General features: G+C 72.1%; 47 protein-coding genes (1 of these 47 only partly in view). 31 read left to right on the forward strand and 16 right to left on the reverse strand.

The window, feature by feature from the left end; all coding sequences use genetic code 11:
* Positions 1-20 precede the first annotated feature (20 nt).
* Together AB0J64_RS13610 and AB0J64_RS13615 are read left to right on the forward strand one after the other, a co-directional pair.
* On the forward strand, positions 21-3,272 hold the full coding sequence (locus tag AB0J64_RS13610; protein WP_364025462.1) for a BTAD domain-containing putative transcriptional regulator: 3,252 nt from the start codon (positions 21-23) through the stop codon (positions 3,270-3,272).
* Between the two features lie 68 nt (positions 3,273-3,340).
* On the forward strand, positions 3,341-4,141 hold the full coding sequence (locus AB0J64_RS13615) for an N-acetylmuramoyl-L-alanine amidase (protein ID WP_364025465.1): 801 nt from the start codon (positions 3,341-3,343) through the stop codon (positions 4,139-4,141).
* On the opposite strand, the gene AB0J64_RS13620 is transcribed toward AB0J64_RS13615, so the two are convergent.
* Positions 4,122-4,766, reverse strand: a complete 645-nt coding sequence (locus tag AB0J64_RS13620; RefSeq protein WP_364025468.1) for a TetR/AcrR family transcriptional regulator — start codon at positions 4,764-4,766, stop codon at positions 4,122-4,124. The genes AB0J64_RS13615 and AB0J64_RS13620 overlap by 20 nt on opposite strands.
* 100 nt (positions 4,767-4,866) lie before the next feature.
* On the opposite strand from AB0J64_RS13620, the gene AB0J64_RS13625 reads away from it, so the two are divergent.
* Positions 4,867-5,967 carry a serine hydrolase domain-containing protein gene (locus tag AB0J64_RS13625; RefSeq protein ID WP_364025471.1) on the forward strand — a complete coding sequence of 367 codons (1,101 nt, stop codon included), beginning with the start codon at positions 4,867-4,869 and terminating at the stop codon, positions 5,965-5,967.
* A gap of 75 nt (positions 5,968-6,042) precedes the next feature.
* On the opposite strand, the gene AB0J64_RS13630 is transcribed toward AB0J64_RS13625, so the two are convergent.
* On the reverse strand, positions 6,043-6,228 hold the full coding sequence (locus tag AB0J64_RS13630) for a hypothetical protein (protein ID WP_345000866.1): 186 nt from the start codon (positions 6,226-6,228) through the stop codon (positions 6,043-6,045).
* 152 nt (positions 6,229-6,380) lie between these two features.
* Here AB0J64_RS13630 and AB0J64_RS13635 point away from each other — a divergent pair, with 152 nt between their 5' ends.
* Positions 6,381-7,340: a nitronate monooxygenase gene (locus AB0J64_RS13635; protein ID WP_364025474.1), complete on the forward strand. Its 960-nt coding sequence runs from the start codon at positions 6,381-6,383 to the stop codon at positions 7,338-7,340.
* 143 nt (positions 7,341-7,483) lie between these two features.
* Positions 7,484-8,299 carry an SAM-dependent methyltransferase gene (locus AB0J64_RS13640; RefSeq protein WP_364025477.1) on the forward strand — a complete coding sequence of 272 codons (816 nt, stop codon included), beginning with the start codon at positions 7,484-7,486 and terminating at the stop codon, positions 8,297-8,299.
* Here AB0J64_RS13640 and AB0J64_RS13645 read toward each other — a convergent pair.
* The 3 genes from AB0J64_RS13645 to AB0J64_RS13655 all read right to left on the reverse strand — a co-directional run bounded on the left by AB0J64_RS13645 (position 8,289) and on the right by AB0J64_RS13655 (position 13,159).
* Complete coding sequence (locus AB0J64_RS13645) at positions 8,289-8,861, reverse strand: hypothetical protein (RefSeq protein WP_364025480.1); 573 nt, start codon at positions 8,859-8,861, stop codon at positions 8,289-8,291. The genes AB0J64_RS13640 and AB0J64_RS13645 overlap by 11 nt on opposite strands.
* A gap of 33 nt (positions 8,862-8,894) precedes the next feature.
* Positions 8,895-10,037 carry an FAD-dependent monooxygenase gene (locus AB0J64_RS13650; RefSeq protein ID WP_364025483.1) on the reverse strand — a complete coding sequence of 381 codons (1,143 nt, stop codon included), beginning with the start codon at positions 10,035-10,037 and terminating at the stop codon, positions 8,895-8,897.
* A gap of 77 nt (positions 10,038-10,114) precedes the next feature.
* Positions 10,115-13,159, reverse strand: coding sequence for a BTAD domain-containing putative transcriptional regulator (locus tag AB0J64_RS13655; RefSeq protein WP_364025486.1), 3,045 nt, complete (start codon positions 13,157-13,159; stop codon positions 10,115-10,117).
* Between the two features lie 253 nt (positions 13,160-13,412).
* Here AB0J64_RS13655 and AB0J64_RS13660 point away from each other — a divergent pair, with 253 nt between their 5' ends.
* The gene (locus AB0J64_RS13660; RefSeq protein WP_364025488.1) at positions 13,413-15,956 is read left to right on the forward strand and encodes a M4 family metallopeptidase; all 2,544 of its coding nucleotides are present in this window, start codon (positions 13,413-13,415) and stop codon (positions 15,954-15,956) included.
* On the opposite strand, the gene AB0J64_RS13665 is transcribed toward AB0J64_RS13660, so the two are convergent.
* Positions 15,953-18,841, reverse strand: coding sequence for an AAA family ATPase (locus tag AB0J64_RS13665; protein WP_364025491.1), 2,889 nt, complete (start codon positions 18,839-18,841; stop codon positions 15,953-15,955). The two genes, AB0J64_RS13660 and AB0J64_RS13665, sit on opposite strands and share 4 nt — an antisense overlap.
* Before the next feature lie 172 nt (positions 18,842-19,013).
* Here AB0J64_RS13665 and AB0J64_RS13670 point away from each other — a divergent pair, with 172 nt between their 5' ends.
* From AB0J64_RS13670 to AB0J64_RS13695, 6 genes are all read left to right on the forward strand, one after another.
* Positions 19,014-20,366, forward strand: a complete 1,353-nt coding sequence (locus tag AB0J64_RS13670; RefSeq protein WP_364025494.1) for an AAA family ATPase — start codon at positions 19,014-19,016, stop codon at positions 20,364-20,366.
* Positions 20,360-21,535, forward strand: coding sequence for a tetratricopeptide repeat protein (locus AB0J64_RS13675; protein WP_364025497.1), 1,176 nt, complete (start codon positions 20,360-20,362; stop codon positions 21,533-21,535). The genes AB0J64_RS13670 and AB0J64_RS13675 overlap by 7 nt, the downstream gene beginning before the upstream one ends.
* 94 nt (positions 21,536-21,629) lie before the next feature.
* Complete coding sequence (locus AB0J64_RS13680) at positions 21,630-21,806, forward strand: hypothetical protein (RefSeq protein WP_357603192.1); 177 nt, start codon at positions 21,630-21,632, stop codon at positions 21,804-21,806.
* 11 nt (positions 21,807-21,817) lie between these two features.
* A complete protein-coding gene (locus AB0J64_RS13685) occupies positions 21,818-22,261 on the forward strand; it encodes a S26 family signal peptidase (RefSeq protein WP_364025501.1) in 444 nt (147 codons plus the stop codon).
* 103 nt (positions 22,262-22,364) lie between these two features.
* Positions 22,365-22,901 carry a TlpA disulfide reductase family protein gene (locus tag AB0J64_RS13690; protein WP_364025504.1) on the forward strand — a complete coding sequence of 179 codons (537 nt, stop codon included), beginning with the start codon at positions 22,365-22,367 and terminating at the stop codon, positions 22,899-22,901.
* 46 nt (positions 22,902-22,947) lie between these two features.
* Positions 22,948-24,945 carry an ABC transporter ATP-binding protein gene (locus AB0J64_RS13695; protein ID WP_364025507.1) on the forward strand — a complete coding sequence of 666 codons (1,998 nt, stop codon included), beginning with the start codon at positions 22,948-22,950 and terminating at the stop codon, positions 24,943-24,945.
* Positions 24,946-24,952: 7 nt separating this feature from the next.
* Here AB0J64_RS13695 and AB0J64_RS13700 read toward each other — a convergent pair whose 3' ends face one another.
* Entirely contained in the window at positions 24,953-25,765 is an 813-nt protein-coding gene (locus AB0J64_RS13700) for an AfsR/SARP family transcriptional regulator (RefSeq protein ID WP_364025510.1), read from the reverse strand.
* Positions 25,766-25,994: 229 nt separating this feature from the next.
* Between AB0J64_RS13700 and AB0J64_RS13705 the strand changes: the two genes are divergently transcribed.
* Positions 25,995-27,557, forward strand: coding sequence for a cellulase family glycosylhydrolase (locus AB0J64_RS13705; protein WP_364025513.1), 1,563 nt, complete (start codon positions 25,995-25,997; stop codon positions 27,555-27,557).
* A 256-nt stretch (positions 27,558-27,813) separates the two neighbouring features.
* Positions 27,814-28,515 carry a hypothetical protein gene (locus tag AB0J64_RS13710; RefSeq protein ID WP_364025516.1) on the forward strand — a complete coding sequence of 234 codons (702 nt, stop codon included), beginning with the start codon at positions 27,814-27,816 and terminating at the stop codon, positions 28,513-28,515.
* 2 nt (positions 28,516-28,517) lie between these two features.
* Here the strand turns inward: AB0J64_RS13710 and AB0J64_RS13715 are convergent, their stop codons facing one another.
* Positions 28,518-29,267, reverse strand: a complete 750-nt coding sequence (locus AB0J64_RS13715) for a sulfite exporter TauE/SafE family protein (protein WP_364025518.1) — start codon at positions 29,265-29,267, stop codon at positions 28,518-28,520.
* Between the two features lie 140 nt (positions 29,268-29,407).
* On the opposite strand from AB0J64_RS13715, the gene AB0J64_RS13720 reads away from it, so the two are divergent.
* A complete protein-coding gene (locus AB0J64_RS13720) occupies positions 29,408-31,708 on the forward strand; it encodes a M28 family peptidase (RefSeq protein ID WP_364025521.1) in 2,301 nt (766 codons plus the stop codon).
* Between the two features lie 8 nt (positions 31,709-31,716).
* On the opposite strand, the gene AB0J64_RS13725 is transcribed toward AB0J64_RS13720, so the two are convergent.
* Positions 31,717-32,670, reverse strand: coding sequence for an NAD(P)-dependent oxidoreductase (locus AB0J64_RS13725; protein ID WP_364025524.1), 954 nt, complete (start codon positions 32,668-32,670; stop codon positions 31,717-31,719).
* 79 nt (positions 32,671-32,749) lie between these two features.
* On the opposite strand from AB0J64_RS13725, the gene AB0J64_RS13730 reads away from it, so the two are divergent.
* The 6 genes from AB0J64_RS13730 to AB0J64_RS13755 all read left to right on the forward strand — a co-directional run bounded on the left by AB0J64_RS13730 (position 32,750) and on the right by AB0J64_RS13755 (position 39,374).
* The gene (locus tag AB0J64_RS13730) at positions 32,750-33,673 is read left to right on the forward strand and encodes an AEC family transporter (protein WP_364025527.1); all 924 of its coding nucleotides are present in this window, start codon (positions 32,750-32,752) and stop codon (positions 33,671-33,673) included.
* 13 nt (positions 33,674-33,686) lie between these two features.
* Entirely contained in the window at positions 33,687-34,814 is a 1,128-nt protein-coding gene (locus tag AB0J64_RS13735) for a sensor histidine kinase (protein WP_364025530.1), read from the forward strand.
* A complete protein-coding gene (locus AB0J64_RS13740) occupies positions 34,811-35,467 on the forward strand; it encodes a response regulator transcription factor (protein ID WP_364025533.1) in 657 nt (218 codons plus the stop codon). Before AB0J64_RS13735 ends, AB0J64_RS13740 begins: the two co-directional genes overlap by 4 nt.
* 99 nt (positions 35,468-35,566) lie before the next feature.
* Positions 35,567-36,550, forward strand: coding sequence for an NAD(P)-dependent alcohol dehydrogenase (locus AB0J64_RS13745; RefSeq protein ID WP_364025536.1), 984 nt, complete (start codon positions 35,567-35,569; stop codon positions 36,548-36,550).
* A gap of 209 nt (positions 36,551-36,759) precedes the next feature.
* The gene (locus tag AB0J64_RS13750; RefSeq protein WP_364025538.1) at positions 36,760-37,953 is read left to right on the forward strand and encodes a cytochrome P450; all 1,194 of its coding nucleotides are present in this window, start codon (positions 36,760-36,762) and stop codon (positions 37,951-37,953) included.
* Between the two features lie 65 nt (positions 37,954-38,018).
* Complete coding sequence (locus AB0J64_RS13755; RefSeq protein ID WP_364025541.1) at positions 38,019-39,374, forward strand: serine/threonine-protein kinase; 1,356 nt, start codon at positions 38,019-38,021, stop codon at positions 39,372-39,374.
* A gap of 15 nt (positions 39,375-39,389) precedes the next feature.
* Here the strand turns inward: AB0J64_RS13755 and AB0J64_RS13760 are convergent, their stop codons facing one another.
* Positions 39,390-40,130 carry a response regulator transcription factor gene (locus AB0J64_RS13760; protein ID WP_364025544.1) on the reverse strand — a complete coding sequence of 247 codons (741 nt, stop codon included), beginning with the start codon at positions 40,128-40,130 and terminating at the stop codon, positions 39,390-39,392.
* A gap of 328 nt (positions 40,131-40,458) precedes the next feature.
* Here AB0J64_RS13760 and AB0J64_RS13765 point away from each other — a divergent pair, with 328 nt between their 5' ends.
* The gene (locus AB0J64_RS13765) at positions 40,459-41,874 is read left to right on the forward strand and encodes a glycoside hydrolase 43 family protein (RefSeq protein WP_364025546.1); all 1,416 of its coding nucleotides are present in this window, start codon (positions 40,459-40,461) and stop codon (positions 41,872-41,874) included.
* Between the two features lie 7 nt (positions 41,875-41,881).
* Here the strand turns inward: AB0J64_RS13765 and AB0J64_RS13770 are convergent, their stop codons facing one another.
* Both AB0J64_RS13770 and AB0J64_RS13775 read right to left on the reverse strand, forming a co-directional pair.
* The gene (locus AB0J64_RS13770) at positions 41,882-43,204 is read right to left on the reverse strand and encodes a hypothetical protein (RefSeq protein ID WP_364025549.1); all 1,323 of its coding nucleotides are present in this window, start codon (positions 43,202-43,204) and stop codon (positions 41,882-41,884) included.
* 118 nt (positions 43,205-43,322) lie between these two features.
* Positions 43,323-44,297, reverse strand: a complete 975-nt coding sequence (locus tag AB0J64_RS13775; RefSeq protein WP_364025552.1) for a CapA family protein — start codon at positions 44,295-44,297, stop codon at positions 43,323-43,325.
* A 228-nt stretch (positions 44,298-44,525) separates the two neighbouring features.
* On the opposite strand from AB0J64_RS13775, the gene AB0J64_RS13780 reads away from it, so the two are divergent.
* The 6 genes from AB0J64_RS13780 to AB0J64_RS13805 all read left to right on the forward strand — a co-directional run bounded on the left by AB0J64_RS13780 (position 44,526) and on the right by AB0J64_RS13805 (position 48,692).
* Positions 44,526-44,951 (forward strand): Hsp20/alpha crystallin family protein, encoded by a 426-nt coding sequence (locus AB0J64_RS13780; RefSeq protein WP_364025555.1) that lies wholly within the window; start codon positions 44,526-44,528, stop codon positions 44,949-44,951.
* Between the two features lie 14 nt (positions 44,952-44,965).
* Positions 44,966-45,544 carry a hypothetical protein gene (locus tag AB0J64_RS13785; protein WP_364025558.1) on the forward strand — a complete coding sequence of 193 codons (579 nt, stop codon included), beginning with the start codon at positions 44,966-44,968 and terminating at the stop codon, positions 45,542-45,544.
* Positions 45,541-45,903 (forward strand): hypothetical protein, encoded by a 363-nt coding sequence (locus AB0J64_RS13790; RefSeq protein ID WP_364025561.1) that lies wholly within the window; start codon positions 45,541-45,543, stop codon positions 45,901-45,903. Before AB0J64_RS13785 ends, AB0J64_RS13790 begins: the two co-directional genes overlap by 4 nt.
* A gap of 60 nt (positions 45,904-45,963) precedes the next feature.
* A complete protein-coding gene (locus tag AB0J64_RS13795) occupies positions 45,964-46,212 on the forward strand; it encodes a hypothetical protein (RefSeq protein WP_364025564.1) in 249 nt (82 codons plus the stop codon).
* Positions 46,213-46,302: 90 nt separating this feature from the next.
* Complete coding sequence (locus tag AB0J64_RS13800) at positions 46,303-47,907, forward strand: PQQ-binding-like beta-propeller repeat protein (RefSeq protein WP_364025567.1); 1,605 nt, start codon at positions 46,303-46,305, stop codon at positions 47,905-47,907.
* 47 nt (positions 47,908-47,954) lie between these two features.
* Positions 47,955-48,692 (forward strand): GNAT family N-acetyltransferase, encoded by a 738-nt coding sequence (locus AB0J64_RS13805; RefSeq protein ID WP_364025570.1) that lies wholly within the window; start codon positions 47,955-47,957, stop codon positions 48,690-48,692.
* A 43-nt stretch (positions 48,693-48,735) separates the two neighbouring features.
* Here the strand turns inward: AB0J64_RS13805 and AB0J64_RS13810 are convergent, their stop codons facing one another.
* Positions 48,736-49,956 (reverse strand): trypsin-like peptidase domain-containing protein, encoded by a 1,221-nt coding sequence (locus AB0J64_RS13810; RefSeq protein WP_364025572.1) that lies wholly within the window; start codon positions 49,954-49,956, stop codon positions 48,736-48,738.
* 180 nt (positions 49,957-50,136) lie between these two features.
* Entirely contained in the window at positions 50,137-51,255 is a 1,119-nt protein-coding gene (locus tag AB0J64_RS13815; protein ID WP_364025575.1) for a cobalamin-independent methionine synthase II family protein, read from the reverse strand.
* Positions 51,256-51,430: 175 nt separating this feature from the next.
* On the opposite strand from AB0J64_RS13815, the gene AB0J64_RS13820 reads away from it, so the two are divergent.
* Entirely contained in the window at positions 51,431-52,870 is a 1,440-nt protein-coding gene (locus AB0J64_RS13820) for an MFS transporter (RefSeq protein WP_364025578.1), read from the forward strand.
* Positions 52,871-52,927: 57 nt separating this feature from the next.
* The gene (locus tag AB0J64_RS13825) at positions 52,928-54,349 is read left to right on the forward strand and encodes a serine hydrolase domain-containing protein (protein ID WP_364025581.1); all 1,422 of its coding nucleotides are present in this window, start codon (positions 52,928-52,930) and stop codon (positions 54,347-54,349) included.
* 12 nt (positions 54,350-54,361) lie between these two features.
* Here the strand turns inward: AB0J64_RS13825 and AB0J64_RS13830 are convergent, their stop codons facing one another.
* Positions 54,362-54,796, reverse strand: a complete 435-nt coding sequence (locus tag AB0J64_RS13830; RefSeq protein ID WP_364025773.1) for a MarR family winged helix-turn-helix transcriptional regulator — start codon at positions 54,794-54,796, stop codon at positions 54,362-54,364.
* A 94-nt stretch (positions 54,797-54,890) separates the two neighbouring features.
* Between AB0J64_RS13830 and AB0J64_RS13835 the strand changes: the two genes are divergently transcribed.
* Complete coding sequence (locus AB0J64_RS13835; protein WP_364025583.1) at positions 54,891-55,241, forward strand: DoxX family protein; 351 nt, start codon at positions 54,891-54,893, stop codon at positions 55,239-55,241.
* Positions 55,242-55,255: 14 nt separating this feature from the next.
* Here AB0J64_RS13835 and AB0J64_RS13840 read toward each other — a convergent pair whose 3' ends face one another.
* Positions 55,256-56,255 carry the 3' portion of an NAD(P)/FAD-dependent oxidoreductase gene (locus tag AB0J64_RS13840; RefSeq protein ID WP_364025585.1) on the reverse strand. It continues 32 nt past the right edge of the window, so the window shows 1,000 of its 1,032 coding nt (coding positions 33-1,032); its start codon lies beyond the right edge, outside the window; its stop codon occupies positions 55,256-55,258.

A 56,255-nucleotide genomic window follows, 5' to 3' on the forward strand; every position in this document is an offset into this window, starting at 1 on the left:
GCGCCTACTCTCCTGGGTCCATGGGAGACTCGCTGACCCTGCTCCTGCTGGGGACGCCCGACCTGGCCGTGGGAGGGGCGCCCGTGGGCATCCGTTCCGCCAAGACCCGGGCGCTGCTCTGCTACCTGGCCGCCGCGCCGGGCCCACGCCCGCGCGCCGAGCTGGCCGCGCTGCTGTGGGGCGAGCGCCCCGACGTCAACGCCCGGGGCAGCCTGCGGCTCGCGCTGTCCGAGCTGCGCAAGGAGGTGGGCGGCTGGCTCGACATCACCCGCGAACACGTGAGCCTCCGCGCCGACCACGCCTGCTTCGTGGACCACCGGCGTCTCACCCAGGCGCCGACGGTGGCGGAGGCGCTGCGGCTGTGGCGCGGCGACTTCCTGGACGGCGTCTCCTTCGGTGACGCGCCGGGCTTCGCCGACTGGCTGGACTCGGAGCGCCGGCGGGTGCGGCTGCTGCTGCGCGGGCTGCTCGTCCACTCGGACGCCTCCTGCGCCTCCGGGTCCTCCGGCTCCTCCGGCTCCTCTGAGGACGTGGTACGGCTGGCGCGCATCGTGGCCGGGCTCGATCCGTACGACGAGGAGGCGCATCGGCTGCTGATGCGGGCCCTGGCCGGCGCGGGCAACCGGGCGGCGGCCCTGACCTGCTACGACGAGCTACGCCGCCGGCTGACCGCCGAGTTGGGCGTCGAACCCGCGCCGGAGACCCTGGAGGTCAGGCGGCAGCTCGTGCCCAGGGCGCTGCCCACCCCGCGCGTGGCGCTGCCCGTGCCCGGCACGGAGCTGATCGGCAGGGACGCCGACGTCCGGCGCCTGCGCGCGCTGATGGCCCGCGAGCGCCTGGTCACCCTGCTGGGACCGGGCGGGATCGGCAAGACCCGCCTCGCCATCGCCGCCGCGTCGAGCGCCCCCGGCCCCCACCCGGCCCGGGGGGACGGTGGGGTGCTGGCGGGTTGCGGGCGGGATGTCGCGTTCGTGTCCTTCGCGGGTGTGCGGCCCGAGGCGGCCGTCACCACGCTGGCCCGCCGCCTCGGCGTGGACCTCTCGCCGCCGCGCCCCGCCACGGAACTCCTCCTCGCGGCCCTCGCCCACCGCGCGACCCTTCTCGTGTTCGACAACCTCGACCACCTCCCGGCCTTCGACCGGGTCATCGGCGAGATCCTCCGCACGGCCTCTGCGGTGCGGATCGTGGCGACGAGCAGGCGCCGCCCGGACCTGCCCGGCCAGGCGATCGTCCAGGTGGAGGGGCTGCCGGGACCGGCCGCCGAGGCGCTGTTCACCGCGCGGGCGCTCAGGGCGCAACCGTCGTTCGACGCGGACCGCGAGGCCGCCGACGTGGCCGCGATCTGCGCCGTCACCGGTGGACTCCCGCTGGCCGTCGAACTCGCGGCCGGTCTGCTGCGCGCCATACCGTGCGCGGAGCTGGCCCGGCGCCTGAGCGCCGACCCCGGTGCCCTGCTCTCCACCGCCGGACCCGCCGCCAGACCACGGCACGCCGGCATGCGTACGGTGTTCGACACCTCCTGGCGTCTGCTGGACCCGGCCTGCCGGTCGGCGCTGGCCGCGCTGTCGGTGTTCGGGGGCGGGTGCACGTTGCGCTCGGCCTTGGAGGTGGCCGCGACCACCCCGCAGGTGCTGGTCCGCCTGGTTGACCAGAGCATGATCCACCTCACCCCGTCCGGCCGGTACGCCCTCCACCCGCTCATCCAGCAGTTCGCCGCCGCGCACCTGCGCGAGGACCCTGCGGCTCACCGGTCCGTACGCGAGCGGCACGCCGCCCACTTCGCCGGGCTGCTCGACCACCACGCACCCGCCCTCCACGACGCTTCGGACACGGAGGTGACCCGCGTGCTCGGGGCGGAGACGGACAACATCCGCCTGGCCTGGGCGACGTCGGGCGAGCCGCGGTTCCTCGATCGCTACTGGACGCTCTGCCTGCGGTTACGCCTCTATGAGGAGTCGGCGGCCATCGTCCGGCGCCACCTCGCGCGTGGAGCGCAGGCGCCGCACCTGCGTGCCCGCTGGCTGCGGATGGCGGGGGTGAGCGCGTACCAACTGGCCAGGGTGGCGGAGGCCACGCAGTTCGCCAGGGCCGCGCTCGACGCCCTCGGCGAGCCGCTCCCCGCCTCACCGACCGGCCTCGCCACCGCCACGCTGACCGCCGCCGCACGGCAGGCCGTTCACCGCGTCGTGCCCTCCCGCCTCTCGGACGCGGCCGGGACGGAGGCCGCGCAGGCGCTCGCTCTGCTGGCCAGGCTCGCCTACCACGAGCAGGACCTGCCCACGATGCTGGCCGCCTCGCTCCGCCAGCTCAACGCCGCCGAACGGACGACCGACCCCTCGTTGCGAGCCGAGGCGTACGCGAACTTCGCCACGATCGCCCGCATAGCCGGCCGCCACCGCGTCGCCCGCCGCTACGGCGCGCTCTCCGACACCGCCCTGGCCGAGATCCGGCACCCCACGGACGCCGCGAACCGCGCCAGGCTGGCCAGGGGGCTCGACCAGCTCCATGCGGGCGCGTTCGAGAGAGCCCGGCAGTCCTTCGCCGAGGGCCGGGCCAGGACCCTGGACCCCCGGATGGCGGAGAACTGCGCCGGCATGCTCGCGGAGACCGCCCTGTGGCAGGGGGACTTCGCGGCGGCGGCGGACCTGTTCGCCGAGACGGAGGAGCTGGCGGTCCGCCGGGTGGGCGGAGACGACATCGGCCGCCACTGGTGCCTGACCGGCCGGGCCGAGGCGCTGCTGCGGATGGACGGAGTGGCTCCGGAACGGATCGCGGAGGTGCTGGCGGCCGCCCGCGCGTCCACGGACCGCCGCCGCACGTACGAGAAGGAGCTGGGCCTGCGGGACGGGCCGGTCACGCGGGCGATCCAGGAGATGCGCCTCATCACGGCATCCGCACGACTGGACCTTCGCGCCGCTGACACCGGCCGGAGTGCGGCGCGCGACGCGTTGGCGCGGGCGCTAGGGCTGGCGCGGGGGTTGCCGTCGGCGCAGCGCGGGATGCTGGAGTGCTGGACAGGGCTGGCCGAGCTGCTCTGGTCGCTCGACCCCCGGCCGGACCGGGCGACGACGCGGCAGCTCCACGCCCACCTGGCCGCGTACCTGGCGCGGCACCCCGGGGCCGCGGCCCGCATCGGCTGGTCCCGCGCCCTCGTGCTGGCCGCGGCGGGCAGGGAGAAGGCGGCGAGGAGGGCGGCAGCGCAGGCCATGGCCGCCGCGGAACGCCTCGCCACGCCGTACGACCATCAACGGGCAGCGTGGCTGGCCACCTAGTTCGACGCGAAAGCGCAGGTCATACGAGGTATTGGGGTTGCCGGGCGGCACCGGGTACGGTCGGGACCATGCACGCGTACCGGACCGGATTCGTGGCGTTCGCCACGCTGGCCGCACTGGCCGCGTGCGGTGGTGCCACGCCCAGCGCGCCGGAGGCGGCGCTGCCCGCGTCGCCGTCCGACAGCCCAGAGCCCACGGAGCAGCACGGGCAGGCGCTGGCCGGCAAGATCGTCGTGATCGATCCCGGCCACAACGGCGGGAACGCCGCGCACCCCAAAGAGATCAACCGCCAGGTCGACATCATCACCGGCAGGAAGGCGTGCAACACGACGGGCACCGAGACCGATGCCGGATACCCCGAGCACGCGTTCACCTGGGACGTCGCCAGGAGGCTCAAGCCGATCCTGGAGAAGATGGGCGCCAAGGTCGTGTTCACCCGGCCCAACGACAAAGGCGTCGGCCCGTGCGTCACCGAGCGGGCCGCCATCGGCAACGAGGCCAGGGCGGACGCGGTCCTGTCGATCCACGGCGACGGCGCCGCGCCGGGCGGGCACGGCTTCCACGTGATCATGCCGGGGCTGGTCGAGGGTCACAACGACGCGATCATCAAGCCGTCGCGCCGGCTCGGCGTGGCCGTCAGGAACGCCTACCACGCCGGCACGGGGCTCCCGTACTCCACCTACACCGGCACGGACGGGCTGCAGACCCGCACCGACCTGGGCGGGCTCAACCTCTCCACGCGACCTGCGGTGTTCATCGAGTGCGGCAACATGCGCAACCGAGGGGACGCCGCCAAGATGTCCGACCCCGCCTTCCGCGAGCGGATGGCCAAGGCACTGGCCGGCGGGCTCAGGAAGTACCTGAGCTAGCGGCCCCGTACGCGCGCAGGAACGCCGCGACGGCGGCCTCGGAGAGCCGCTCCAGGTCGGCTTCCGTGTAGTGGTCGCCGCCTCCCCAGAACATGACCTTGTTCACCGGGATCCACAGCAGCAGGCCCACGAAGTGCTCGGCGGTCAGCTGGGGGTCGTCCAGGCGGAGCAGCCCGCGCTCCGCGAGGCGTTCGAAGGCGGCGGCCAGGGTCTTCAGCGAGCGCTCGAAGCCCTGCTGGTACCAGGTCCGGCCGAGATCGGGGAAGCGGTCGGCCTCGGCGATGATCAGCCGCCGCAGGCGGAGCACGTCCGGCCGCATGAGCGCGTCGAGAAACTGGCGGGCCAGCTCGCCGAGGTCCTTCTCCAGGTCGTGGCTGTCGTCGAGGGCCGCCGCGATCATCTTGGCCAGCCCGCCCACCTGGGCCGTCGTGTCGAGGATGATGCTGGTGAACAGCTGCTCCTTGTCGGTGAAGTGCTTGTAGACGGTCTGCTTCGAGACCGCCGCCAGCGCCGCCACCTCGTCCATGCTCGCGCCCACGTAGCCGTTGCGCAGGAAGACCGGCCGCGCCGCGTCCATGATCTGCCTGCGCTTGCGTGCCGTGCGGCCGTCCTCTTCCGGTGCCATGACCACCCTTTCGCGCTCCGACAGAAAAGAGTACTAGACAGTTCCGTACTGATGTCAGTACTGTACCGTCTAGTTCCCGAGCTGGACAAGGACAGAGACTATGAGTGATCTTCAGAAGCAGGTGCAGGAAGCCGCGGACAGGCTCGTGGAGTCAGGTGACGAACGCGGGCTCCAGGTGGCCGTCTATCGAGACGGCGTTCAGGTCGTGGACGTGGTGGCAGGTGTGGCCGACCCCGGGACCGGGCGGCCCGTGACGTCCGGCACGCCCTTCTACAACTACTCGATCGGCAAGGGCGCCACCGCCACCGTCGCGCACATCCTTGCCGAGAGAGGGCTGTTCGGTTATGACACGCCGGTGGTGGAGCTGTGGCCGGAGTTCGGGCGGCACGGCAAGCAGGGCGTGACCGTACGGCATGTGCTGTCGCACACGGCGGGCGTGCCCGGCGTGCCGCTCGACACGACGCCCGAGGACGTCTGCGACTGGGACAAGATGGTCGCCGCGCTGGAGGACGCCGAGCTGTGGTGGGAGCCGGGCACCAAGATGGGCTACCACGCGTACACGTTCGGGTTCCTGGTCGGCGAGATCGTCCGCCGGGTCACCGGCAAGCCCATCTCGCAGGTGCTGCTCGAGGACGTGGCGGGGCCGCTGGGCGTGGCCGACGAGCTCTACTTCGGGATGCCGGAGAAGGAGCACGCCCGGCTGGCCAGGCTGGAGGACGCGCCGGTGGACATGTCGGCGTGGGGTGAGATGCCGGCTGACCTGCCGATGTTCAAGGCGGGGCCGATGAGCCTGATGCCGACCGCCGACCTGGGCAACCGGCCCGACTACCTGTCCGCCGACATCCCCGCGGGCGGCAAGACCTCGGCCAGGGCCATCGCGCGGATGTACGCGGCGCTGCTCGGCGAGGTGGACGGGACGCGGCTGATCTCGCCCGAACGGCTCCGCGAGGCGACGGCGGTGGCCTCCAGCGGGATCGACGAGGTGTTCGGCATGCCTTCGGCCTGGGGGCTCGGGTACGGCATCGGCGCCCCCGACTCGACGGCCGAGGCGACCCCGACGGTCTTCGGGGTGCCGGGCGCGGGCGGCAGCGCGGCCTGGGCCGACACGGCGACCGGCACCGCGTTCGCCCTCACGAAGAACCGGCTCACCAACGACTTCGCGGCCGTCTCCCTGATCAGCGCCATCATCAAAGCCGCCTGACGAGCTCCCGCCCCTCTTCAAGGGGCCGTCGCGCCCGTCCCTTCAAGGGACGGTCACCACTGACCGCCGTCGGCGTCAGCCGTCGCGGCAGAGCGGTTTGCCGCCCACCACGCAGGCGATGTCGTCGAGCTGGCAGCTCAGCAAGGTGCCGTCCATGCCGAGCACGAGCACGAGATCGCGCCTGGACGGATGAGCCAGCATGACCCTGCCGACCACGCCATTATCCAAGATCACGGTCGGGCGGCCTGCCGCGTTGTCCATGCCCTCGTGACTCCTCTCAGCTGCGGAACGGAATCCGTTCCCCACCAGGATGCACAGGTGTGTGTCATGAGCGCATCGGTCATCCGGCTCAAATTCCGTCCCTGGGTAGGAATGGTCATGGAAGACTGGCTTCAGCAGGGGTTACGGAGGTAGTGATCTTGCACACCTGGCTTACTGATCGGTTCGGCCTGAAGGTGCCGGTGGTGGGCGCCCCGATGGCGGGCGTGGGCGCGGGCCGGCTGGCCGCCGCGATCTCCGAGGCCGGGGCACTGGGTGTGATCGGGGCGTCCGCCGCTGTCACGGGGGAGTGGATCGCGAAGGAGGCCGCCGTCGCGGGCGGCGGACCGTACGGGATCGGGCTCATGGCCTGGGCGCTGCCCGGCAACCCGGCCCAGTTCGACGCCGTGCTCGAGCTCCGCCCCGCGATGGTCTCCGTGAGCTTCGGGCCGTACGCGCGCTACGTCGAGGAGCTCCGGCAGGCGGGCATCACGGTCGTCACCCAGGCGGGCACCACCGACGAGGCCCGCGCCGCCGAGCAGGCCGGGGTGGACGCGGTGGTGGCGCGCGGGGCCGAGGCCGGCGGGCACGGGCGCGACGAGGTGGGCACCCTGCCGCTGCTGCAGAGCGTCCTCGACGCGGTGCGGATCCCGGTGCTCGCGGCGGGCGGCATCGCGAACGCGCGCGGGCTCGCCGCCGTGCTGGCCGCCGGCGCCGCCGGGGCGTGGGTGGGCACGGCGTTCATGGGGTGCGTGGAGACCGCGCTCTCCGCGGCGGCCGGTGACCGGTTGCTGGCCGCGGAGGAGACGGGCACCGCGTACGGCCGGGTCTTCGACATCGCGCAGCGCCTCGGGTGGCCGCCGGAGTACGGCGGGCGGGCGCTGCGTAACGAGTTCTTCGACCGTTGGGCGGGCCGGGAGGACGAGCTGGCCGCGGACGACTCCGCTCGCGCCCGGCTGGAGGAGGCGCGGCGCGAGGGGGACTTCGACACCGCCTACATTTACGCGGGGCAGGGAGTGGGGATGGTGCGCGAGCGGCGCACGGCGGCCGACGTGGTGGCCGACTTCGCCGCCGCCGAGCGGCTCCTGACCCGCTTCACGGCTCCCGACGCCTGACCTGCCGTCGCAATAAACGAGAACGTGTTCTGTTTCGGCTTCCGTTCCGTTTGGAGCGTTCTTCGCCTTATTCAAGCGTCTGGCGGCTGAGCGGCGAGTAGTATGGCGCTCGAGTCGTGCGCGCAGAAGGAGACGGCCCCCCCGTGACCGAGCTAGAACGCGTTCCGCCTGGCGTGGACCCGACTGTTCCCAGCTCCGCTCGGGTGTACGACTATCTGCTCGGCGGCAAGGACCATGTCGCGGTCGATCGGGCCGTGGCCGAGAGCCTGCTCGCGGTGGCCCCGGAAACACGCATGGTGGCCAGGGCGAACCGCAGGTTCCAGGTCGAGGCCGTCCGTCATCTGGCGCAGCAGGGCGTGCGGCAGTTCATCGACCTGGGCACCGGCATCCCGACCTCGCCCAGCATCCACGAGACCGTCCGCTCCGTGGACTCCTCCTGCCGGGTGGTCTACGTCGACTACGACCCGGTGGTGCGGCTGCACGCCCAGGTGCTGCTGGCCGACTCGCCCGGCGTCGCCAGCATCCAGGCCGATCTGCGCCGTCCGGCGGACGTGCTGGCCGACCCCCATGTCAGTGACCTGATCGACTTCGGCCGGCCGGTGTGCGTGCTGCTGGTCGGCGTGCTGCACTACGTGATGGACGAGGAGGATCCCGAGGGCATCGTGGCCGCGTTCAGGGAGCGCATGGCGCCGGGCAGTCACCTGGTGCTCACCCACGCGATGGCGGAGAGCGACCCCGAGGCCATCGCCCAGCTCACGAAGGCGACGGCCGGCACCCCCGCGCAGGCGCGGTTCAGGACGCGGGAGGAGGTGCTGCGGCTCTTCGACGGGTTCGAGTTGATCGGGCCCGGCCTGGTGCCGGTCCAGGACTGGCACCTCGGCGAGGAGCCCCACATCCCCCTGCTGGACGACATGTCGCGGCTCCGCATCGAGGGCGGGGTCGGCCGGCTCAGAGCTTGATGCCCTCGATGATCTTCGCCAGCTCGGGTACGAGGGGCGTGCTGGCCATCACGGTGACGACGACTCCCTTGCGCTCGACCCAGCCCGCGTACCGGCCGTCGCCCAGCGCGCCGTCGCCCTCCTGGGTGAGCACCTGACGATTGCCGATCTTCACGGTCTTCGTGTCGCCGGAGAACGTCCCCATGTCGAACGGCCCGTTCTTGAGCTGGGCCAGCTTGCTCGCCTTCGACCAGCACACCACCCTGACCCACAGCGACCGCTGCTTGGGGTCCGCGTTGGGACGGTCGTCCCCCCACTGGTAGCTGTACTCGGTGATGCCGTGGTGCTTGCTGACGAGGACTCCGCCGTACGTGAAGCCCTTCGGGATGTGGTTGACGCGGACGCCCCTGATGGCGGTGGCGCCCCTGGGCGGCTGGTCGACCTTGCTGTCGGACGACTGCTTGACGTCCGCCTGGGTCGGGGTGGGGCAGGTGGGGCGCTCCGCGGCCTGGGCCGGGAGCGCCACCAGAGCCGCGGCGACGGGGAGGGCGGACAGAGCGGCGAGCCGCTGAATCTTGTTCATGTGGAGGTTGGATGCGACCAGGGTGAGAAAGGTTCAGTAGCTCTTGAGCGTGATGTCGGTCGCGAACTTGTCGGTCAGCTTCATCATCAGACCGAGCAGGAAGCTGTACTTGAACATCCAGTTGCGCATCCGGAGCCTGGCCGGGGTGCCGGGGGCGAGGAAGGGGCCGGCGTTGCCGCTGTCAGCCACCTTGGCGTACCCGCGCATCTGCGTCTCGTACTGTGCGAAGGCCACGCGATGATCGCCGCCGGCCGAGGCCAGTTCGCCCGCGAGCACGTACGCGCCGACCATGGCCAGGCCCGTGCCGAAGCCGCCCAGGGTGTTGCCGTACGCGGAGTCGCCGAGCAGCACCACGCGTCCCTGGCTGTAGCGGTCGATCGCGACCTTGCTGATGGAGTCGAGATAGACGTCCTGGGAGCGGCGCACCTCCTCCATGACCGCCGGGACCTTCCAGCCCATGCCCGCGTAGGCGCGGGCCAGGATGTCCTTCTGCTGCCGCATGTCGTACCGGTCGTAGTCGAGGCGCTCGGAGGCGAAGACGAAGAACGCGGGCGCCTTCGGGCCGCCCACGGCGGCCATCCTGCCGGGCTCGTTGTACATCCTCGGCACCGCGCCGAAGGCGGCGGGCACGTCGACCAGGGCGTAGTAGTGGCCGAGGAACTTGACGTAGTCGGACTCCGGGCCGAAGGCGAGGCGGCGGACGTTGGAGTGGATCCCGTCCGCCCCGACGACCAGGTCGAACGTGCGGGGGGCGGAGCGCTCGAAGGTGACGTGGACGCCGCTGGGGGTCTCGGTCAGAGAGGTGATCGAGTCGCCGAAGATGTACTCGCAGTACGGCGCCGTCTTCTCGTACAGGAGCCGGGTCAGGTCGCCGCGCCTGATCTCGATGTCGCCGCCGGTGAACTCGCCGGGGATGACCGCCAGGCTGTGGCCGTTCGCGTCGACGATCTCCTGGTCGGCGCCGCCGGTCTGGAGCGCCTTGACGTCCTCGAGTATCCCCATGCGGGTCAGGACGGTGCGGTGGGTCTCGCCCTTGAAGTCGACCGCCTGCCCGCCCAGGCGGAGGGCCGGGGCCTTCTCGACGACGGTGACGTTGAAGCCGTAGCGGGTGAGCCAGTGAGCGAGGGCGGGACCGCCGATGCTGGCGCCGGAGACGAGGACGTTGGTGTTCTTCATGCCCCGTAGCTTCACGGGCGGCGCTGACAGCGGGGAGACCACCGGCTGACAGCCGCGCCCGGACCTGTCAGCGCCCCCTACCCCAGGACGGCGAGCGCGTCGTCCCTGCTCATCGAGGCGCCCTTGGAGAACGCCGCCGCGAACCCGTCCGGCCCGAGTACCTCCGTGGCGGCGGCGGCGATCCTGGCGACGTCCCGATCCCCGGCGACGGCCATGCCCCGTAGCGCCACGCCCACGCCGAGCAGCAGCGCGGCCCGCTCCGCCGGATCCCCGTCCTCCGCCGCCGCGCCGTCCAGCAGCCACCGGCCCGCCAGGCCCTCCGCGGCGCAGGCGAGGTCGATGGTCAGCGGCGACCTCACCGCCAGGTCCACGGCCTCCGCGTGCCTGCGCGCGGCCTCGCCGGCGTCCCCGCTCGCCTCGGCCAGGCGGCCGAGCGCCGTCAGCACGTGCGACCTGGCCCCGTGCGCCTTGAACAGGTCGATCCCGGAGGCGGCGAGCGCGGCGTCCAGGTGACGGGACGCCTCCGCCAGGTCGCCCTCGTGGCGGGCGATCTCGCCCTGCCGTAGACGTACGTGCGCCATCAGCTCGGGCCGTCCGAGCCGGCGCGCCAGATCCTCTGCCCGCTCGCAGTCGGCGCGGGCGGCCCGGAGGTCCCCGGCCCGCCAGTGCGCCTCGGCCCGCCGGATCAGCACGTCCGCCAGCTCCTCCAGCGCCCCCAGCTCTTCGAGCAGGCGGACCCCCTCCTGCCACAGCCCCATGGCGCGGCCCCACTCACCGCGCCAGCTCGCGATCAATCCGAGCAGGTCGAGTCCCTGCGTCATCCCCCAGCGCTCGCCCAGCGCGCCGAACTCGGCGAGCATCGACTCCAGCTCGCGTTCCGCACCCGCGACACCGCCGCCCATCAGCGCCAGCAGTGCGCCGCTGAGCCGATCGAGCGCCCTGCTCCACGGATCGGGCCCCATCACATGCCCGGACACCGGCTCCCCGGGCTCGGGCGGCCCGGCGAGCATCCCCCACAGCGCCGGCCCGAACCGGCACCGCATCGGCCGGTCGATCGCGTGGAGGACCGCCCGGGCCTGCTTCCAGTGCGGCGACCCGGTGTCGGGTACGGCGTGCAGCACCACCAGCACGTACTCTTCCGCCGGCTCGGGTCCTATCGCGTCAAGGAGCCGCTGGGCATGCTCGGTCGCCTGGCCCCGCCGCCCGCTCAGCCACCAGTACATGGCCAGCGCCCCCACCAGCCGCGTCGCCGTCGGCCTGTCGTGCTCCACGCTCCACCGCAGCGCCGCCTGCAGGTTGGCGTTGTCGGCCGAGAGTAGGGCCAGCCACTGGAGCTGCTCGGCGCTGTAGAGATGGCCGTCGGCGCGGTACGCGAACTCCAGGAACCAGGCGGCGTGGGCCGCCCTCAGCCGTTCCTCCTCGCCCGCCTCCGCCAGGCGCTCCGCGCAGAACAGGCGGATGGTGTCGAGCATGTGATAGCGCTCGCCGTCCGTCTCGACCAGCGACTTGTCCACCAGGTCGGCCAGCGGCTCGGCGCTGTCGGGTCCGCAGACCCGTTCCACCGCCTCCAGGCTCGCGCCTCCGGCGAACACGGAGAACCTCCTGGCCAGCGCCTGCTCCTCGGCGTCGAGCAGGCTCCAGCTCCACTCCACGACCGCGTGCAGCGTCTGGTGGCGCATAGGCGCGGTACGGTCACCGCGCGAGAGGAGCCTGAACCGGTCGTGCTCGGCCAGCCGGGTGGCGATCTCTTCCACCCCGAAGGTACGGGTCCGGGCCGCCGCCAGCTCGATGGCCAGGGGCACGCCGTCCAGCGCCGCGCAGATCCGGAGGACGGCGTCCAGGTTGCCGGGCCCGACCGCGAACCCCTGCCGCACGGCCGCCGCCCGTTCGGCGAACAGCTTGACGGCCGGGTCGGTGGGCAGGGGCGCCAGCGGGACCAGGTGCTCGCCGGTGATGCCCAGGGGCTCCCTGCTCGTGGCGATGACCGTCAGGCCGGGGGAGGCGGCGAGGAGGCGGCGGGCCAGCGCGGCGACCTCGGAGAGCACGTGCTCGCAGTTGTCCAGGACGAGGAGGAGGTCCTGCTCGGCCAGCGCGGCCAGCAGGCGTTCCGTGGGGTCGGGGAGCCCGCGCAGCGCCGACTCGCGCAACCCGAGCGCCGCAAGCACCGCTCCGGCCACCTGCCCGGTCCCTTCCACCAGGGACAGGTCCACGAAGCATGCCTCCCGGTCGTCACGGGTGGCGGTCTCGATGGACAGGCGGGTCTTGCCGATGCCGCCGGGGCCGACCAGCGTCACCAGGCGGGCGCCGCGCAGAGCGGCCAGCCGCGCGAGCTCCTCCTCCCGCCCGACGAGCCGGTTCAGCTGGGCCGGGGGCGCGACCCGCCGGACCTGGTGCCGGTCGGCGCGCAGGATCGCCAGGTGCAGGTCGGCCAGCTCGGGCGAGGGGTCGGTGCCGAGCTCGTCGGCGAGCAGGCGGCGCGTCTCGTCGAAGACCGCGAGCGCCTCGGACGGCCGCCCCGCCGCCTCCAGCGCGCGCATGAGCAGCCCGCGCGGCCGCTCGCGCAGCGGATGCGCGGCCACCAGGTCCTGGAGCGCGGCCACCGGGCTGCCCTCCGGCAGGCCCAGCTCGGCCTCCATCAGGTCCTCCACGGCGGACAGGCGGAGCTCCTCCAGGCGGAGCGCCTGCGGTCCCGCGAACGGCGCGTCGGCCACGTCCGCGAGGGCCGGTCCCCGCCACAGGTCGAGAGCCTCCCTGAGCGAGGAGGCGGCCCCCGGGAAACGGCCGGCCGCCAGCAGCCTGCGTCCCTCGCGGGACAGCCGCTCGAACCGGTGCGCGTCCACGTCGTCCGGCGCGACCGCCAGCCGGTACCCCGCCCCGTGGAACTCGATCAGACCGGCGGGCAGGCTCCGCCTGAGCCGGGAGATCTGCGCCTGGATGGCGTTGCCGGCCTCCGCGGGCGGCCGGTCGCCGTACTGGCCGTCGATGAGGCGCTCGACGCTCACCATCCGCCCGGCGTCGATCAGGAGCAACGCGAGCAGGGCACGCGGACGCGGGCCGCCGATGGTCAGAGGGTCGCCGTCGGGGGAGCGCACCAGGAGCGGGCCCAGGATGCCGAACTGCACGCCCCCGATTGTCCCCCAACTGACCTCTAAAAACGGAATTATCGGTATACCTACCGATGCATATACGTATTTCCCAGTCGGGAGTGACCGTTTAGCGTCGCGGCATCAAGGCGCAACAGTACTGCTAGCTTCCCACCCCCCAATCTCCCCGCAAGTCCCGCCGCCGAGGCGATCCCCGTGCGGCGCGCGGGCCGTCGTGCGCTCACGAAGCGTGCCGACCCCCGAGGGAGAACGTCGAAAGGAGCAGCACAGCGTGAAACGTAAAGCCTTACTCGCGGCGGTCGTCGGCGTGGCCACGGCCGCGGCACTGGCCTTACAGGCGCCACCTGCCAACGCCGCACCTCCCGGAGCAGCCCCGCAGAAGCAGACCACGCGAGCAGGCGACCCCGCGTCGCTCGCCGCGCAGGTCGCGGACAAGGCCGTCTCCAGCCAGCTCGACGAGCTCACCAGAGGGCCGGACGAGGCCTACAGCCGCGTGGCGGTCACCCCGGGCGCGGCCGACATGTACTACGTGTCGTACGAGCGCACGTACAAGGGCCTGCCGATGGTCGGCGGCGACGCCGTCGTGGTCACCGACGCGGCGGGCAACGTCAGGGACACGGTCTCGGCGCGGGGCCCGAGCCCGAGCGACGTGCCGACCAGGGCCACGATCAGCGCCGGACGGGCCACCGAGATCGCCAGGACCAGGCTCACCCGCGTGGACGACACCGCCGCGCCCCGCCTGGTCGTGCTGGCCTGGGGCGAGAAGCCGAGATTGACCTGGGACGCCATGGTCAGCGGCATCGCCGAGGGCAAGCCGAGCATCCAGCACGTGTTCGTGGACGCGCGTACCGGCGAGATCGCCGACTCGTACGACCTGGTGCGCGAGGGCAGCGGCAACGGTTACTACTACGGCCAGGTGACCATCGGGACGAGCGGATCCGGCAGCTCGTACTCGATGACCGACACCAGCAGGCCCGGCATCCAGTGCGGCGGCCAGAACGGCAGCGCCTACACCGGCACGGACGACGCCTGGGGCAACGGCTCGGGCACCAACCTGGAGACCGCCTGCGTGGACGCGCTCTACAGCGTGCAGCGCGAGTGGGACATGCTGCGTGACTGGCTGGGCCGCAACGGCATCAACGGCAGCGGCCGCGGCTTCCCGGCCCGGGTCGGGCTCGCCGACGTGAACGCCTACTGGAACGGCAGCTACACCAACTTCGGCCACAGCCAGGACAACGCCCGCCAGGCGACCAACATCGACGTCGTGGCGCACGAGTTCGGCCACGCGGTCTTCCAGACCACGCCGGGCGGCGCCGGATCGGGCAACGAGAACGGCGGGATCAACGAGGGCACCGGCGACATCTTCGGCGCCCTGACCGAGGCGTACGCCAACAACCCCAACGACCCGCCCGACTACCTGGTGGGCGAGGAGGTCAACCTGGTCGGCGACGGGCCGATCCGCAACATGTACAACCCGAGCGCGCTCGGCGACCCGAACTGCTACTCCTCCTCGATCCCGAGCACCGAGGTGCACGCCGCGGCAGGCCCGCTGAACCACTGGTTCTACCTGCTGGCCGAGGGCAACAACCCCGGCGGCGGCAAGCCGTCCAGCCCGATCTGCTCCGGCGGCCCCTCGTCGGTCACCGGCGTCGGCATCCAGAACGCCGGCAAGATCTACATGGGCGCGCTGGCCCGCAAGACCTCGTCCTGGCGGTACACGAACATCCGCGCCGCCTCGGTCGCGGCCGCGATCGAGCTGTTCGGTGCCAACAGCGCCCAGTGCAACACCACCAAGGCGGCGTGGAGCGCGGTCAGCGTGGCGGCGGCGTCGGGCGAGCCCGCGTGCGGCACGTCGACCAGCGACTTCTCGATCTCGCTCAGCCCGACGTCCGGCAGCGCGGCTCCCGGAGGCCAGGCGACGGCCACGGTCGGCACGCAGACCACCTCCGGCAGCGCCCAGACCGTGAGCCTGAGCGCGTCGGGTCTGCCCAGCGGCACCACGGCGAGCTTCAGCCCGTCGTCGGTGACATCGGGCAACTCCTCGACGCTGACGCTCTCGGTCGGTTCGTCGACGGCGGCGGGGACGTACAACATCACGGTCACCGGAACCGGCTCGACGACGCACACCGCGACGTACGCGCTCACCGTCAGCTCGAACCCGCCGACGCGTGACTTCTCGATCTCGGCGAACCCGACATCCGGCACCGTCCAGGCGGGCTCGGCGGCGACGACCACGATCGGCACGACCACCACGGCGGGCACGGCCCAGACAGTGAACCTGTCGGCCGGCGGCCTCCCGACGGGAGCCACGGCCGCGTTCAACCCGGCCTCGGTGACCTCGGGCGCGTCGTCAACGCTGACGATCTCGACCGCGCCCACCACACCGGCCGGCAACTACACCGTCACGGTGACCGGCACGGGCGTGACGGCGACGCACACGGCGACGTACGCGCTGACCGTCCAGAGCACCTCGGGCGGCAGGACGTTCACCAACGACACCAACTACACGATCGACGACTACGACACCATCGACAGCTCGATCACCTCCACCGCGACGGGCACCGCGACCTCCCCGGTCAAGCTGTCCATCACGATCAGCCACACGTGCGCGGAGGACCTCGACATCTGGCTGCGCGGTCCGAACGGCACGTGGTACGCCGTCGACAGGTACGGCGGCACCACCTGCACGCAGTACGGCACCAGGACGTTCTCCGTCCCGGTGAGCCAGCAGGCGGCGGGCACCTGGATCCTCGAGATCGAGGACGTCTACCTGGGTGACACCGGCTACCTGGACACCTGGAGCATCACCGTCTAGCTCTCCACGAGCCCCGGCCGGTCGTCCGGCCGGGGCTCCCGCACGTCCGCCCTCGTGCGCACGCCGAGCTTGCGCAGCACCTTGGCCACGTGCGTGTCCACCGTCCGGCGTGACAGGAACAGCACCTCGGCGATCTCCCTGTTGGTCCGCCCGAGCGCGACCAGCCTGGCCACCTCGCTCTCCCGCGGCGACAGCACCCCGCTCGCGCCTCTGCGGCCCTTGCGCCGCGCCGCGCTCGGGCCGATCTCGCGCAGAAGGTGGCGGCAGCGGGCCGCGTCGTGCGTGGCGCCGAGCGCCGCGTACCGCTCGCCCGCGTCGGCGAGCAGGTCGGCGGCCCGTTCCCGGTCGCCGAGCACGAGCCGGGCGGCCGACTCCGACTCCGCCGCCCTGGCCGCGCCGTACGGCCGCGGCATCGCCTCGTACGCGCCGCGAGCCCTGGCGTAACAGTGCGCGGCCTCGTCGGCGTCCTGGGCCAGCGCCCCTCTGGCGGCGTCGAGCCCGGCCTCCGCCGACGGCGCGTTCCTGCCCTCGATCCCGGCGGCGAACTCGGCCACCAGGCCCGCCGCCTCGTCCCGCTTCTCCGCCATGAGCAGCGCGCCCACGGCTGCGGGCACGAGCTGGTCGCCCCACACCCACACGCTCTTGCGCCGTAGTTTCTGCACCGCCAGGTCGGCCTCGTGCAGCGCGGACTCGAGCGAGCCGTGGGTCAGGTGCAGCTCGACGAGCCCGCTGGAGGCCGCCGCGGCGACGGGCAGGAAACCCGAGTCCAGGTCCCGTACGCCGGCCGCCTCCAGGTGCTCGCCCGCCTCGTCCCATTCGCCCCTGGCCAGCGCCAGCATGCCGAGCGTCAGCCGGGCGTCGACGGCCAGCAGCGGCGCCTCGAAGGTCATCTCGACGGCTGCGACGGCGCGCTCACGCAGGCCCTTCCAGCGGCCGGTCAGCAGGTCGAGCCTGATCGACGACATCTCCACCAGGAACTCGGGATAGAGCGCGCCGGTCTCCTCCGCGATGCGCCTGCTCTGCTCCGCGAACCGCTCGGCCGCCGCGTAGTGGCCCAGCGCCACCGCGGCGTCGTACAGGTTGGAGTAGCCGCGCGCGACCTGTCGCCGCACCGCCGGGGCCGGGTCGTCGACCGGCAGCGCCGCCACCAGCTCGAACGCGTCGGGCGCGCCGACCAGCATGGCGATGCTGACCTTGTTGGCCAGCACGGCGGCGGTCAGCTCGGGGTCCTGGTCCTCCTCGAGGAGCTTCTCGGCCTCGTCCATCCACTCCTGGTGCACGGAGAGCGGATCGCCGCCCCAGGCGGGCATCGCCAGCAGGGCGAGGCCGCGGGCGGCGAGGCTCGGGCTGTCGTGCAGGTCGGGGAGCGCGGCCAGGATCTCCTGGCGTCCCGCGGCCACCGCGCCCGCCTGGTTGGACAGGAGGATGCCCAGGTTGAGCCGGGCCTGGCCGCGTACCTGCGGGGACAGGAAGTCGTCCTTGAGCAGGTGGCGCAGGATGCGCACGACCCGCCGGTGGGACAGGCCGATGGCGGCGAGCCTGCTGAGCCTGAGCGCCAGCGGGCCGCGGGCGTCACGGGGCAGCTTGGGGTCGGCGAGCAGCCCTTCGAGCACCTCGACGGCGAGCGGGATGTCGCCGAGCGCGGCGGCCCGGTCGGCGGCGGCGCTGCCGTGGCGCTGCCATGCCGCGAAGTCGCCGGCGCGGCGGGCATGGTGGGCGAGCTGGACGAGGGGCGGCGGGTCGAGCGTGGACAGCGCGGCCATGGCCCGCTGGTGGATCAGCCGCCGCTCGGGGCCGGGGATCGTGTCGTAGACGGCCTGCCGGGCGAGGGTGTGCCGGAAGCCGTACTGGCCGTCGGGGTGCTCGAGCAGCACGCCCGCCTCCAGTGCCTGGCCCAGCCCGGTGTCGGACGCGGCGGTGTCGGACGCGGCGGGGACGGAGACGGCGGCGATCAGGGGCTCGTCGGCGGGCAGCCCCAGGACGGCGGCGGCGCGCACGGTGCTCAGCGCGGCCGGCGACAGCCCGGCGAGCCGCTCGGCCATGGCCTCGCGGAGCAGCAGCGGCACGGCCATGCGATCGAGCGCCTCCGGCTCGGGTAACCGGCCCTCGTCGTCGAGCAACGAGCGCACCACCTCCTCGATCACGAACGGCACCCCCGCGGTGCGTTCGTGCAGCTTGGCGGCGAACTCCGGGGTCGGCGCCGAGCGGCCGAGCAGCGCGCCTGCCAGGCTGCGCACCCCCTCGACGTCGAGCGGCGTCAGCGAGATCACCTCGCCGCGCACCCCGGGAGCCCGCCGGTACGCGTGCCCGAACGGGAGCCCAGGCACCGGCAGCTCCTCCCTCCGGAACGTCACCACCAGCGCCAGCCCGTCCGGCGGCTGGTCGGTCAGGAAGCGCAGCAGGTCACGCGTGCCGTCGTCGGCCCAGTGCAGGTCCTCGACCACCAGCACGACGGGACCCGCGGCGGCCAGCAGCGCGTGGACCGCGCGGAACAGCCGATGCCGCTCCGCCCGCGGATCGTCGAGCGGCCCCGGCGACGGTGCGGGCGGGAGGCGGTCCGCCAGCTCGGGGAGGTAGCCGCGCAGGGCCCCGGTGAGCGGGCCGAGCCGGTCCTGGGGCGGCAGCGCCGCGGCGACGTGCCGCAGCGCGTCGAACACCGGCCCGTACGGGAGCGGCTCGCGGATCTGGTGGCAGTGGCCGAGCAGCACCGTGCGCTTGCCGCCGCGTTCGCGCAGGGGGTCGATGGCCGCCCTGACCAGCCTGGTCTTGCCTATGCCCGCCTCGCCCTGCACCTGGATGACGGAGGGCGGCTCGGTGATGGCGCCGTTGAGCAGCCGCAGCTGGGCGTCGCGCCCGATCAGTGCGGGAGAAGCCGCGCTTGCCATCGGGGTCTCCGTAACAGTGCAGGTTTACTCCCTTTGTCGGAATACCGTTATCCATCAGGTGTGAGCCGGGGTCAACCGTTCCCGAGGACCGAACATGAGCTCATGCACCGGATCTCGATAGTCTGCGTAGTTTTAGGGACGACCGAATCCTGTGACAGAAGGGACCAGGCACGTGCTCGAAGATGCCGGCCTCCAGGCGCTCCGCGAGGCGGCACGCCTGTCTCCGGACAACCTCCCTCTCCGGCGGCATCTCGCCGAGCAGCTCCTGGCCAAGGGCTATCTGGCCGACGCGGAGGCTGAGTTCCGCGCCGCTCTCGTGCTCGCGCCCAAGGACCCGGACATCACGGCGGGGCTGGCCGAGGCGTTCGTCCGGCAGAGCGCCCATGGCGCCGCGCTGTCGGTGCTGGAGCCGTTCCTGGCCACGCCCGGATATCCGCCGCGCATGGGCGTGCTCGCGGCCAGGGCGCTGCTCGGCGAGGGGGATATGGGCAGGGCGGGTCACCGCTACCACGAGGCGGTCTCCCGTGACCCGTCCGTCGCCGATCCCGAACTGGCCGCCCGCCTGACCGTCCCGCCCGCGCCCGCCTACGCGCCCCCGGCGGGCCCCGCGGCCCCTGCGTATGCGACGCCGGCCGACGCGCCCTCGGGGGCCGAGGTGGAGAAGGCGAAGCAGACCTTCGCCGACGTGGCCGGGATGGAGGCGGTCAAGGAGTCGCTGCGGGTGAAGCTGCTGCTGCCGATCCAGCAGCCCGAGCTGTTCGCCGCGTACGGCAAGCGCGCCGGCGGCGGCGTCCTGCTGTATGGGCCGCCGGGAGCGGGCAAGACCCACCTGGCCAGGGCCGCGGCCGGCGAGCTCGGCGCGGCGTTCGTCAACGTCGGCCTGGCCGACATCCTCGACATGTACGTCGGCTCCAGCGAACGCAACCTGCGCGCGACCTTCGACCTGGCCCGCCGCAACCGCCCGTGCGTGCTCTTCTTCGACGAGGTGGACGCGCTGGCCGCGCGCCGCTCCGACATGCGCCAGGCGCACACCCGGCAACTGGTCAACCAGTTCCTGGCCGAGCTCGACGGCGTGGACCAGAACGCCAACGAGGGCGTGCTCGTGCTGGCCGCCACGAACGCCCCCTGGTACATCGACGTGGCCTTCCGCCGACCGGGGCGGTTCGACCAGCTCGTGTTCGTGCCGCCGCCGGACGCCTCGGCGCGCGCGGCCATCCTGCGCATCCTCTGCCGCGACAAGCCGCTGGCCGAGATGGACTTCGACGCGGTGGCGCGGGTCACCGACCACTACGTCGGCGCGGACCTCAAGGGCCTGGTGGACCGCGCGGTGGAGGTCAAGCTCCAGCAGTCGATCAGCGCGGGCCGCCCCATCCCGATGACCACCGGAGATCTGCTGGCCGCCGCCCAGGGCACCAGGCCCACGGCGGTACGCGAGTGGCTGGCCACCGCGCGCAACTACGTGCTGCACGCCAACGAGTCCGGCGCGTGGGACGAGCTGATGCCCTGGATCAAGGGCAAATGGTGAACCCGCGCGAGTCGATCATGCGGGCCGGCACCCTGCTGGAGATGCGCCGCCCGGCCGACGCGGAGCGGGAGCTGCGCGGCGTGCTCGCCGAACTGCCCGACCACTTCACCGCGCACTCCCTGCTCGGCCTGGCGCTGGTCCAGCAGGGCAGGACCGCGGAGGCGGTGTCGGAGGCCCAGGAGGCGGTACGGCTGGCGCCCGACCAGTCGTACCCGCACTACATCGCCGGGAAGGTCTACCTCGACATCCGCCGGCCGGACCTGACCATCACCGCCGTGCGGACGTCGCTGGCGCACAATCCCGAGCAGGCGGCGGCCTGGGAGCTGCTGGCCCGCGCGTACGTGATGATGGGGCAGTACCGCGAGGCGATCGACGCGGCCCGGCGCGGGCTGGCCATCGATCCGCAGGTCTCCGATCTGGTGAGCCTGCTTGCGGTGGCCCACGAGAAGCTCGGGGAGACGGAGCAGGCCAGGGCCGCCGCCGCGAACGCCGTACAGCTGGATCCGGAGAGCGCCACCGCGCACCTGGCGTACGGCCGCGCGGCGCTGGCCGCCGGCGATCCCAGGACGGCCGCCGAGGCGTTCCGCGAGGTGCTCAGGCTCGAGCCGGGCTTCGACCCGGCCAGGGACCTCCTCGTGACGGCGCTGAAGCAGCGCAACCCCCTCTACCGGATGCTGGCGGGGCTGCGCAGGTTCAGGGGCGGCGGGCGGATGGTGTTCCTGCTGCCCGCGATCCCGCCGCTCATCGTCGTGTTCGTGCTCATCGCGGTGCTGCACTGGGCGGCGTGGGTGGCCGAGGCGGTGACCGTGCTGCGGCTGGCCCGCGCGCGGGCGACCCGCCTGCTCTTCGAGGGCGTCGAGGCCCGCGCGGCCATGGCGAGCTGCGCCCTCGTCGTGGCCGGGGCGGCGGTGCTCGCGTCGGGCATCGCGCTCGGCCAGGAGGCGCTCGGCATGGCAGGGGCGGCGGTCATGGCGCTGGTCACCCCGGTGCAGGAGGCCACGCACACGAGCTCGGCCCGGGGGCGCGGGGTCCTGTACGGGTGGGCGGGCCTGCTGGGGGTGGCGATCGTCACGTCCGCGATCGTCGGCTCGCCGACCCTGGCACTGCTCGCCGTGTACGCCGGGCTGGGCACGATCTGGCTGGCCGCAGGGGTACGCCGGCTGCTCTGAATGTATCTCTGACGTACCTGCTTGGTATGTGAATTGTCAGGACCGTTTCTAACGTCGTGGGTGATCCAAAAACGCCCGACGAGAGGCGGTTCTTATGAAAATCGGAAAGCTGACCGACTGGCTGCTGGCCAAGGTCGTCCCCGAGCACTCGGCGCAGGCCGCGTGTCCGTGCTGGTGGGAGGGCACCACGTGCCTGATCCGCAAGTGCTGCACCTGGGGCGCCTCCTGCGGCACCGGCGAGTCGTGCGGCCCCTGGCAGTACAACTGCTGACGGCCGCATAGATGACCACGTTCGCGTGGACGGCCGGTCTCCTCGCCGTCGCCGGGCTGCTGCCGGCCCTCCTGGTCCTGCGACGCCGGCTCGCCGTCGTCGTGGTGTCCGGCCTCAGCATGGAGCCGACCTTCCACGCGGGCGACCGGCTCCTCGTCAGGCGGGCCCGCCTGACCGGCATCTCGGCCGGAGACGTCGTCGTGTTCGAGACGCCCGACTGGCTGGAGACCGGCGAGCCCCTGCCGCCTGAACGGCGCTGGATGGTCAAGCGCGCGGTGGCGCTTCCCGGCGATCCCGTCCCCGACTCGGTCCGGCCGGTGGTGCCGGATCGCCGGGTGGCGCCGGGCCGGCTGGTGGTGCTGGGCGACAACCCCTCGGCCAGCTTCGACTCCCGCCAGTGCGGCCTCATCGACGGGGGCACCCTGCTGGGAGTCGTGCTCCGCCGCCTGTCCTGAGCTCTGGCCGTCGAACCCCGCGGCCGTCGCCCTGATCCTCGCGGTCTGGCGGCGACGGCCTGATCGACCTGTTCAGCCCCCCTTCCTGACCTGGAGGCCAGCCATGCCCTACCTCGTCACCCTTGTCACTCTGCTGAGCGTTCTGTGCGTGCTGAACCTGATGCTGACCGTCGGTGTGATCCGGCGGCTGCGCAAGCACTCCGACGCTCTCGCCTCCCGATCAGCGGACGGGCGGCAGGCGGTGATCACCGAGGGCTCGGTCGCGCCGCCGTACGCCACCGTGGCCACCGACGGCTCCGCCGTCTCCCGGGACCTGATCACCGAGCCGGTCCTCGTAGGCTTCTTCTCGCCCGGCTGCGACGCCTGCCATGAGGCGATGCCCGACTTCATCGCCCAGGCCGCGCGCTTCCCCCGCGACCAGGTGCTCGCCGTGATCGTCGACCAGCAGGGCGGCCTGGCGGGACCGCAGCGGGAGCAGCTGGAGCCGGTGGCCCACGTGGTGGTCGAGGACATGGACGGGCCGATCACCTCGGCGCTGCGGGTGCAGGCGTTCCCGGTGTTCGCGCTGGTGGGCCGCGGCGGCCGGATCCTGGCGAGCGGACTGCGGCTCAGCCAGGTCGTCACCCTGGCCCGCGCCTAGCGACCATGAACCCCACCTCCCTGGCAACCCTCCGGAGACCGCCCCGATGAATCCCACCCCATCGGCCGACACCGCCTCGGCCGAGACCGCACCGACCGGCAACGCATCGCCGGACACCAGCCCGGCCGAGCCCACCTCGGCAGGCGGCACGCCCGCCGGCGCCGGTCCCACGTGCGACGCGACAGCGGACGTCACCACGACCGGTGGCGCGTCGGCGGTGGCGGCGGAGGTGCGGATGAAAGCCAGTCCCGCCGCCCTGGCGCGGGCGCTCGGTCTGGCCTGGCAGGCGGGCAGGTGGCACATCGTCGCGTACGCCGTCCTGGCCCTGCTGGAGGCGGCCGTGCCCGTGACCGCCGCCTGGCTGACCAAGTCGGCGCTGGACGTGATCGCCCACCCGGCGAGCGGCGCGTCCGCGCTGGTGGCGGTGGGCGGGGCGCTGGCGGTGGCCGGGGTGGCGGCGATCGCGCTCCCGCACGTCTCCCGCTACGTACGTCAGGAGCTCGAGCGCCGCACCGGCCGCCTGGCCCAGGACCGGCTCTTCGCCGGGGTCGAGCGCTTCACCGGCCTGGCGAGGTTCGAGGACCCGGCGTTCCTGGACCGGATGAGCCTCGCCCACACCTCGGGCGGCGCCACCCCGAGCGCGGTGGTCGCCGGGACGCTGGCCATCGGCCGGGCGCTCGTCACGGTGCTGGGCTTCCTCGGGGCGCTCCTGGTCGTCAACCCGCTGCTGGCGGGCGCGGTCCTGGTGGCGGCCCTGCCCGCGCTGGCCGCCGAGCTGCGCCTGTCGCGCCAGCGGGCGTCCATGATGTGGCGGATCGGCCCGATGGAACGGCGCCAGCTGTTCTACCGGCAGCTCCTCACCAGCGTCCGCGCCGCGAAGGAGCTGCGCCTGTTCGGGGCGGGCCGATACTTCCGGTTCAGGATGAACGCCGAGCGCGCCGCGGCCGACTCGGAACGGCGCCACCTCGACCGCCGCGAGCTGGGCGTCGAGGGCGGGCTCGGCCTGCTGTCCGGCGTGATCGCCGGGGCGGGGCTGATCTGGGCGCTGCTCGCCGCCCGGGACGGCCGGCTCACCGCGGGCGACATCGCGCTGCTCGCCACCTCCATCGTGGGCGTGCAGTCGGCGCTCGCCGCGCTGGTCAACGAGGTGACGATGGCCCACCAGCAACTCCTGAACTTCGACCACTACCTGACCGTGACGAGCGCCGAGCCCGATCTGCGGCGGCCGGCACGACCGGTGGCGCCGCCGGCGCTGCGGCGCGGCATCGAGTTCCGCGACGTGTGGTTCCGCTATTCCCCCGGACACCCCTGGTCGCTGCGCGGCGTCAGCTTCACCATCCCGTACGGCTCCGCGGTCGCGCTCGTCGGCAGGAACGGCGCGGGCAAGAGCACGATCGTCAAGCTGCTGTGCCGCTTCTACGACCCGGACCGGGGCACCATCCTGTGGGACGGCGTCGATCTGCGCGATCTCGACCCTGGGGAGCTGCGCGCCAGGATCGGAGCGGTGTTCCAGGACTACATGGAGTACGACCTGACCGCCGCCGAGAACATCGCGATCGGCGACGTGGCGGGCCGCGACAGGCTGACCGCCTCCGCCGCCCGGATCGAGGCCGCGGCCAGGAAGGCCGGCGTGCACGACGCGGTCAGCGCTCTGCCGCGCGGTTACGACACGCTGCTGAGCAGGATGTTCTTCGGGCCTGACCCTGAGGCGGGGGTCGTGCTGTCGGGCGGGCAGTGGCAGCGGCTCGCGCTGGCCAGGGCGGTGCTGGGCGACGGACGCGATCTGCTGATCCTGGACGAGCCGAGCTCGGGGCTCGACGCGGAGGCCGAGGCCGAGATCCACAACCGGCTGCGCGAGCACCGGGCGGGGCGTACGAGCCTGCTGATCTCGCATCGGCTGGGGGCGGTCCGGGAGGCGGACGTGCTCGTGGTGCTCGACGGCGGGCAGGTGGCCGAGCGGGGCTCGCACGAAGAGCTGATGAGGCTCGACGGGCTCTACCGGCGGCTCTTCACCCTCCAGGCCCAGGGCTACCAGAGCCGTTGATCAGTGGTCAGGCGCGGCCCGGGACAGGGCGACGGTGGCAGCGCAGGCGGCGGCGGTGCCAGCCCAGCGCGGGGCCGCTCAGGCGCGGATCCCGGTTCAGCATGAGGTGATGCAGTTCGGCCAGCTCCGGCCCCGGCTCGATGCCGAGCTCGAGGTCGAGCGTCTGCCTGGCCTGGGCGTACACCCGCAGGGCGCCCGCCACGTCGCCGGTGCGGTACAACGCCACCATGAGGTAGCCCCACAGTCGCTCCCTGGTGGGCCGCAGGGCCAGCGTCTCCCGGAGGCCGCCGATGATCTCGCTGTGCCTGCCGAGCGCCAGCCGGGCCCGCGCGCACTCCTCGATCACCATGTAACGCTGCTCCTCCAGCGCGTCGAGCTGGGCGGCCACGCCGACCGTCCTGGGCAGGTCCTCGGCGGCGGCTCCGCGCCACAGTTCGAGCGCCGCGGTCAGAAGGCTCAGGGCCTCCTCGTAACGGTCGCCGGCCATCGCTTCGCGTCCTTGCCGTACGCGCTCGTTGAACTCGGTGACGTCCAGCTCGCCGGCCTCGACGGTGAGCAGGTAGCCGGGCGGGTTCGCCCGCAGGCGGCCGTCGAGGTCCTTGCGCAGCAGGTTCGCGTAGCTGCGCACGTTGGCCAGGGCCGACTTGGGCGGGCTGTCCTCCCACAGAGCGCTGAACAGGCGGTCGTGGGAGACCGCGCGGTTCGGCTCCAGCAGGAGGCGGGTGAGGAGGAGCCGCTGTTTCGTCGTGCCCAGCGGCGCCAGCGCGCCGTCTCGCCAAATCCGTACCGGTCCGAGAATGCCGAACCGAAGCTGCATCATTTCCCTCCCGCTCGCTTTCTGGGAGCGCTCCCACGAGACGGTACGTATGTCACGATCATGTGTCAATGGCGTCCTGCCCGCTCTCCCTGGAAGCGCCGGAACGCGCGGCCTCCCGTGAAACTTTCACGCGTTCGCGCAGGTCAGAGCGGATTGCCGGGCGACGCGTTGACGCGCCAGAAGCGGGGTGGTGAGCATGACGCCGCGTTCTCCCTCTCCGAAAGGGCACCCCATGCACTTGTCAAAGGCGATGACGGCCGCCCTCGCCACGCTGGTGGCCGGGGCGTCGGTCGCGGTCGCCGTGGCCACCGCCGCCCCGGCAGGGGCGCTCGCCGGCACGGGCACCGGTTACCTGCACACCAGCGGGAACAAGATCGTCGACAGCACCGGCGCGACCGTACGCCTGACCGGCATCAACTGGTTCGGCATGGAGACCGACAACAGGACCTTCCACGGCCTGTGGTCGAGCACCCCCTGGAAGGGCCACATCGACAAGATGGCCTCTCTGGGCTACAACACGATCCGGGTGCCGTACTCCAACGACGCGCTCAAGCCCGGCGCCACGGCCACCGGCATCAACGACTACGTCAACCCCGACCTGGTCGGCCTGTCACCGATGCAGATCCTGGACAAGATCATCGCGTACGCGGGCGGCAAGGGCATGCGGATCATCCTCGACCGCCACCGCCCGACGGCCGCGGGCCAGTCGCCGCTCTGGTACGTCTCCGCCACGCCGGAGAGCACCTGGATCAACGACTGGAAGACGCTGGCCCAGCACTACGCGAACAACCCCACCGTCATCGGCGCCGACCTGCACAACGAGCCGCACGCCGAGGGCACCAACCCCAACGCGACCGGCGCCTGCTGGGGCTGCGGCGACCAGGCGCGCGACTGGCGGCTGGCCGCCGAGCGGGCCGGCAACGCGGTCCTGTCGGTCAACCCGAACTGGCTGATCTTCGTGGAGGGCGTGAGCTGCCCGAGCGGCGGCCTGTCCAACATCTGGGACGGCGATCCCAGCAACGACGAGGACTGCGGCTGGTGGGGCGGCAACCTGTCGAAGGCCGGGCAGTATCCGGTACGGCTCAACGTGGCGAACCGCCTGGTCTACTCGCCCCACGAGTACGCGACCTCGGTCTACCACCAGACCTGGTTCGACGCCCCCGACTACCCCGCCAACCTGCCGGCGATCTGGGACAAGTACTGGGGCTACCTGTACAAGCAGAACATCGCGCCGATCATGATCGGCGAGTTCGGCACCACGCTGGCCGCGAACGTGGACAAGATCTGGCTGCAGGAGCTGCTGAAGTACACGGGAACCGGGGTGAACGGGATGTCGTTCACGTACTGGTCGTGGAACCCGAACTCCGGTGACACCGGCGGCATCCTCAACGACGACTGGACCACGGTCAACCAGGCCAAGCAGGCCATTCTCCAGCCGTACCTGATCCCGCCGACGGGCGGCACCGGCGGGCCCTCCGACACTCCCACGCCCAACCCGCCGGGGCAGTGCGCGGTGACGTACAAGCAGACGAACTCCTGGCAGGGCGGCTTCCAGGGCGAGCTGACGGTGAAGAACACCGGGACCGGCACGATCAGCGACTGGAGCGCCACGTGGACGTTCCCGTCAGGGGTGACGCTGGTCAACGGCTGGAACGCGGTCGTGACCCAGTCGGGCACCACGTGGACCGCCAAGGGCCCTGACCACGCCAAGAACCTCGCGCCCGGCGCGTCGGTGGCGATCGGCTTCACCGCCAACGGCCCCGCGAGCCAGCCGGCCAACGCCGCCTGCTCCTGACCAGGCGTCGCGGGCGGACGCGCTCCCGCCCGCGGCTCCCTCAACGAGCGCCCGCCCCGCGCTTCCCGACCGAGCACAGCGGGGCGGGCGCTCGCCCCGTCCTGACCCACGCCACAGCTGGACGACTCCGCTCGTCTCCCCCCTGTCCGCCGAAGGACAGGTACCCCTACGGCGGGAGAAGGGTAGTGCTGGGTCTACCTCGGGTCTCGCGGCAGCGCCCGTGTGCGCCCACGCCCGCGCCGCTTGGATCGAGGGCATGACGATCACGCACACGCTTCCCGGGCGCTGGGTCGAGGGCGCCGGGCTGGTGCTCGGCCCGTCGCTGCTCCTCGCCGGAGTGCTCATCCGGTCGGGCGAGAACGACTTCTTCCCGGACCAGCTCGCCGCCTACGCCGCCCGGCCGGACGAGATGGTCCTGTCCTACAGCCTGTTCGCGGCCGGGGTCGTGCTGCTGTGGCCCGCGGTGACCGCGCTCGCCCGCCGGATCGGCGCCGAGCACCCGGGCTGGGCGCGATGGGGAGCCACGCTGGTGATCCTCGGGCTGTTCGGGCGGGTGTTCCACGCCGGCGTGAGCCACCTGGCCTTCCACCTGGTGGACACCCTCGGGCTGGAGGCGGCGCAGCGGGCGGTCGCGGCCACCTACGGCGCTTTCCACGTGTTCAAGGCGGTCAACATCTGCATCATGGGCGGCTGGATCGTGCTCGCCGTCGGCGCCTACCGGGCCAGGGCGCTGGGCGTGATCAGGTGCGTCTGCCTGGCCCTGGCGGCCGGGCTGCCGCTGGGCGTGCTCAAGGGCAGCAGCGATCCGATCTCGCTGGTCGCCCTGGCCGGGCTGGCGGTCGCGTTCGTGCCGCTGGGCGTCGCCGTGCTGCGCGACGGGCCGGCTCCCCGCTGGTGGGCCGTCGCCCTCACCATCGGCCTGATCCCGGCCGCCTTCTTCTTCGGCATGTCGGGCTGAGGCTAGGCGGCCAGGAGTTTGACGATCGCCACGACGCCGATGCAGACGATCACGCCGCGCAGGATCGGGGCCGGCAGCCTGCGGCCCACGCGGGCGCCGAGGAAGCCGCCGATCATGGAGCCCAGCGCCACCAGCAGCACGGCGAGCCAGTCCACGTCGGCGACCAGCGCGTACAGGATGGCGGCGGTGAAGTTCACCAGCAGGACGAGGACGTTCTTGGCCGCGTTGAGCCGCTGCAGCTCCTCGTTCAGGAGGATGCCCATGAGGCCGAGGAGCAGGATGCCCTGCCCGGCGCCGAAGTAGCCGCCGTACGCGCCGGCCGCCAGCGCGCCCAGCCACAGCCACGGGCCGCCGTGCGCGTGCCCCGGGCGGGCGGCCAGCATGCGGCCGAGCCTGGGCTGGATCACGACCAGCACGCAGGACAGCGCGATCAGCACGCTGACGATCACGTTGAAGCTGCTCTCGGGCAGGTTGAGCAGCAGCAGGCCGCCGGCCAGCGCGCCGATGACGGAGGCGGGGGCCAGCCTGAGCAGCCGCTCGCGCTGGCCCTTCAGCTCGGGCCGGTAACCCATGACCCCGGTGAGGCCGCCGGGGACCAGGCCGATGTTGTTGGAGACGTTCGCCGTGATCGGCGGCAGGCCGACGGCCAGCAGCGTGGGGAACGTGATCAGCGATCCGGAGCCGACGACGGTGTTGATGCCCCCGCCCAAGACGCCGGCCGCCAGGACCGCGGCCATCTCCCAAGGTGTCATGCCATGAGACTTTAGGGCATGTCTTATTTCCTAAGACGATCGGTCCCAAAATATGAGACCTGAGGTGTGGAAAACCGCAGGTGGATCCGGGCGCGTGCATCATTCCGGCACCCAGGCCAGCGTACCTACCGTTCCTGGTCATGATGGCAAAGTTGTTCGACGTCCCCCGGCGGGCACTCGCGGGGGCGTGCGCCCTGGCCGTGCTCGCCGGAGTGATCATGCTGACCGCGATGGCGAACAGCACGATGCAGCCGCTGCCCGCCTCCGCGCCGGCCGGGGAGTTCAGCGCCGAGCGGGCCCTGCGCCACCTCGAGAGGTTCGCCACCGAGCCACGCCCGATCGGCAGCCAGGCCGGCGACCGGGCCAGGGACTACCTCGCCGGGCAGCTCCGCGAGGCCGGGCTCGACGTGCGGGTCCAGCGGGCGATCGGGGCGAACTCCTCGACGGGGCTGGCGTCGTTCGGGCAGGTGGAGAACATCGTGGCCACGGCGAAGGGCGCCGATCCGACCGGGACGGTGGTGATCGCCGCGCACTACGACTCCGCCGCGATGGGGCCGGGCGCCTCCGACGACGCCGCCGCGGTGGCGGCGATGGTGGAGACGGTACGGGCGCTCAAGGGCGGCGCGCTCCGCAACGACCTGGTGCTGCTGATGACGGACGGCGAGGAGGACGGGACGCTGGGCGCCCAGGCGTTCGTCAGGGACGATCCGCTGGGCCGCAAGAGCGGAGTGCTGCTCAACTGGGAGGCCCGGGGCGTGAGCGGCCCGTCGCTGATGTTCGAGACATCCAGGGACAACGCGGGGCTGGTCGAGACGTTCGCGAGCGCCGTGCCGCACCCGCGCGGCGACTCCACGATGGTGGAGATGTACCGGCTGCTCCCCAACAACACGGACTTCACCCCGATGTCCAAGAGCGGCTTCACGGGCATGAATTTCGCCTACATCGAGGGCTCGTCGCGCTATCACACCGCCGACGACTCGCTCGCCCACCTCGACCGGGGCAGCCTGCAGCACCACGGCTCCAACATGCTGGCACTGGCCCGCGCCCTCGGGAACGCCGACCTCCCGGCCCTGGCCGCCGACCACGACGTCACCTATTTCCGCGTCTTCGGGACCATGGTCACGTACTCGAACGCGCTGGTCCTGCCGCTGGCCGGGCTCGCGGCAGCGGCGGTGGCCGGGCTGGCGCTGTTCGCGCGCCGGCGGCGGCTGATCAGCCTGCCCCGGCTCGCCGTCGGCGCGGTGTCCGGCGTCGTGCCGCCGGTGCTCGCCGCGGTCCTGGCGCAGGGGCTGTGGGAGGTGCTGGTGGCCGCGCGGCCCGCGTACGACGGGATGGGCGGGCTGCTGCACCACCCGCGGACGTTCCAGGCGGCCGTCGCGGTGCTGTCGGTGCTGGCACTGCTCTGCTGGTACCTGCCGCTGCGCCGCCGGCTCGGGCCCGCGGCACTGGCCATCGGCGCGCTGGCCTGGCCCGCCGGGCTGGGACTGCTGTGTGCCCAGGTCGCGCCGGGCGCGTCGTTCGTGTTCACGCTGCCCGCGCTGTTCTGCGCGCTCGGCGGGACGGCCGCGATCCTGCTGCGTGGCACGCTCTGGCGGATAGCGGCGGCGACGCTGGGCGCGGTCATGGCGGCGGCGCTGCTGCCCGGCCTGGCCGGGAACGCGTTCGACGGGATGGGCCTCGCGCTCGGCGGGGTGCCGGCGCTGGTGCTGGCGCTGTTCGGGCTGACGGTGCTGCCGATCGTGGAGCTGTGCCTGCCGGAGCGCGTGCCGGGCCTGGTCCCGCTCGCCGCCGCCGGGCTCGCCGTGGTGCTGGTCGGCGGCGGCCTGGCCACTGACGGCTTCGACGCGGACGACCCGCAGCGCACGCACCTCGCGTACGTGCTGGACGCCGACGCCAGGACCGCGAGCTGGGTCAGCGCCGATCCGGAGCCGCCCGCCTGGACCAGGACGTACGTGTCGAGCCATGACGTCGCGAAGCTGCCTCCCGGCTACGCCCGCGGCACCTCGCTCTGGACGGGACCCGCGCCCGCGATCAGGGCCGCCGAGCCCCGCGTCACCGTGCTCTCACGCGACGGCGACAGGGTCAGGCTCCGCGTGACCGCCGGCAGGGCGGCCCGATCGATCACGCTGAGGGTCGAGCGGCCCATCACCGGCGCGACCGCCGCCGCCGCGGGCATGAGCCCCGTGAGCGTCGACGTCACCGGCACGCGGGCCAACACCTGGCCCGGCGAGATCCGCTTCCGCGGCCTGCCCGACACCGGCGCGGAGATCACCATGCGGGTGCCGCAGGGTGGCCGGTTCAGGGTGACGGCCATCGCCGAGAGCGACGGTTTCCGGCAGGTGCCCGGGTTCGTCCCGAGGCCGGCGGGTGTGGTCGCGGCGACCCGCGAGGACGGCGATCTCGTGGCGGTCACCCGTACGTACACGGTCAGCGAGAGCTGAGCACCCTGTCAGGGGGTGATGGTGCCCGCCCTGACCAGCCAGTCGACCGCCTCGGAGATGGCCTCGAGCGGCGCGTAGCGGGGCCGGTGCCCCAGCAGCCGCTCGGCCTTCTCCATGCTGCAGTGGGGGCTGTAGGCGATGTGGTCGTACGTGATGGTCGCGTCCTCCTCCGAGACCGTCTCCCGCCACCGCTCGAACGGCAGGAAGGTCAGCCGCGCCTCCCTCCCGAACCAGCCCGCCACCGCCTCGGCGTAACCACGCAGCGTCAGGGCGGTGGTGGCGACGGAGTGGAAGCTCTCGCCCACGGCGACGGACGGGTTGACCATGGCGTCCACGAACAGCCGCGCCACGTCGTCGGCGTGGACGTGCTGGACCGTCTCCATGCCGAAGTTCGGCAGCGCCAGCTCGGCGCCGTCGGCCAGCGTCTGGAACACGGCGGGATTGACGTTGCCCGCAGGGTTGACCGGCACCCAGCCCGGTCCGGTGATGTGGCCCGGATGGATGATCGTGGCGGGGAAGCCGTCGCGGTGCGCGCGTTCGAGGAGGTGGGCCTCGATGGCGGCCTTCTGCTTGCCGTACTCGCCGATCGGGTGCTTGGGCCGGTCCTCGGTCGTCGGCACCCGGGCACTCGGCCCGTGCGTCCAGATCGTCCCGCAGTGCAGGAAGTGCCGGACCCGCCCGGTGAGCGCCGCCGCCAGGTCGCGGGCGCTGGTCTCCGTGAAGCAGATGAGGTCGATGACGACGTCCGCGTCCAGGTCCGCGATCCGCCGCCCGAACGTCCCGTCGGCGTCCTCCGCGTCGCGGTCGGCGGTGACGTGGGTGACCTGCTGCCAGGCTCCGTGCGGGCGGTAGGGGTCCCGCTTGCCCCGGCTCACGGCGATCACGTCGTGTCCGGCGTCGACCAGCCGGGGGATGAGGTACGTGCCGATATGACCGCTGGCGCCAATCACCGCTACTCGCATGTGAGCCAGCGTAGACCCGCCGCTTCGCGGGTCAACCATCCCGATACGCTGCTGAACGTCCCATTTCGGAGGTTGGTCAGTGTCGGGGGTTGTCGCGGCGTTCGCCGCCCTGGTGTCCGTTGCCGTGCTCGGCTACCTGATCGGGATGGGAGGCCTGCTGCGGGCCAGCGACGAGTTGGTGCTGTCGCGGCTGGCGTTCTTCGTGGCGACCCCGGCGCTGATGTTCGCCACCGTGTCCCGGGCGGACCTCCACATCCTCTTCTCGCCGGTGCTGCTGACCGAGGTGGTGGCGGTGGCGTGCGTCCAGCTCGTCTACGTGCTGGTGGCCCGGCTGGCCTGGGGCCGCGACCGCCGCGAGGCGACCATCGGCGCGCTGGCCTCTTCGTACGTCAACGCCGGCAACCTCGGCGTGCCCATCTCCATCTACGTGCTGGGCGACGGCGCGCTGGTCGCCCCGATCCTGCTCTTCCAGCTGCTCGTCCTCACGCCGGTCTCGTTCCTGATCCTCGACAAGGGGGCCCGGTCGGCGCGCGCGGCCCTGCTCCTCCCGTTCCGCAACCCGCTCACGGTCGCCTCGCTCCTCGGGCTCGCGTTCGCGATCAGCGGGATCTCCCTGCCCGCCCCGGTCATGCGCCCGGTCGAGCTGCTCGGCGGCGCGGCCGTGCCCGTGGCGCTGCTGGCGTACGGCCTCAGCCTGTACGGCTCCCAGCGCGCCCCCACGACCCCCGAGGCGAACGGCGTCGGCAAGGACATCTTCCTCGCGGTCGCGTTGAAGGCCTTCGTCCAGCCGGCCATCGCCTACCTGACCGCCCGCCTCGCCCTCGGCCTCGAGGGCAGCGCCCTCCTGGCGGCCACCCTCTTCGCCGCCCTTCCGACGGCGCAGAACATCTACGTGTACGCGGTGAACTACGACACGGCCCGGCGCCTGGCCCGCAGCGCGGTGCTGCTGACCACGGGCCTGTCCATCCCGATCATGACCGCGATCGGCGCGGCACTTGGGTGATTACCATGGGAGCGTGCTGTTTCGCTCCGTGTGGAACGAGCCCCGTCCCCCCGACCCTCCGTTACGCGTGTGGCGGGACTGGGCGCTTGTAGGGGTGCTCGTGCCGCTCGCGGTGCTGGAAGGGGTCGTCCGCCCCGACCTCCCGTGGCGGGCGGTCTCCGTGACCATCACGGTCGGGCTGGTGTTCACGCTGCTCTGGCGGCGTACCAAGCCGCTGCTGATGCTCGCGATCCCCTTCGTCATCACGGCGCTGGCTCCGCTGGTGACGGGCGGTCACCGTGCCGAGACGTACACGATGGCATTCCTGCTGATCGTGGTGTACGCGCTGTACCGGTGGGGGTCGGGGCGCGAGATCGTGCTCGGCTTGGCGATCATGCTCGGGTCCGTCGGCGTCTCGGCGTCCTTCTACGACCTCGCCCCGGCCGACGCGGTCGGCGCGTTCGCCGTCATCTTCTCGGCCGTCGCCCTTGGGACGGCGGTCCGGTACCGCGCCGGGGCGCGGATGCGCGAGCTCGAGCAGGTCAAGCTGCTCGAACGTGAGCAGCTGGCCCGCGACCTGCACGACACCGTGGCCCACCACGTGTCGGCCATGGCGATCCGCGCGCAGGCAGGCCTGGCGACGGCGCCCTCGCGCCCGGAGGCCGCGACCGAGGCGCTCCGGGTGATCGAGGCCGAGGCGTCGCGCACCCTCGCCGAGATGCGCGCCATGGTCCGGCTCCTGCGCCGTAACGAGCCGGCGGAGCTGGCGCCCGGCCGGCAGATCGCCGATCTCGAACAGCTCGCAGGGCGCACCAGAGTCGGCCCCTCCGTCGACGTGGAGATCTCCGGAGACGTCGAGGGCGTGCCGCCGTCGGTCGGGTCCGCGATCTTCCGTATCGCGCAGGAGTCGGTCACCAACGCCCGGCGGCACGCCCGCCACGCCACCCGCATCGCGATCCAGGTCGCCGCCGACGACACGTCGGTACGCCTGCGCGTGAGCGACGACGGCGAGGTGAGCTCCGTACACTCGATGCCCGGTTACGGGCTCATCGGTATGATCGAACGCGCCGGCCTGCTCGGCGGCACCTGCCAGGCAGGCCCGAACCCCGACCGGGGCTGGACCGTCACCGCCGTCCTGCCCCGCACGGGAGCCGCGACATGAGCATTCGCGTGATCGTCGCCGACGACCAGGAGATCGCCCGCACCGGGCTCAGGATGATCCTCGACGCGCAGCCCGGCATCGAGGTCGTCGGCGAGGCCGCCGACGGGCGCCGGGCCGTCGAGCTGGCGCGGCGCCTGCGCCCCGACGTGTGCCTGTTCGACATCCGCATGCCCGGCCTCGACGGCATCGAGGCCACCCGCCGCCTGGCCGGGCCGGGCGTCGCCGAACCTCTCGCCGTCGTCGTCATCACCACCTTCGACCTCGACGAGTACGTCTACGCCGCGCTCAGAGCCGGCGCCCGCGGCTTCCTGCTCAAGGACGCCGGCCCCGATCTGCTCTCCCAGGCCGTACGCGCCGCCGCCAACGGCGACGCCCTCATCGCGCCCAACATCACCGCACGCCTGCTCGAGACCTTCGCCTTCGCCGGCCACGCCGCACCGCCCGCGCAACCCGTCGAGGCGCTGACCAGCCGGGAGGAGGAGATCCTCGCCACCGTGGCGCGCGGCCGGACCAACAGCGAGATCGCCGACGAGCTGCACATCTCCCTCAGCACCGTCAAGAGCCACATCGCCAGCCTCATGATGAAGCTCGGTGTACGCAATCGCGTCGAGATCGCCATGTGGGCCTACGAGACCCGGCGCGTACGCCCCTGACCTGGCCGATCGGCCGGCGCGAAAGTCGTACTTTCGGCTGTGGAGCGTGCGCGCGGACCTGGTGACACTGGTCGGGAGTCCCCGATCAGGAGAAATGCGATGAAGGCGTTCGTCCTACGCTCGTACGGCTCGTCCCTCCAGCTCACCGACATCGACAGGCCCGTGCCCGGCGACGGCGAGGTGCTGGTCCGGGTGCGCGCCACCTCCGTCCAGCCCTACGACTGGCACTTCATGCGTGGCCAGCCGTACGTCGCGCGCCTGATGGGCGGCGGCGGTCCCGGCCTGCGCAGGCCGCCGTTCGACATTCTCGGCGCCGACGTGGCGGGGGAGGTCGAGGAGGTCGGCAAGGGGGTGACGGAGTTCGCCCCGGGCGACGAGGTGTACGCGATGCCCAAGCAGGGCGGCTTCGCCGAGTACGTGTGCGTGCCGGAGAGCGAGCTGGTGCGCAAGCCGGCGAACCTGTCGTTCGAGGAGGCGGCGGCGGTGCCGATGGCGGCGAACACCGCCCTGATCGCCCTGCGCGACCAGGCACGCGTCCAGCCGGGGCAGCAGGTCCTGGTGAACGGGGCCTCCGGCGGCGTGGGCACGTTCGCCGTGCAGCTCGCCAAGGCGTTCGGCGCGCGGGTGACCGGCGTCTGCGGCAGGCGGAACGTGGGCATGGTCCGGTCGATCGGCGCGGACGAGGTCATCGACTACACCAAAGAGGACTTCACCCGTGCCGGGCCGCGCTACGACGTGCTGGTGGACATCGCAGGCAGCCGTCCCGCCTCGGCCTGCCGGCGGGTGATGGCCCGCAAGGGGAGTCTGGTCCTCGTCGGCGGCCCGGCCGGGCGCTGGCTGCAGCCCGCGAGCCACGTGTTCGCGACGCTCGCGGTGGCGCCGTTCATGTCACAGAGAGTCGCCGTGGCGGACGTGGTGCGCTGCACGGAGAACAAGCGGAACCTGACGACGCTGGCCGAGCTCATCGAGGGCGGCGAGGTCCATCCGGTCATCGACAGGAGCTACCCGTTCGAGGAGATCCCGGCGGCCGTCGGCTACCAGGAGGCCGGGCACGCGGCGGGCAAGGTCGTGATCGCCGTCTAGGCTGCCCGGATGGAGACATCGCGCCGCACGGCCTACAGCGCTGCCGCCACGGCCATGCGGCTCCCCCTCTGAGCCTCAGGCCGTTCCGAGCGCCGCTCTTCAAAGGAGACCAACCCCGTATGGCGGAGCGCTGGAGACCGACCTCCCCGATTGTTACGGTTGTCGCGTCAACGACGATCATCAAGGGCCACGATCACCAAGGGGTACCCATGACCGAGTCCTCGGCGATGCCGCCGCACATGCGGCGAGTGGGGTTCGACCCGGCGCCCGAGCTGGCGGCGATGCGGGACCAGGCGGGGATCGTGCGCGTCACGAGCGCGTTCGGCCTGGACGCCTGGCTCGTGACCCGGTACGCGGACGTACGCGAGGTCCTGGGCGACGCCGAGCGGTTCAAGATCGCCGAGCAGACGGTGGGGCGGCTGCCCGGAGCTCCGGAGATGACCCCGGAGCAGCTCGCCAAGGCGCAGGCGGGCAACCTGCTCGGCGCGGACCCGCCCAAGCACACGCGCCTGCGCAAGATGCTGACCCCCGAGTTCACCATCCGCAGGATGCAGCGGCTGGAGCCGCGGATCCGGCGCATCGTGGACGACCACCTGGACGCCATGGAGGCCGCCGGGGCGCCCGCCGACCTGGTGCAGTCGTTCGCGCTGCCGATCCCGTCGCTGGTCATCTGCGAGCTGCTCGGGGTCCCGTACGAGGAGCGCGCCGGCTTCCAGCTCCGCACCAGCAGGATGCTCGACATGTCGGTCCCCGGCGAGGAGCGGCTGGCGCTGCAGTTCGAGTCGCGGGCGTACATGGAGGACCTGGTCCGCCGCATCCAGCAGGACCCGGGCGAGGAGCTGCTCGGCATGCTGGTACGCGAGCACGGCGACGACCTGACCACGGACGAGCTCGTCGGGATCGGGGCTCTGCTGCTGTTCGCCGGCCACGAGACCACCTCCAACATGCTCGCCCTCGGCACCCTGGCCCTCCTCCGCCACCCCGAACAGCTCGAACTCCTCAGGAAGGAGCCCGAGCGCATCGACGCCGCGGTGGAGGAGCTGCTGCGCTGGCTGAGCATCGTCAACTCGGGCACCACCAAGGTCACGACCACGGAGGTCGAGCTCGGCGGCCGTACCATCCCGCCGGGTGAGCTGGTCGTCTGCGCCCTGCCCGCGGCCAACCGCGACCCGGCGCTGCTGCCCGACGCGGACACGTTCGACATCTCCCGCGGCGCCCCCGGCCACGTCGCCTTCGGCCACGGCATCCACCACTGCCTGGGCGCCCCGCTGGCCCGCATGGAGCTGCGCATCGCCTTCCCCGCGCTGCTCGAGCGCTTCCCGGGGCTGCGCGAGGCCGGCGCCGCGGACTTCCGCTCCTCCCACATCGTGTACGGCCTGAGCTCCCTGGCGGTCGCCTGGTAGCCGCCGATGGCCCAACACCTTGAACGACCTTCGGTCCGACAAAGCCTGTAATAAGGTCCTGGATCATGCCCGAGCCTCTTCATCCGGATGATCCACCCGCAATCGGCCAATACCGGCTGATGGGCCGCCTGGGAGTCGGCGGGCAGGGCGTCGTCTACCTGGGCCAGGCCGGGGACGGGAGGTACGTGGCGGTCAAGGTGCTGCATGACGCGGTCTCCGACCAGGTACTCGAGCGGTTCGCCAAGGAGCTGGCCGCCGCCCGGCGGGTCGAGCCGTTCTGCGTCGCCCAGGTGCTCGACGCCTCCTTCGAGGGCCGGCGACCGTACATCGTCACCGAGTACGTCGAAGGGCTCTCGCTGCAGCAGGCCGGCGTACACCACGGCCCCGCGCTCCACCGGGTGGCGGTGTCCACCGCGACGGCGCTCGCCGCCGTCCACCGGGCCGGAATCGTGCACCGCGACTTCAAACCGGCCAACGTGCTGCTCGCCAAGGACGGGCCCCGCGTCATCGATTTCGGCATCGCCCGCGACACCGAGGCATCCCTCACTGTCACCAGCAGCATCGTCGGCACCCCCTCCTACATGGCGCCGGAACAACTCGGCGGCCACTACACCGGACCTGCCGCCGACGTGTTCGCCTGGGGTTCGGTGATGGTCTTCGCCGCCACCGGCCGCCCGCCCTTCGGCGTCGACCACCTGCCCGCCGTCATCTCCCGCATCCTGTACGCCGCCCCCGACCTCGGCCAAATGGCCGAACCCCTGCGCTCCATCGTCACCAGTTGCCTGGCAAAGGAACCGTCCCGCCGCCCGACCATGCAGGACGTGCTGCTCCAACTGCTGGGGCAGCAGCGCGTACGGCCGATCGCCCCCTCCGAACTGGTCATGGACACCAGACCCACCGTCCGTTCCACGCCCCTGCGCACCGGCTTGCTCGTCGGCGGCACCGCCGTCGTCGTCACCTCCGTCACCCTCAGCGTGACCCTGCTGCTCGGCCTCCCGGGGGGAGACCCGAGCCGAGCCACGAATCCTCCCGCGGACGGCGCCACGAGTTCCCCCACGAGTTCCTCCAAGAGGTCTCCCACGGGTTCCCTCACCGAGTCCTCGCCGTCCCCGGCCGATTCGGCGCCGGAGGCCATCGTGTTCGTCAGCCTGGTCCCGCAGGGCAGCAAGAACGGAACCTGCTACGAGAGCGGCGTCCGCGTCCGGTTCCGAGGGAAGATCCTCGACGACGCCGAACCGATCGGGCACCGCTGGGTGCTCGACGGCCGTGAGAGCGGCGTGACCACCAGCTTCAGCCCCAAGGGGCCATTCGAGGCCGTCAGCCCGGTAGGTTTCTCCGAATCCGGCACCCACAAGGCCACCTTCTGGCTTCTCAGGCCGGGTACGCGTCGCTCCAAGACCATAGAGATCAAGGTCTGCTGATCAACGGCGGCACAGTCAGGCGGCGGGTCTGATCGTGTAGCCGACGCCGCGCACGGTGTGGATCATCGGCTCGCGGTGCGCGTCGATCTTGCGCCGGAGGTATGAGATGTACAGCTCGACGACGTTGCCGTGGCCGCCGAAGTCGTACGCCCACACCCGGTCGAGTATCTGCGCCTTGCTCAGCACCCGTCCCGGATGGTGCATGAGGAACCGGAGCAGCTCGAACTCCGTGGGCGTGAGCCTGATCTCCTCGCCGGCCCGCCGTACCTGATGGGTCGCCTGGTCCAGCGTGAGGTCCCCGACCACGAGCCCGGCGGCGGGCCGCGCCTGCGCCGCGCCCGAGCGGCGCAGCAGCCCGCGCAGCCGGATGACGACCTCCTCCAGGCTGAACGGCTTCGTGACGTAGTCGTCGGCGCCCGCCCGCAGGCCGGCGAGCCGGTCCTGGAGCGAGTCCAGGGCCGTCAGGAACAGGATCGGCACACCCGGCAGCACCGCGCGCAGCCTGGACAGGAGCTGGATCCCGTTCGTGTCGGGCAGCATGACGTCCAGGACGATCACGTCGGGACGGAAGCGGCGGGCCGCGCGGATGGCCTCCGAGCCGTTGTGCGCGCCGCGGACGTCCCAGGACTCCTGGCGCATGACCAGGGAAAGGAGCTCGGTCAGCGGGGGCTCGTCATCCACGACGAGGATGTTGACCGAGCTGCCGTCGGCTCGGCGCACGGGCTCGGACCGGGAGTTCGGGCTGGTCGTGTGCATGCTCGTGACGATGACGCGCCTGTATGAAGGTTTGCTGATTGCCGCTTGTGAATCGCCTGTGAGCTGCGGAAGAAGGGCTCCGGCGGCGACGCGCGGAAGGGCCCGGCGGCGTGCCGGGCCCTTCCCATCCCTTTGAAGCGCATCAGAGCTACGCAGAGCCGCTACCCCGTTTTCGGTCAGTAACGCCTCCCGGGCCAGGAAAAGGAACGAGTATCGTCGCCGCCCCTGGGTGGAAACGGTTGCACATCACCTTGAGAAGTCATTGACGTCATGGGACCGCTAGGGCAACGTCTTCCTGCAACCGATTGCAGAGATGGAGCAGGCCCCGATGACGACGTACCGCAATCCCGTCCTGAACGCCGACTGGTCCGATCCTGACGTGATCCGGGTCGGCGCGGACTTCTACCTGACGGCCTCGAGCTTCACCAAGGTGCCCGGGCTGCCGATCCTGCACTCGCGTGACCTGGTCAACTGGACGATCATCGGGCATGCCGTCACCAGCGGCTACGACGACGTGCGGCCGGGATGCGGGGTGTGGGCGCCGTCGCTGCGCCACCACGACGGCCGGTTCTGGATCTTCTACGGCGACCCCGACGTGGGCATCTGCCAGGTCAACGCGGAAGACCCGCGCGGGCCGTGGAGCGCGCCGCATGTCGTCAAGCCCGGCAAGGGGCTCATCGACCCGTGCCCGCTGTGGGACGACGACGGCCAGGCCTACCTCGTGCACGGCTGGGCCAAGAGCCGCGCCGGCGTCAACAACCGGCTCACCCTGCACCGCATGACCCCCGACGCCCGCCAGGTGCTGGACGAGGGCACGCTGGTCATCGACGCCGACCTGCTGCCCGGCTACCGCACCCTGGAAGGCCCCAAGCTCTACAAGCGCGACGGCAGCTACTGGATCTTCGCCCCCGCCGGCGGCGTGGAGCAGGGCTGGCAGTCGGTCTTCCGCGCCGACTCCATCGACGGCCCCTACCAGGACCGCATCGTGCTGGAACAGGGCGACACCGACGTCAACGGCCCCCACCAGGGCGGCTGGGTGGACACCCCGACGGGCGAGCACTGGTTCATGCACTTCCAGGACCGCGGCCCCTACGGCCGGGTCGTCCACCTGCAGCCCATGACCTGGGCCGAGGACGGCTGGCCGGTCATGGGCGACAACGGCGAACCGGTCACCGAAGGCCCCATGCCCGTCCAAGGCGGCATCCCCACCACCCCGGCCACCTCCGACGACTTCGCCGGACCCATGCTCGGCCCGCAGTGGAGCTGGCAGGCCAACCCCGACCCCTCCTGGTGGCAGCTGCGGGACGGCGCACTCCGGCTGACCTGCGTGCCGGGGCCGGAGGACCTGCGCCGGCGCCCGTCCGTGCTCGGACAGCGGCTGCCCGGCGACCCCTGCACCGTCACCACCACCCTCACCCTGGACGGCCAGGGCAGAGCCGGGCTGGTCGTGCTCGGCCACACCTACGCCTCCGTCGGACTCCAGAGCACACCCGACGGGCCTGTCCTGGTGTGCGGCGACATGGAGCCCGTGCCGGCACGCGACCGCGTCGTCATCGGGGCCCGCATCGAGGAAGGCGCGCTCGTCACGTTCCTGGCCGACACCGGCGACGGGCTGCGCGAGGTCGGCGCACCTTTCCAGGCCACCCAGGGCCGGTGGGTGGGAGCGGTGCTCGGCCTGTTCGCCGCCGGAGACGGCACCGGTGAGGCGATCTTCGAGCGGTTCGCCGTGGACCTCGACAGGTAGGCGCGGATCACCAGCCGGCGAGCTGCTCCAGGAGCCAGTCGACCAGCACCTGGGACACCTCGCCGTGCGCGGAGTTGCCTGTGTCGCAGCAGAACGCGTCCAGGAACGTCTCGTCCTTCGGCAGGTCGGCGAGGTCCTTGTAAAGGTCGGCCTGCCACCGCAACGGGTCCCTGGCCAGGGCGATCGCGCTGACCGTCGGGACGAAGCAGCTGCTGCGGAGCCCCTCCTGAACGGGCAGCCCGATCGCGTCGGCCACCCTGCCCCAGAAGTCCAGCCTGCCCCCGGGCGCTCCGTCGAACGCCGGCACGCCCGACGTGGCGCTCGTCCACACCGGAGCGCCGAACCTGACCGCGCCGAGACTCTGCAGCTCGCCCCGGTCCGGCTGGATCCTGGCCGTGAGCTGCAGCGGGTCGTGGTGCAGGTCGAACACCGGCGTCCCCGGCGGCAGGTCCGGCCCCGCGCCGTCTCCGGCCCCGTTGGCCAGGCCCAGCTTGTACGGCCGCATCGGGAACCAGCCGACCCTGCGCAGGTCGTCCAGGAAGTCCGTACGCAGCCGGCTGGCGGTGGTCACCGGTCCCGAGTAGTCCTCGCCCTCGACCCAGCCCCACAGGAGCTGCTGCGCGGCCGGGCTGCGGATGAGCTCGGCCTGGCCGGGACCGCCGGACTGCGGTCGCAGCGACTCGTCGAGGTAGGCGAGCTGCTGGAGCACCAGCGGGATCCAGGCGCCGAGGTGCGGCGTGTCGTAGGAGAAGTACTTGTCGGTCTGGTGGTCGAAGCCCTCGCTCTCCAGGCGCGCGAGCGCGTACCTGGTGATCATGCCGCCCAGGCTGACGCCGCCGACGACCAGCGGGAGGTCGCCCCGCCGCTCCTGGATGGCACGGCGCACGCAGGCGGCCGCCACGGCCGCGTTGGCCTGGATGTGGGTCTGCCGCTCGTCGAAGCCGAGCAGGATGACGTCGATGCCCATCGCCAGCAGCCGGTCCAGGAAGCCGGGAGCGCCCGTGTCGAAGCGGCTCCACATCGCGTCGAGGTCGCTCGGCCCGTAGCCGAAACCGTCGGCGAAGATCAGCGGCCGGGTCAGCGCGGCGTGCCCCTGGGCCAGGTGGACCGTGGCCCGGCCGGTGGCCGTGCGTCCCTGATGCGGCTGGTCGCCCACCAGATCCCAGACGTGGACGGGTCTTGGAGCCTTGACCGCGTCCGGCCGCGGAGCCGCGAACCAGACCCCCTGCTGCCCGAGCGCGTCCGTGATCCGCTCGGCCTGCTCCTCGGTCAGACTGCCCCTGACCGTCCCGGCTCTGGTCTCGACGTCGATTCTCGGTGCCTGCGCCATGATCGATCCTCTCGCTGGATGCCGAGGCCTCACTGGGGCCCACGCACCTCACCCTACGATCGCTGTCAGCAATTGACCGATTACTTACAGTCGCGGCGCGTCAGCCCAAATGCGCAGGTCACGCCGCTGATGGCCGGAGATCGACGGTGAGCGCGCCCTCCTCGGTCCGGACCTCCGTGCCCAGGCCGGCGCAGGCGGTGATGAAGCGGTTGCGGATCCAGCCCGACTCCGCCTGGTCCGCGATCCTCGTACGGCAGTAGTCGAGCGCTATGGGCACGGCGCTCAGCCGTACCGGACCGTGCTCGTCCAGGGTGACCAGGAAGATCAGCCCGAGGTCGTTGCGCAGCTCGGGATCCACGATGTAGTCATCGATGAAGTCGCCCATGTCGTACAGGACCGGCCCGGCCACCCCGTGGAAGACGTGCGCGGAGTGCCCGGCCACCAGGGTCGCCCCCGCGCCTACCAGCGCCTTGGCCGAGCGGCGGACGTGGGTGACGGGTGCGGCGGTCATGTTCGGGCCCCAGTGGACGCAGACGATCACCGCGTCGCCGCTCATGCTCCTGATCGCGCTCGTGAGCCGGTCCGGCGCCCCGGTGCCCAGGTCGGCGTACGCGACCCCGGGCCTGCGCTCGGTGGCCCCGAACTCCGAGGGATGGTCGGTGACGCCCAGCACGGAAAGGCGCAGGCCACCGGCCTCCAGCACGGCGGGCTCCCACGCCCGGTCCAGGTCGGCGCCCGCGCCCACTGTGCTGATCCCGGCAGCCGCCAGGTGGTCGAGGGTGTCCAGGAGGGCGTCCTGGCCGTAGTCGAGCGCGTGGTTGTTGGCCAGCGTGACCGCGTGCACGCCCAGCTCCGCCAGCATCGCCGCGGCCTGCGGCGGGGCGCGGAAGTGGAACGGCTTGCGCATCGGGTCCCACTGCCGGCCGCGGTCCGATATGCAGCATTCGAGGTTGAGCAGGACGAGGTCGGCCCGGGCGAGCACGGCGCGCACACCCGTGTCGAAGAAGTGGGCCGGATCGGCGCTCAGCTCGAGCCGTTGGGCGACGCCGCGCCCGAGCATCGTGTCACCGGCCAGCGCAAGCGTGACCGTCATCGCGGGCCCCCCGATGCCGTCGCGTTCCCTCGGTCATATGCGTCCAGCTTCCCCGCCGGGCGGCTTCGACACCCCCTCTGGCCTGCGGCGGAACCGTTCAGAGGAGGAGTTTTCGGGTACTGGCGCGGGTAGTGACGGGATGAATCTGGAGGAGGGGGGCGAGGGGGCCCCTCACGCCACGGAGGTGAGAAAGCAGTGGCTTTGCCGATAAGGCGTAATCGCGGGGCGATGCAGCCGGCCGCGCCCTGGCAGCGGCGCGCATGGGATCCCTTCACGGAGTTCCAGCAGCTGTGGGACCAGATGGGGCGGCTGTTCGAGGAGGGCGCCGAGACCGACGTCGCCGCCTGGCGGCCGATGGCGGAGACCGAGGAGACCCCGGACGCCTACGTCGTACGCGCCGAGCTGCCCGGCATGAAGCGCGAGGACATCAACGTCGAGGTCAACGACAGCGAGCTCTGCGTGTCCGGGGAGATCAACGAGGAGGAGAAGGGCAACATGCTGCGGCGGCGCACCGGCCGGTTCGTCTACCGGACGATCCTGCCGAGCGACGCCGACACCGAGCACATCGGCGGCGAGCTGGCCGACGGCATCCTGACCGTGCGCGTTCCCAAGACCGAGAAGGGCCGCGCCCGCCGCATCGAGATCAAGGGCTGACACGGGGGAGGCGCATGGCCGGCACGCAGGCCTTCTGGATCGGCGCCGTACGAGGAGACGACGGCGAGGACCAGGGCAGCGCACAGGAGCGCTACGGCGAAGAGCTGCGCAAATGGAGGCACGCGTTCGAGGCTGTTGACGGTGAACCGGCCGCGGGCGGCATCACGCTGGACCCGTTGCACTTCGCGCTGGGCGCGTGGGAGGTGGCCACGCGCCCGGTGGCGGAGCACGTGTACGTACGCCGCCATCCGCGGGTCCTGGACGCGACGTGCCACCGGCCCGAGGAGGCGGCAGGGCTGCTCGCCGTGGTCGAGCTCGCGGCTCCGCCCCAGGTCGGCCTGCCTGCCGGGTGGTCGAGCTGGCAGCGCCAGGAGCCGACGTACGTGCCGCCGCCGTACGAGCGGCCGACCGCGCTGAGCACTCTGGAGCTCCGCGTGCCGCTGCCGGTGGACAGCCTGCCCACGCCCACCCACGCGCGGGCCGAGGGACTGCCGAACCTCGACGACGCCCAGGCCTCGCTCGAAGCGCTCCTGGCCGAGCTGAACGCCGTGGTCAACCCGTTCCTGCGCGAGCTGGAGGAAGCCGAGCCATGAAGAGGCCGGACGAGGATCCCGAGGACGAGTTCTTCGCTCCCGTGCTGCGTGAGCCGCCGCCTCCCGAGGAGGTCAGCCTCTCCGGTGTGGTGAGCGACACCGGCGTGCCCGACGTGCCAGGAGGCGGCCACGGCGAGTGGCCGAAGTCGCCGCCGCCCTCGAGCTGGCTCGGCGTGCGGCTGCTGGCCGCCGCGCTCGCGCTGCTCGCCGGGGTGGTCCTGACCGTGCTGGCCCTGCTGGCAGGGCGGCCGCTCCTGGCCATCCCGCCCGCCGTCGTGGCGCTGGCGGCGGCCGTGTACCTCGTGGGGTTCGGCGTGCGGCGCACGCGTTCCGACGGTGGCCCGCCGACCTTCGGGTGACTGGGGCGGTTATCTGGGTAAACGCCCTGCTGAGGCCCAGTCCGGGGCAGAGGAGCTGAGATGTCTCTCATCGATTGTGACTGCGTTCGCGAACTGCTGCGGTCGGAGCTCCCCGACGCCACGCTCGTGTACGTCCGTGGTGAGTGCGTGGTCCTGCCCGCGAACGAGGTGGACGACGCGCACAAGGGGCTGGTCATCGCCAGCCGCGACGACATCGCGGCCCGGCTGCCGGAGGGTGAGCTCTCCGACCAGGCTCTGGAGGACCTGGCGATCCGGCTGGACAACGTCGCCCGCGACCTCGGCGCCTGATCCACGCCTGGCACTACGCGCACCGCCGCCGATGACACGATCGTTATCTGATCGTGGAACGAGCCAGTCAAAAAGCGCGTTGCACAGATCGTGGGGAAGGGATGGTTAGGGCCGGGGATCGCCCTGGCCGGGGTGGGCGCGGCGGGATGGGGGTACTTCCTGCGGCGCCCGTTGCCTGTCGAGTTGCCGGTGCTGATCAACCTCGGGCTGGTGCTGGCGCTCGGGCTGCTGGCCTGGCTGGTGATCGACGTGGTCCGGCTGGCACGCGTGACGGCTCGCGCGGAGGGAGACGACCTCGGGCCGGCCGAGGCGCGGGTCACCGTGCGCGTACGGGCCGTCGCGGTGGCCTTCGTCGCCGTGCCGCTGGCCGTGCACGGGGTCGTACGGGTGCGGCAGACGTTCGCCGGAGGGCTGCCCGAACAGGGCGAGATCCTCTTCGGCACGGGACTCGTGGCCGCCGCTGCCGGGTTGGTCCTCATAGCGGGGGTGGTGCCCGACTTCGCGGCCAAGCCCTTCGCGGGCATCGGGGCGGGGCTGGCGGCCGTGGCTGCGGTGCTGGCCGCGGTGTCGTTCGCCGGCGCCACGCTGCCCGTCGAGGCGGTCACCGCGGTCGGGAGCGCACGTACTGAGACGGCCGTGGCGGCGTCGGTGAGCAGACTCGCCTGGCGGTGGCGGGTCCCGGACGGCACCCCCGCCGGACAGGTGGCGGTCGCGGGCGGCACCGCGCTGGTGCGGATCGGTGACGGCGTCGTGGCGCTGGACTCCCGTACCGGCCGTGAGCGGTGGCACTATCGCAGGCCTGCGGCGCGGGCCACCGGGTTCGAGGTCGCCCCCGACGGGAGCGTCATGGTGCTCACCTTCGGCCAGGCGATGGGGGCGGAGAAGACCAGGGGACGCACGGTGGTGCTGGACGCCCGTACCGGCGAGGTACGGGCCGAGCACGCCGGGCAGCCGTTCGCGGACACGGATCCGGCCTCGCACGCTCTCATCGGCGTCTCCCGCGACGGCACGATGATCGGCAGGGACCCGGCGGATCCCGCCAGGCACGTCTGGGAGCGTCCCGTACGTAAGGGCTGCCACGTCGACCGCCGGCTGGCGAAGCCGTACGCGGTGCTGCGTGACGTCGTCGCCGTGGTGTCCGACTGCGGCGAGGAGACCGTGGTGACCGGCCTGGACCCTGCCGACGGCGCCGAGCTGTGGCGGCACGAGGGCGGCGGATCCGGCTCCGCGGAGATCACCCCCTCCTCCGACCTCAGCGCCGTGCGGCTGCGGATGTCGGGCCCCGAGATGGACGGCGCCGGTGTGAAGGACGTGCTGCTGGACCAGCGGACGGGGAAGGCGATCAACGACGTCACCGGGAGCGAGACCGCGCTCGGGTACGAGGGCGGACACGCGCGGCCGTACGCCGGGGGCGGGGCGAGGACCGCGTCGACACCGGACCAGGGCGATCCCTCCGACTGGAGGACGGGGTGGCTTCCGCTGAAGGACAGCATGCTCGTGGCGGAGGTGACGGCGACCGGCACGACCTCGATGAGGGTCACGGCGCATGTCGTGCCGTGGGGCGCGGCGAGCGGCACGGACATCCCGTTCGACATGGACCTCGAAGGGCGCGAGGGCCGGTTCACGCTGCTTCCCGCCGCCGGGGCCGTCGTGGTCGCCTTCAGCCCGAGCGCCACGATCGTCGGCCTGACCTGACGTGGGGGGAGTAGCGTGTGGATCCTCGTACGAGGAGAGGAGCGCGCTTGTTCGGCGCCGATGTGCACGCCTATCTCAGGGCGGCGGCAGGAGACCGGGCCGTCCGGTCCGGGCCGTTCATGATCCGGTTCGACGAGCATGACGACGCGCTCTCGTTCAACTACGCCATCCCCGACGATGACGCCGCGCCCACCGCGGAGGAGATCGCCGCGCTGATCGCGGAGTTCCGCGGGCGGGCCAGGACGCCCCGGCTCGAGTACGTGCCGCAGGCGGCCCCGAAGGTGGAAGACGCCCTGTTCGCGGCCGGGTTCGCCGTGGAGGGCCGCTACCCGCTGCTGGTCTGCCCGCCGGACGAGGTGGTGGACACTCCGGTGGACGTACGGGTCGAGCTCGTGACCGACGACGCCTCCCTCTGGCAGGCCGCGCGGGTGATGAACGAGGCGTTCGAGGCGCCCGAGGCCACCGAGCACGACGTCGCCCGGTTCCGTCGGGTCCTCGACGGCGGCGGCCTGGTCGCCGTCGCCCTGGACGGCGAGGAGGCCGTCGGCGCCGGCCAGCTCGGCCGCCCGCATCGAGGGGTCGCCGAGGTGGCGGGCATCGCGGTCCGCGCCTCGCACCGGCGGCGCGGCATCGCCGGGGCGGTCACGGCGCTCCTGACCCGCGGGGGCGCGGCCGCCGGGATCACGACCCCGTTCCTCACACCCGCCGACGACGGCGCCGCCCGGGTCTACGCCCGGGTCGGCTACCGGAAGGTGGGCGAGGCCCTCCACATCGTCCTCCACTGACGCGGAGCGGCCGCACCTTCTCGCCCCTTGTTGAAGCGGCGGGTTACTTCTTCTCCTCCATGGTCACGGTCACCGTGCTCGTCTTCCCGTCCCGCTGGTACGTGACCTCCACCTGCTGGCCCACCTTGAACCCCCGGACCTGCCCGACGACCGTGTCACCGCCCTGGACCGGCGTATTGCCGATCTTGGTGATCAGGTCGCCCTGCTTCAGTCCGGCCTTCTCCGCCGGGCTGCCCGCGCTCACCTGGCGGACCAGCGCGCCGGGCACGTCGCCGGTGGCGTCGGTGACGCTCACCCCGAGGAACGCGTGGCTCACCTTCCCCTTGCTGATGAGCTGCTCGGAGACCTGCTTGGCGGTGTTCACCGGGATCGCGAAGCCGAGGTTGACCCCGTCGGCGGCGACCGCGCTGTTGATGCCGACCAGCTCGCCGGCGGCGTTGACCAGTGCGCCGCCCGAGTTGCCGGGGTTGATCGCCGCGTCCGTCTGGATCATGCCACCGAGCGTGGTCGTCTCGGCCGCCTGCCCCTGCCGGCCCCAGCCCGGCGGGAGCTGCTGGTCCTGACCGCCGCTGCCGGAGGTCACCGTACGGTCGAGCGCGCTGATGATGCCCGACGTCACCGTACCGTCGAGTCCGAGCGGACTGCCGATGGCCAGGACGTCGTCCCCCACCTTGAGCTGGTCGCTGTCGCCCAGCGTGGCCTTGGCCAGCCCCGACACGTCCGCCGCCCGGATGACGGCGAGGTCGGTGGCCGGGTCGGTGCCGACCACGGTCGCCTTGGCCGTCTTGCCGTCACTGAACTTCACCGTGAACTGGTCGCCCTGCCCGGCCACGACGTGGTTGTTGGTCAGGATCAGGCCGTCCTCCGACAGCACCACGCCGGATCCCTCGGCGTTCTGGCCCTGGATCATCACCACCGACGGCTGCACCTTCTCCGCCACCTGCGCGACCGTCAGCTGGCCCGAGGCCGTGCGGAAGACCGGGCTCGCCGTGGCCGTCTTGGTGACGGTCGGCACCGGGCGGGCCCCCTCCGCCACGTACGCGCCCACGGCGCCGCCCCCGAGCGCCGCCACCGTCAACGCCGTCACGGCGGCCAGCGCGAGCCCCGCGATCGCCTTGCGCGTGACCACGAACCCCGCCCGCCTCGGCGGCGGGGGCGGCGGAAGCACCGGGCCCGGCCGGGTGAAGCCTCCGGCTGTGGGCGGCTTGTCACCGAACTGACTCCAGCCGCCGGCGTTGTCCTCGCGAGGGGCGTTCGCGTCCATGTCATCTCCTAGAGTCCCGATGACACAAGAGTGACGAACAGCGAGTAAGACCTGATTAAGGCGGAGATCCCCTTGCCCGTCCCGCCCTGATACCGGCCTTATCGCCGCAGGCAGCACCGACACATCCCGGCGGGAAGTTTTTCCCGAAAAGGTCGGCCAGGAAGGCGGGCCGGGCGCGGGTCAGTCCCAGACCTTCCTCGCCGTGTCCGCGACGAGCTCCAGCTTGCGCCGCTCGTCGTCCACCGTGAGCAGGTTCCCCCTGGCGGTGGAGGCGAAGCCGCACTGCGGGCTGAGCGCGAGGTTCTCGAGGGGTACGTACTTGGCGGCCTCGTCGATACGGCGGCGCAGCTCGTCCTGCGACTCCAGCCCCGGGATCTTGGACGAGACCAGCCCGAGCACGACGGTCGTGCCCTGGGGGACGAACCGCAGCGGCTCGAACCCCCCGGCCCGTTCCGTGTCGTACTCGAGCAGGAACCGGTCGACCGGCACCTCCCCGAACAGCCGCTCCGCGATCGGCTCGTAGCCGCCTCTGGACATCCACGCGCTGCGGTTGTTCCCCCTGCAGATGTGCATCGCGACTGTGACCTCGGGGTTCATGGCCTTGGTCGCGCGCACCAGTTCGGCGTCCACCGAGATCGTCGAGTCGAGGATCGTCTCCGGGTCCGGCGCGTGGGGTCCGAGCATGCGCGCGCGGAAGTCCGGGTCGATGACCTGGTTGTAGCCGAGGGAGTCGAGCTGGATCCAGTTCACGCCCCGGTCCAGCAGGTCCTTGATCTCGCCGACCCGCAGCGCGACGAGGTCGCGCATCATGTCTCCGGGCGTCGGGTAGACGGCGTCGCTGAGGCCGGGCCGCCACAGGAGGTTGCCCATGGACGAGCTCATCATCGTGATCTTGAACTGACCGGGCGCGTGCCGGGCGAGGAAGTCCGCCTCGACGGCGGTGAGCTGCGTCTTCTGGGTCAGCTTGCCGCTCGCGGCCACCATCTCGAACGCGGTCTCCTCGGGCGGCACCTCCCCGCCGTCCCTGAACCAGGTGGAGTTGGGCACCGGCACGGGCTCCACCCCGCCGAGCGACTCCAGCAGGCCGGCCATCCAGGTGGCCCGCCGTACCTCGCCGTCGGTGAAGACCTCGATGCCGGCCTCGCGCTGGAGGTCGAGCGCGGCCAGCGCCGCGCTCTCCTCCAGTCTCGCCAGCTCCTCGGCGCTCAGCTCGCCGCGCTCGCGGGCCCGCCTGGCCTGCAGTAACTCGGGCGGGCGCAGGAGGCTGCCGACGTGTTCGGCGTGGTGGCTGGTAGGCATACTTCCTCCTCGGTTCAAGGGGCGCGTGGCGCCCGGCCGTGAGGTCGATGTGCAACAGCCACTCTCCGCCGCCCACCGGCGACCGTCCACCCGCAGGCGAGTTGCGTACATAAGACTCTTGTGCGTACAGTGTTCGCATAACGAGAGCGACGTACGCAGACCGTGGAAGGTTGCGATGTATACAAGTTCACGCCGCTGGCTGATCCTGGTGGTGCTCTGCCTCAGCACGCTCGTGCTGGTGATCGACAACATGGTGCTGTCCGTGGCGATCCCGCCGCTGACCGCCGACCTGGGTGCGAGCGCACAGGACGTCCAGTGGATCCTGGACTCGTACATCCTGGTCTTCGCCGGGCTGCTGCTGACAGCGGGCAGCCTGTCCGACCGGTACGGCAGGCGCCGGGTGATGGTCATCGGGCTGGCGCTGTTCGGTGTGGCCTCGCTGGCGGCCGCCTACGCCGCCGACCCCGTGCTGCTGATCGCGGCCCGCACGGTGATGGGCGTCGGCGGCGCGCTGATCATGCCGAGCACCCTGTCCATCCTGATCACCGTGTTCGACGAGCGGGAGCGGCGCAAGGCGATGGCCGCCTGGAGCGCGGTCGCCATGGTCGGCCTGGTCGGCGGGCCGGTGCTGGGCGGAGCGCTGATCGCGTGGTTCTGGTGGGGCGCGGTCTTCCTGATCAACGTGCCGATCGCGGCGCTGGCGATCGTCGCCTCCCTGGTGCTCATGCCCGAGTCCAAGGGGCCGCAGACCAGGCCGGACCCGCTCGGCGCGGTCCTGTCGGTGGCCGGCATGTCGGCCCTGGTCTGGACGATCATCGAGCTGCCGCACGGCCTGTCCGTGCCCGCGCTGGCCGTGGCCGTCGTCTCGCTCGCCGGGTTCGTGGCCTGGGAGCTGCGTACGCCGCACCCGATGGTCCCGCTCCGCCTGTTCCGCAACCGCACCTTCAGCGGCGGCAGCTTCTCGCTCACCCTGGTCCAGATCGGCAACGGCGGCCTGCTGCTGGTGCTCACCCAGTACCTGCAGTACGTGCTCGGCTACACGCCCACCCAGGCGGGCCTGGTCTTCATCCCGATGGCCGTGGCCTCGCTGGCCTGCAACACCCTGGGCGCCACGCTCGGCTCGAAGATCGGCAACCGGGCGCTGATCGTCACCGGGCTCGCCGTGAGCGCCGCCGGATTCGTGCTGCTGAGCACCATGAACCCGGCGAGCGGCCTCGTCACCGCGGCCCTGGCGCTGCTCCTGATGGGCGCGGGCGGCGGCCTGGCCATGCCCGCGGCGGTCTCCGCCCTCATGGGCACGATCCCGGCCGAGCACGCCGGCGTCGGATCGGCGCTGAACGACACCATCCAGCAGGCCGGCGCGGCGCTGGGCATCGCCGTCCTGGGCAGCGTGCTGGCGAGCTCCTACACCGCGGCCATGCCCGCGACCGCGCCGGACGCGGCCCGGCTGTCGATCGGCAGCGCGCTCGGCCTCGGCGACGCCGGGATCGCGCAGGCCGCCCGCGAGGCCTTCACCACGGCCATGTCCTCCGCCTTCCTCATCAGCGCCGCCGGCGTGGTGGCCGCCGCCGTACTGGCCCTGCTGGTGCTGCCCAAGAAGACCGCCCTTTCCTGACCCTCTGACGCCAAGACCCTCTGACGCCAAGACCTTCTGACATCAAGGAGAAAGACCATGGACACGAACTGGACCGCCGCGGGCGACTGGGGCACGCTGAGCTCGACCGGGCGGAGCTTCTACCCCGAGCGCTGGCAGCACCGCTTCGACGAGCTGCGCGCCGCCCACCACGTGCCGGGCGCGACCCTGGCCGTGCTGGCCGGCGGGCAGGTCTACGAGCTGGCCAGTGGCGTGCTGCACCGGGGCACCGGCGTGGCGGTGAGCCCCGACTCGGTGTTCCTGTCCGGCTCGATCGCCAAGGTCTACACGGCGACGCTGGTGATGCGGCTGGTCGGGGAGGGCAAGCTGGACCTCGACGCCCGGGTGGTGGACGTGCTCCCCGAGTTCGCCACGCCCGACGAGGCGGCGACCAAGGTGATCACCGTGCGGCAGCTGCTCAGCCACACCGGCGGGGTCACCAACGACTTCTCGTACGACTCGGGCCGTGGGGACGACTGCCTGGCCAGGTACGTGGAGGCCGCCCGCGAGGTGGCCCTGGACTGCCCGCCCGGGACGGCGATCTCCTACGGTGGCCTCGGCTACGTCGTGCTCGGCCGCCTCATCGAGGTGGTGACCGGCAAGACCTGGGACCAGGCGCTCAAGGACCTGATCTTCACCCCGCTCGGGCTGGAGCGCTCGATGACGCTGCCGGAGGAGGCGCTCGCGTTCCAGGCGGCGATGAGCCACCTGGGCGAGCCGGGCCAGGACCCCGACCCGGCGCCGGTCTGGGACATGATGCCGCGTTCGGCGGGCCCGGCCGGCAGGATCATCACCTCGTCCGGCGACATGGTGCGCTTCGCCCGGATGCACCTGGCCGGGGGCCTGGCCCCCGACGGCACGCGCGTCGTCGACGCCGCCGCGGTCGCGGCCATGCAGCGGCGCGAGGTGGACGTGCCGGACAAGTGGACCGTCAGCGCCGACGGCTGGGGCCTGGGCTGGACCCTCTATGACTGGAACGGCGTCTTCGGCTACGGTCACGACGGCGCCGCCATCGGGCAGTACGCCTACCTGCGCGTCGTCCCGGAGGCGGGCGTGGCCGTGGCGCTGATGACCAACGGGGGCGGTGCCAGGCAGCTGTACTCCGACCTGTTCCGCGAGCTGCTCGACGAGCTGGCCGGGGTACGCATGCCGGAGCCGTTCGGCCCGCCGGCCGCTCCGCCTGTGGTGGACATGATGCCGTACGTCGGCACGTACAAGCGCGAGGGCGTCGTCATCACGATCAGCCCCGACCGGATCCGGTACGAGTTCGTCGACGGCATGAAGGACCTGTCGCCGCCGCTGGAGGGGGAGCTGATCCCGGTCTCGGAGACGGTGTTCGCCGCCACGGGCGCCGGACCGGCGTTCAGCGAGGGCTACATGCCCGTGGTCTTCTCGACCCTGCCCAACGGAAGCCCGGTGTGCTACGTCGGCATGCGCGCCACGCCGAAGGTCTCCGCCTGAGGTCGGGAGGGGTCAGTCTTCGGTGCAGGCGGTCTCGTCGACGGACGTGTTGATCCGGGACAGCAGGCGCTGCAGGGTGCTGATCTCCTCGCTGTCGAGATCCGCGAAGAGCGCGGACTCGACGGCGGCGATGGCGTCGTGGATGCCGCTGACCATGACCTTGCCACGGGCCGAGATCTCGACGATGTGGCGGCGGCGGTCGGCCGGGTCGCGGCGGCGCTCGGCCAGCCCGTTGCTCTCGAGGTCGTTGAGTATGGCGACCACCATGCTCGGGTCGACGCCGAGGGTCTCCACGAGCGACTGCTGGCTCGTCGCGCCCTGATCGGACAGCAGCATGAGCACATGGCCGTGGGGGGGCTTGAGCCCGTGCTGGGCCAGCGCCTTCTTGATCCGCGTGTTGGCGATCTGGCCCGAGAGGGCGAGCGCCAAGCCGGGACGATCGACCATCACGCCAGAACTCTACCCAACAACAGAATAGTTGAGTGTTTTCAATGATTTGCTAAGCTCCACGATGCTGCATCGACAATTGTTTGGAGCGAGCATGTTCATTGCCTACGCCGTCATCGCGATCCTGCTGGCGATCGGGCTCATCGCGTCGGGATACGGCAAGCTCAGCCGGAACGAGCGCATCGTGACCGGCCTGACGGGGATCGGCGTGCCGCTGGGGCTCTTCCCGTTCCTGGCGGCGTGCGAGATCGCCGGCGCGGCCGGCCTGCTGATCGGGCTCTGGTACGCGCCGCTCGGCATCGCGGCCGCCGTCGGCGTCGTGCTCTACTTCGTCGGCGCGCTGGGCACGCACCTGGTCAAGGGAGACTTCAAGGGCATGCCCAACGCGTTGATCATGTTCGTTCCGGCGGTGGCGGCGCTGGTCCTGCGGCTCGCCTCCCTCTGACCGGTGGCGGCCGGTCAGGCCGGGATCAGGCGCACCAGAGAGTCGCGTAGCCGGGACCGTTCGGTGCTCATGAAGCGGTGCAGGGTCCGGGAGCCGAAGGCGACCCGCTGAGCGCTGCGGCGGCGCTCGGAGTCGTACGCGCGCAGGGCCGACGGCAGGCCGGCCGCGCCGTACCGGGCGATCGCCCGCGTGAGGGCCTCCGCGTCGAGGACGGCCGTGCACGCGCCCTGCCCGAGGTTCGGCGTCATGGCATGGGCGGCATCCCCGACAAGCGCGACCTTGCCACCGCGGACGAACGTGGGCAGGGCAGGGAACAGGTGCCGCATCTCGTACCGGATCCACGAGGCAGGGTCCGTCTCGGCCAGGATCCGCGGGATCGGCTCGTGCCAACCGGCGAAACGATCGCGCAGGTCGGCGGCCGTGGTCACCTCCGGCGCCGCGGCGTACCAGTTGGTGCGGCCCGGCTCGATCGGGGTCATGCCGAAGAAGCGCCCACGGCCCCAGGTCTCGCCGTACACGCCTGTCTCGAAGTCGGCGATGCCGATCCAGGTGACCGTGCCGACCTGCCGGACGCCGCTACGCGTGCCGAACGCGGCGGTACGCACGGCGCTGTTGATCCCGTCGGCGCCCACCACCAGGTCGTGCCCCTCGACCAGCGCGGCCGCGTCCGAGACGTTCTCGCCGAAGAGCACCGGCACGTCCAGCGCCCCCAGTAGCGCGTCCAGCAGGTACGGCCGCGAGATCAGCAGCTCAGGACGTCCTGCCCTGCGCTCGATGCGTTCCAGCGGCAGCCGCGCCATCACCTTCCCGTCCGGTGTGCGGATGCGCCCGTCCCGGTACGGCAGCGCCCGCGCGCGAAAGGTGTCACCGACTCCCAGCTGGTCGAGCGCCGCCTGCGCGGTGGGGTGTATCCCGAACGCCGTGCCGTACCGCTCCAGCTCCGCCCTGCGTTCGAGGATCGTGACGTGCCAGCCGGCCCGGCGCAGGCCGATCGCCGTCGCCAGACCACCCACG

It is taken from the genome of Nonomuraea sp. NPDC049695 (assembly GCF_040674955.1).
Lineage (GTDB): Bacteria > Actinomycetota > Actinomycetes > Streptosporangiales > Streptosporangiaceae > Nonomuraea > Nonomuraea helvata.

What these genes read in the sequence shown, in the direction of transcription:
- AB0J64_RS13810 (WP_364025572.1), bottom strand. Translation starts at nt 49,956, where the DNA reads ATGGACGCGAACGCCCCTCGCGAGGACAACGCCGGCGGCTGGAGTCAG.
- AB0J64_RS13790 (WP_364025561.1), top strand. Translation starts at nt 45,541, where the DNA reads ATGAAGAGGCCGGACGAGGATCCCGAGGACGAGTTCTTCGCTCCCGTG.
- AB0J64_RS13620 (WP_364025468.1), bottom strand. Translation starts at nt 4,766, where the DNA reads ATGGCACCGGAAGAGGACGGCCGCACGGCACGCAAGCGCAGGCAGATC.
- AB0J64_RS13725 (WP_364025524.1), bottom strand. Translation starts at nt 32,670, where the DNA reads ATGCGAGTAGCGGTGATTGGCGCCAGCGGTCATATCGGCACGTACCTC.
- AB0J64_RS13630 (WP_345000866.1), bottom strand. Translation starts at nt 6,228, where the DNA reads ATGGACAACGCGGCAGGCCGCCCGACCGTGATCTTGGATAATGGCGTG.
- AB0J64_RS13715 (WP_364025518.1), bottom strand. Translation starts at nt 29,267, where the DNA reads ATGACACCTTGGGAGATGGCCGCGGTCCTGGCGGCCGGCGTCTTGGGC.
- AB0J64_RS13720 (WP_364025521.1), top strand. Translation starts at nt 29,408, where the DNA reads ATGATGGCAAAGTTGTTCGACGTCCCCCGGCGGGCACTCGCGGGGGCG.
- AB0J64_RS13680 (WP_357603192.1), top strand. Translation starts at nt 21,630, where the DNA reads ATGAAAATCGGAAAGCTGACCGACTGGCTGCTGGCCAAGGTCGTCCCC.
- AB0J64_RS13770 (WP_364025549.1), bottom strand. Translation starts at nt 43,204, where the DNA reads ATGGCGCAGGCACCGAGAATCGACGTCGAGACCAGAGCCGGGACGGTC.
- AB0J64_RS13695 (WP_364025507.1), top strand. Translation starts at nt 22,948, where the DNA reads ATGAATCCCACCCCATCGGCCGACACCGCCTCGGCCGAGACCGCACCG.
- AB0J64_RS13705 (WP_364025513.1), top strand. Translation starts at nt 25,995, where the DNA reads ATGCACTTGTCAAAGGCGATGACGGCCGCCCTCGCCACGCTGGTGGCC.
- AB0J64_RS13820 (WP_364025578.1), top strand. Translation starts at nt 51,431, where the DNA reads ATGTATACAAGTTCACGCCGCTGGCTGATCCTGGTGGTGCTCTGCCTC.
- AB0J64_RS13710 (WP_364025516.1), top strand. Translation starts at nt 27,814, where the DNA reads ATGACGATCACGCACACGCTTCCCGGGCGCTGGGTCGAGGGCGCCGGG.
- AB0J64_RS13765 (WP_364025546.1), top strand. Translation starts at nt 40,459, where the DNA reads ATGACGACGTACCGCAATCCCGTCCTGAACGCCGACTGGTCCGATCCT.
- AB0J64_RS13795 (WP_364025564.1), top strand. Translation starts at nt 45,964, where the DNA reads ATGTCTCTCATCGATTGTGACTGCGTTCGCGAACTGCTGCGGTCGGAG.
- AB0J64_RS13830 (WP_364025773.1), bottom strand. Translation starts at nt 54,796, where the DNA reads ATGGTCGATCGTCCCGGCTTGGCGCTCGCCCTCTCGGGCCAGATCGCC.
- AB0J64_RS13745 (WP_364025536.1), top strand. Translation starts at nt 35,567, where the DNA reads ATGAAGGCGTTCGTCCTACGCTCGTACGGCTCGTCCCTCCAGCTCACC.
- AB0J64_RS13675 (WP_364025497.1), top strand. Translation starts at nt 20,360, where the DNA reads ATGGTGAACCCGCGCGAGTCGATCATGCGGGCCGGCACCCTGCTGGAG.
- AB0J64_RS13775 (WP_364025552.1), bottom strand. Translation starts at nt 44,297, where the DNA reads ATGACGGTCACGCTTGCGCTGGCCGGTGACACGATGCTCGGGCGCGGC.
- AB0J64_RS13740 (WP_364025533.1), top strand. Translation starts at nt 34,811, where the DNA reads ATGAGCATTCGCGTGATCGTCGCCGACGACCAGGAGATCGCCCGCACC.
- AB0J64_RS13760 (WP_364025544.1), bottom strand. Translation starts at nt 40,130, where the DNA reads ATGCACACGACCAGCCCGAACTCCCGGTCCGAGCCCGTGCGCCGAGCC.
- AB0J64_RS13815 (WP_364025575.1), bottom strand. Translation starts at nt 51,255, where the DNA reads ATGCCTACCAGCCACCACGCCGAACACGTCGGCAGCCTCCTGCGCCCG.
- AB0J64_RS13780 (WP_364025555.1), top strand. Translation starts at nt 44,526, where the DNA reads ATGCAGCCGGCCGCGCCCTGGCAGCGGCGCGCATGGGATCCCTTCACG.
- AB0J64_RS13700 (WP_364025510.1), bottom strand. Translation starts at nt 25,765, where the DNA reads ATGATGCAGCTTCGGTTCGGCATTCTCGGACCGGTACGGATTTGGCGA.
- AB0J64_RS13625 (WP_364025471.1), top strand. Translation starts at nt 4,867, where the DNA reads ATGAGTGATCTTCAGAAGCAGGTGCAGGAAGCCGCGGACAGGCTCGTG.
- AB0J64_RS13785 (WP_364025558.1), top strand. Translation starts at nt 44,966, where the DNA reads ATGGCCGGCACGCAGGCCTTCTGGATCGGCGCCGTACGAGGAGACGAC.
- AB0J64_RS13825 (WP_364025581.1), top strand. Translation starts at nt 52,928, where the DNA reads ATGGACACGAACTGGACCGCCGCGGGCGACTGGGGCACGCTGAGCTCG.
- AB0J64_RS13665 (WP_364025491.1), bottom strand. Translation starts at nt 18,841, where the DNA reads ATGGCAAGCGCGGCTTCTCCCGCACTGATCGGGCGCGACGCCCAGCTG.
- AB0J64_RS13750 (WP_364025538.1), top strand. Translation starts at nt 36,760, where the DNA reads ATGACCGAGTCCTCGGCGATGCCGCCGCACATGCGGCGAGTGGGGTTC.
- AB0J64_RS13690 (WP_364025504.1), top strand. Translation starts at nt 22,365, where the DNA reads ATGCCCTACCTCGTCACCCTTGTCACTCTGCTGAGCGTTCTGTGCGTG.
- AB0J64_RS13755 (WP_364025541.1), top strand. Translation starts at nt 38,019, where the DNA reads ATGCCCGAGCCTCTTCATCCGGATGATCCACCCGCAATCGGCCAATAC.
- AB0J64_RS13685 (WP_364025501.1), top strand. Translation starts at nt 21,818, where the DNA reads ATGACCACGTTCGCGTGGACGGCCGGTCTCCTCGCCGTCGCCGGGCTG.
- AB0J64_RS13645 (WP_364025480.1), bottom strand. Translation starts at nt 8,861, where the DNA reads ATGAACAAGATTCAGCGGCTCGCCGCTCTGTCCGCCCTCCCCGTCGCC.
- AB0J64_RS13835 (WP_364025583.1), top strand. Translation starts at nt 54,891, where the DNA reads ATGTTCATTGCCTACGCCGTCATCGCGATCCTGCTGGCGATCGGGCTC.
- AB0J64_RS13615 (WP_364025465.1), top strand. Translation starts at nt 3,341, where the DNA reads ATGCACGCGTACCGGACCGGATTCGTGGCGTTCGCCACGCTGGCCGCA.
- AB0J64_RS13650 (WP_364025483.1), bottom strand. Translation starts at nt 10,037, where the DNA reads ATGAAGAACACCAACGTCCTCGTCTCCGGCGCCAGCATCGGCGGTCCC.
- AB0J64_RS13610 (WP_364025462.1), top strand. Translation starts at nt 21, where the DNA reads ATGGGAGACTCGCTGACCCTGCTCCTGCTGGGGACGCCCGACCTGGCC.